Genomic DNA, 57,671 nt, shown 5'->3' with positions numbered 1-57,671 from the left:
GTATGCAATTTAGGTCTAAATATTTATAATGAAAATGTGCAAGTACTTAACCCTCAAGTTCAGTACTAAATTTTTGATACTGGCTTTTTAAAGATTTGGTTTTAGTTTTTAAATCATCATATTTTTTAGTTAAATCCTCAATACAGTTAAATAAATTTTGCATTGAATTATCATAATTATCAATAAATCTTAATACTTTTGCTAATGCTTCAGCATTTTTGTCAAAAGAATTGATGTTGTCAAACAATTTCATATAATTGTCAATGCTACTAATGATTGCCATTAAAGTACTTGGTCCAGCAACTATCACTTTTTTACTAAAACCATAATCTATAATATCAGTGTGGCTTGCTAAAAATGAGAAAACACCTTCACTTGGAATGAACATAATAACATAAACTGTTTTATCAGCATCACTAATGTATTTTGTACACTCCTCAATTCTTTTTTTAACATCTGCTTTAAAATTGGTTTCAGCTGCCTTGTAATTTTGACTACCCTCAGTTAAATTAACTAATTCTGTGTATGCATTAAAAGGGAATTTGGCGTCAACTGGGATATTAACATATTTGCTACCATCACCCTTAATAAACATATCAACAGTTAAGCCTTTGCCCCCATCAGTCACTTTCTTCATTGTGTACTGTCTTTCAAAAATAATTTTATCATTTCCTTTGGTATTGATGATATTGTCAAAGATTCTTTCTAATAAGTATTCTCCAGCTTTTCCTGTCTTATTATTTTGACTTAAAAGTACATCAAGCTTATTTACTTTTTCTTTAACTTCAGCAATTGGTTGAGCTTTAGTTGCTAGATCTGCAAATTGTTTTGTAATTTCATGACTAGCATTTGACAGCTTTTCATGGAGTTCACGTTCACGTTCTCTTTGTTTTTCTAACTGTTCTTTTGATAAAAGATTGATTGCCTCTTTAATTTCACCTTTAACTTTTTCATTATCATTGTTTAACTTTAATTCTAATAGCTCTAAGTCTACTTTTTCAACTCCTTGAATTGCCACATTATTTTTCTTAACAAAAAACAATATTAATAAAACTGAAGTTAAAACTATCAAAATAATTAATAATACCATTAATACAATTAACATCTAAATTCTTCTCCCTAAATCTTTTTTTATTGTAATCTAAAAAATGCTTTTAGACAAGCATTTTTTAATGGATATTATTTATTTTGTCCCAAAGATTCTGTCCCCGGCATCTCCTAAACCTGGAACAATGTAACCTTTTTCATTTAATTTTGGATCCAAACTTGCAGTGTAAATCTCAACATCTGGGTGTTCTTTTTGTAATTTATCAACACCTTCTTGAACTGCTACTAAACATACAAATTTTATGTTTTTTGCACCTCATCCTTTTGCAATTTCAATTGCTTTTGCACCACTTCCACCAGTTGCCAACATGGGGTCAACTACTAAAACATAGCTTTTATCCATTTCTTCTGTTGGTTTTGCATAATACTGAACTGGTTGTAATGTTTCTTCATTTCTGTACAAACCAACATGGGCAATTCTTGAAGTTGGAACCAATTTTTGAATTCCTTCAGTCATACCTAGACCTGCACGAATAATCGGGATTAACACAACTGGAATTCCAACTGTCTGTCCTTTAGCTTTTGCAACTGGGGTTGTGATTTCAACCTCAGTTAAAGGGATATCTCTAAAAACTTCATAAGCCATTAATTGACCAATTTCATTAAGGTTTTCACGAAAATCTTTTGATGATGTTTCTTGTCTTCTCATTCTTGTTAATTTATCAAGAATTAAGGGGTGGTTAATTATTGTTAATGCCATATTTTTTTACCTATCTTTCTAAAGTTCATTTAATTTGTCAACACGACATTGATGTCTTTCCCCATCAAAATCGGTTTTTAAAAATACATCAACCAAACTTATTGCTTTTTCAACAGCAATAAAGCGGGCACCAAGTGCGATGATGTTTGCGTCATTATGTAATCTAGCAAGTTCTGCTGCTTTTTCTTCATAGCAAAGCGCAGCTCGTGCAGCTTTAATTTTGTTCGCAGCAATTGAAATGCCAATTCCACTACCACAAATAATAATTCCTATTGACCCTTGATCTGCCACAGTTTTTTGTGCTACTTCACGGCCAAAGTCAGGATAATCTACAGCTTCCGCTGTATTTGTTCCGATGTTTATAACTTCATGACCTTGTTCAACTAGGTATTTAGAAATAGCGTTTTTCATTTCAATACCAGTGTGGTCATTACCAATGTATATCTTCACTTTTTTATTCTCCTTCCATAAAACTATACACCATTTTTGGCCAAAAATTCATTTAAATTAAAAAAAATTGCTTACGCAATTTTTAGTATTCAGATTCAAATGTTTCTTTTCCTCTAATAATAATGTCTTCTGAACCAGTTTTACCTGTTCCAGCAGGAATTAAGTTTCCTAACATAATGTTTTCTTTTAATCCTTCAAGTTTGTCAATTTTTCCTTTAATAACAGCTTTTACTAAAACTCTGGCTGTATCTTGGAATGATGCACTTGACAATCATGAATCAGATTCAAGTGGTGCTTTTTTAATACCAAAAATAACATGTTTGGCGAGAGGGGGTTTCTTAGTCTCATTAATAGCAGCAAGTACTTCATTTTTGTACTTTCTGGCTGAAATGATTTCACCGGGAAGTAAATTTGTATCTCCTGAATCAACAATTTTAACTTTATTTAACATTTGTTTTACAATAATTTCAATGTATTTATCTGAAATTTCAATCCCTTGTAAACGATAAACTTTTTGAACTTCTTTAAGAATGTAGTTTTGAACATCTTCAAGCTTAGCAACTTCTAATAATTCCTTAATATTAATTGCTCCTTCAGTCAGTTTTTTACCACGTCTAACCGAATCTCCTTCTTTAACCCTTGAAATGGCTCCATATTGAGATTTGTATTTTCTCTCTTCTTGATTTGAAGAAACTACAAAGGAGATGATTCCATCTTCTTCTTCAAGTTTGGTCACTTCACCATCAATTTGTGAAATAATCGCAATTGATCCTTTTGGTGTAGTTACGTCTAAAAGTTCTTTAATACGAGGAAGACCCTGAGTAATGTCAGCTCCCCCGGCAACCCCACCAGTATGGAAGGTACGCATTGTAAGTTGAGTTCCTGGTTCCCCAATTGATTGAGCAGCCACAACCCCAACGGGTTCTCACATTCCTACTTCTTGTCCTGTTGCTAAGTTAATTCCATAACAACGACGACAAACTCCTCTTTCAGTATCACAAGTTAAGACTGTTCTAATTAGAACATCTTCAACTCCAGCTTCAATAATTGCATCAGCAATTTCAGGAGTAATTAATGTGTTTGCTGGTGCAATCACATTGTTGTTTTTATCAACAACTTCTTCTCATGAATATCTTCCTAATAAACGGTCTTTTAAAGGAACAATAATGTTATTGTGTTTTGTTTCAATAATTGAGTAAACATTAAACCCTTTTGAAGCATTACAGTCTTCTTCAGTTACAATAATTTCTTGAGAAATATCTACTAAACGACGAGTCAAGTAACCTGAGTCAGCAGTTTTCAAGGCAACGTCAGCCATCCCTTTTCTGGCACCATGTGTTGAAATAAAGTATTCTGACACTGTTAACCCTTCTCTAAATGATGACTTAATTGGAATTTCTTTAATGTCCCCTTTAGGGTCATTCATTAATCCCCTCATCCCTACAAGCTGAGTAAAGTTAGAAACATTACCCCTTGCTCCAGAATCTGCCATCACAAAGATAGGGTTTTTTAGATCTTGTTTTAAAACTGTTTCTAATTCAGTTTGAATTTTATCTTTTACTTTTGATCAAATTGAAATAATTCTTCTTTTCTTTTCACTTTGAGTTAACATACCAATGTTGAAGAACTCATTGATTTGTGCTACTCTTTCATCTGCTTCGGCAAATTCTTTGAATTTCTCTTTGTAAGCGACAACGTCTGCAGCACTAATTGTGGTTCCAGATTTTGAAGAGAATTTAAATCCTAAGTCTTTCATGTTGTCCAACATTTGTGCGGTTTTTTGAGCACCATAAGTTTTAAAGTATCTTTCAATAATTAAAGATAACTCTTTTTTCTTAATTGGTTGTTGAATTTCATATTCATTTGCTATGTAATCATGAATGTTTGTATTTTGGTCAACCAAGAATTTTTTAACTTCATCTTCAGCAGTTAAAATATTACTGTTTGAAATTCAAGGGAATCTTTCAGTAAACATTTGGTTGAAGAAGATTTTACCAACAGTGGTAATTAAATATTTGTTTTTATCAACTTGATCAAAACATTTGTTTTTTAGTTCATTAACTGGAACTGCCACAATGGCATTCAATGAAACACTATTTGTTTCATAAGCTATTTTTACTTCATTAACTGATGTAAAGACTGTTCCTTGTCCTAAAATTTCATTTTTTTCAGTTGATTTTTCTTCTGTAGTAATATAATAGTTACCTAAAATCATATCTTGAGTTGGGGTAACAATTGGTTTACCATCTTTTGGTCCTAAAATTGCTTTACTTCCCAACATTAAAGCACGTGCTTCAGCAACAGCTTCATCACTAATTGGTAAGTGGATTGCCATTTGGTCTCCATCAAAGTCAGCATTAAAGGCTGTAGTAACTAGAGGGTGAAGACGAATTGCTTTACCCTTAACAAGTTTTGGTTCAAAAGCTTGAATACCCAAACGGTGTAAAGTTGGGGCACGGTTTAGTAAGACTGGGCGATCATGAATTACTTCTTCTAAAATATCTCAAACTTTTGGATCATTTGAAATAATCATTTTTTCAGCAACTTTGACATTTTCTGCAAAATCTTTTTCTTGTAGTCTTTTGATTACAAATGGTTTAAATAAAGTAATTGCCATATCACGAGGAATTCCAGCTTGATACATTTTTAAGTCTGGTCCAATTGCAATAACTGAACGACCTGAATAGTCAACACGTTTTCCCAATAGGTTTTGACGGAAACGCCCTTGTTTACCTTTTAAAATTGAAGTTAATGATTTTAATGGACGTTTATCTTTTCCAGTAACTGGTCTTGGTTTACGTTCATTATCTAATAAAGCATCAACTGCTTCTTGTAACATTCTTTTTTCATTGTTAACAATGATGCTTGGAGCACCCATGTCTTTAACTTTTTTCAAACGTTCATTTCTAATAATAATTCTTCGATAAAGATCATTAATTTCAGAAGTTGTAAATCTTCCTCCATCTAATTGAATAATTGGTCTAATATCTGGAGGAATAACTGGAATTACATGTAAAATCATTCATTCTGGTTTTGCTCCTGAATTATAAAGTGAGTCTAGGTTTTCTAAACGTTTCATTAATTTATTTTGTTCAGTGTTACCACGACGTTCTTTTAAACCTTCTTTAATTGAAGTAATTTCTTTTTCTAAATCAATTTGTTTTAATAACTCTTCAATTGCTCTTGCACCAATTCCAAATTTTGCCCCAGTGTATTTTGAAATAAAGCCCCCAGCATCATCCATTGAGAAAGTGTTTCCCGAAGATTTTAATTGTTCAATTAATTTATTTGCACATTTATATGCAAAGCTATCAGGTTCTAAATCAACACGAATGTCATCAAGAGTTTTAATCAGTTTTTCACGAGTTTTCATACTTCCTGAAGTAATTCCCAAGTCTAATACTTGAGCTTTTTTCAAGTGTTTTGATTCACCAGCATCCAAAACAATGTAACTTACAAAATAAACCACTTCTTCAACTTCTTTAGTTTTTAAGTCTAAAATTGAAGCAATTCTTGAGGGGTTTACTTTTAACATTCAAATGTGAGTTACTGGTTCAGCTAATTCAATGTGACCCATTCTTTCACGTCTCACAATTGCTTCAGTAATCTCAACCCCACAACGTTCACAAATTTTTCCTTTGTTTTTAACTTTTTTGTATTTCCCGCAACTACATTCATAGTTTTTGGTAGGTCCAAAAATTCTTTCATCAAACAAACCTTCTTTTTCAGTTTTTAAGGTTTTGTAATTTATGGTTTCAGGTTTTGTAACTTGACCTTTTGATCAACTTCTAATTACATCAGGAGAAGCAAGTTCAATTTTTATTTGTCTGTTATTTGCCATTTTTTAACTGTCCTCCATTTTCTAATCATCAAGGCTATCATCGTCATCGGCGAATTCAAGCTCAGAGTCATCATCTTCTAAATCAATTTCTAGATCTTCACCATCATTTTCAGTGTAGCCATCAAGTTCAACTGGATCTACAACTTTGCCAAATCCTGGGATTTCTACATCATCAAATTCTGTGGTGATGTCCTCTTCTTCATAAGCATTAATTTGTACTTTGTTTCCATGTTCATCAATCATGTGCATATCAAATCCTAATCCTTGGATTTCTTTTGTTAGCACATTAAATGATTCTGGAATTCCTGGTTTTGGAATTGGTTTTGAACGAACAATTGATTCATAAGTTTTAATACGACCTTTAATATCATCTGATTTAATTGTCAAGATTTCACGAAGAGTATATGCAGCACCATAAGCTTCCAGTGCTCATACTTCCATTTCTCCAAATCTTTGTCCCCCATTTTGAGCTTTACCTCCAAGTGGTTGTTGAGTAATCAGTGAGTAAGGTCCAATGTTACGAGCATGTAGTTTGTCATCAACCATGTGTGATAGTTTTAACATGTACATTACTCCAACAGAAATTGGTTTGTCAAAGGCTTCACCAGTTTGACCATCAATTAAAGTTACTTTACCATAGTTTTCCATACCAGCTTCATCCATGATATCTAGTAAATCTTGGTCTTTAACTCCTTCAAAAACAGGAGTTGAAACTTTAATTCCAAGTTTTTGAGCTGCCATTCCCAAGTGAATTTCAAGCACTTGACCAATGTTCATACGTGAAGGCACCCCTTGTGGGTTTAACATAATATCAACTGGAGTTCCATCTTCCATATGTGGCATATCTTCAATTGGTAAGATTTTTGAGATAACCCCTTTGTTACCATGTCGTCCAGCCATTTTATCTCCTTCTTGGATTTTACGTTTTTGAACAACATAAATTTTAATAATTTCTAAAATATCTGCAGGTAAATCATGTCCTTCTGCTTTACTAAATCTTTTAATTGATTTAATAATTCCTTCTCCACCATTTGGTACTCTTAATGAATTATCTTTTACGTTTCTTGATTTTTCACCAAAAATTGCATGTAATAATTTATCTTCTGGAGAAAGTTGAGTTTGAGATTTTGGTGTTACTTTTCCAACCAAAATATCTCCCACTTTAACTTCAGTTCCAATAGCAATAATTCCTTCTTCATCAAGGTGTTTTTTTGATACCTCAGAGATATTAGGAATATCTCTGGTGATTTCTTCAGGACCTTGTTTTGTTTGTCTTCTTTCAATTGTGTACTCATCAATGTGAATTGATGTAAAACGGTCTTCAACTACAATTCTTTCAGAAACAATTACAGCATCCTCAAAGTTGTACCCATTTCAAGTTGTAAAAGCGACCACAACATTTTGTCCTAAAGCAAGTTCACCTTTATCCATTGAAGGTCCATCAGCTAATATGTCACGGGTTTTAACTTTATCGCCAACCTTAACAATTGGAACATGTGTTAAAGCAGTTCCATTGTTTGAACGATTAAAATTATTTAAATCATAAGTTTTAGTTCCATTTGAGTTTTCTACATAGATTTTTTTAGAATCAACATAGGTTACAACTCCATCTTCTTTTGCAAGCACTGCATCTCCTGAGTCACGAGCTGATTCATACTCAACTCCAGTTCCAACAACTGGTGATTGAGGGTCAATTAAAGGTACTGCTTGACGTTGCATGTTAGCTCCCATCAAAGCACGGTTAGCATCATCATTTTCCAAGAAAGGAATACATGATGTGGCAATTGACACAATTTGTTTTGGAGAAACGTCAACATAGTCAATATCTTTTGGTGCTACCATAATGTCATCACCTCGATAACGAGCAACAACAGATTCATCTAAAATTCTACCGTCTTCAGCAATTTTAATGTTAGCTTGAGCTACAATGTAGTCTCTTTCTTTATCAGCAGTTAAGTATTCATATTTTTCTGAAATAACTTTACCATTTTCAACTTTACGGTATGGAGTTTCAATAAATCCATATTCATTGATTTTTGCATAGGTTGACAAGTTATTGATCAATCCAATATTTGGCCCCTCTGGAGTTTCAATTGGACAGATTCTTCCATAATGAGAAGGGTGAACGTCACGAACTTCAAGTGCAGCACGATCACGACTTAACCCGCCAGGTCCCAAAGCAGTTAAACGACGTTTGTTAGTTAATTCTGCCAATGGATTTGTTTGGTCCATAAATTGTGATAATTGAGAAAGGTTAAAAAATTCCCCAATAATTGCAGTTAACGGTTTATTGTTAATAATGCTTGAAGGTTTCATTTTAAATGGGTTTGAAGTTGAAAGTTTTTCTTTAACATTCTTTTCAATACGCATCATCCCAATTCTAAATTGGTTTTGCAATAATTCCCCCACTGTACGCACCCTTCTGTTTCCAAGGTGGTCAATGTCATCGATTTCACCAATGTCATCAACTAAATTAATTGCATAAGAAATGGTTGCTAAAATATCAGGAACACTTAATCATTCCTTGCTTAATTTTGGAGTAATTCCAATAATTGCTGTAACTTCATCTCTTAATTCATTGTTTCGATAAACAATGATTTTTTGTACTTCATCATCTGAAGTAATGTTTTCACTAAAACTAATTTTTTGTACCATAGCCCCAGCATCAAGAGTTTTTTCAATAAGGCCTTGTAAGTCTTTTGTGATTTCAGTATCTTTTGGGATAATTACTTTATTATTAACATCAACTAGATCTTCTGCTAGAACTCTACCCAATAGTCGGTTTTTAACTGCTAATTTTTGTTGTAATTTAAATCTTCCAGCTCTTGTTAAGTCATATTTACGTTTATCAAATAACAATCCATATAGGTATTTACTTGCCCCATCAGCAGTGGCGGTTTCACCTTGACGGATTTTTTTGTAAATTTCTTGAACTTGGGTCTCAAAATCAATTTGTAAATCTCCAGATAATGAGTCTTGTTCATAACTTGCAGTAATTAAATCACTTTCATGAAATAAAGCAATTACTTCTTCTTGTTTCATTTTAAAAGCAGTTAATAAACTTGTGGCTGTGGTTTTTCTAGATTTATCAATCTTGACATTGAAAATCTTTGATTTTTTATTTTCAGTATTTTTCTTATCATCTAATTCAAACTCTAATCAAGTCCCTCTTGAAGGAATAATATCTGCAAAGTAAATCATCTCACCATTTTTACGGTTGATTTCATTTTTAAAGTAACTTCCTGGTGATCTAACAAGTTGTGAAACAACAACTTTTTCACTACCATTAATTACAAAAGTACCTCTATCGGTCATTAATGGGAATTCCCCAAAAAATACTTCTCCTGTTTTATAGATATCCACATTGGCAATGTAAGTTTCGTCGGTTTCCTCAACTATTTCAATTTGGATTGAATCTTTTTCACCTGATTTTGACTTGAATTCAAAAAAGTATAGCTTGTCTTGGCTATTTTTAAATTCCACCCCTGTTGATTCAACCTTTTCTTGTAATCATCCTTTTAAGAAAGTTTCCATATTTCCTGAAATTTCTTCTTTAAAAATTTCTACATCTTCTTGGTGAATTGTCAGTGATAAGTTAGCATAAATTGGTGCGTCATATATCTTTGATTCTTCTTTTGCTTTTGGAATTGACATACGAGGTTCTCTAAATGCTCAGTCACTCATTGTTAAAACAATGTCCCCATCTGCTGAGACAACCGGAAAGACCTCCTCGAAAACTTCATTGATTCCTTTTTTTACAAATCAGTCAAAAGTATCTGTTTGCAATTCAATTAAATTTGGTAGTTCTAAATCCCCTGAGACCTTTGTGTAGTCCCTTCTTTGCACTAATGCGTTTACATTTTTGATTTTATAGCTCATAGTATCCTCCACTTTAATAAAACATATGCATACAAATTTTATATGAAATGCAATTGAAATTCAATACTTTTATTTATTTTTTATTATTATATGATATTATTATGCTTTGCTTTTGATGCAAAAAAGTGCGCATCACCGCACTTTCTACTTTTCTTTCTTAATGTGTCTTATTCTTATTTTTTAATTGTTTCTGCCTCTTGCATGTGAGGTTTTATCATTTTGTCAAAATTTAAGAATTTTAACTTACCAATTCCATTAATCATAATGTTAATAATGGGTCCTGCTACAAACACAAATGCAATTGTTGCAATTGAGAAGTTTGTGAAGAAACTATTTGCCGGTGTAATTCCATCAGTGGTAGGTACAAATCACACTGCCACTACTGCTGGTGCTACAATAATTAAATCACAAATTATTCTTGAAATTGAGTAGTTAAGTTTAGTTAAAGCCATAAATTGTGTACAAATACTGTTGTATGATCCTGGTGCTCAAGTTGATTTAACTCATAAAGCAATCCCAAAACAAAATACAATAAATGCTAATACAAACATTCAGCTTCTAACTCCCTGAGAACTTGCTCCAAGTGAATCTAGTCAGACAGCCATTTTTGGAACTAAACCAACCACACCCAGACCTTTGGTCCCTAATGGGTTAGCGAAAAAGTTAACAAAATATGGAAACACAAATGTAATAATTAGGTCAGTTACAACAATTGTTGCAAATGGTATTCAAATTGCTTTCAATTTATTTTTTTTGTATTCACGAATAGTGGCAATTAAACCAAAAATTGCTGAAACTATCATTGCTGTTACATAAAACAACATCAAAGTTGTAGAATAGATGGTTGCCACAGCATCTCCGTCACTCATGAATTTACCCTTAGCAACATAAACAAATGTAAATACTGCGAAGTCAACCTGACTTTTTCCTAATCCCGTAGGAATATACAATGCAATCCCAAGTGCCATGATTGTCATTCCTAAAAATAATAAAACTCCTTTAATAATTAAGACTTCGTAATTTACCTTAGCATACCTAAGGCGCTCATTAATTCAATCTTTCATTTTTCTCTCCTATAGTTTTTTTTATTGAAAACCACATTACCCCCCGTAACTGCTATTTTCAATGTATCTTTAGGCAGGGACCCACTATTTTGTAAAAAAAAATAGTAGGTTTACGAGTTCAATTGGATCCATGTTATATGTATTGAATGTGATTAAATTATTTTCATACAAATTCATATAAAAATAAATTTTACTGTCTTTGAAGCTTTAACATGTACTATCCGCAACTACCTTTCCCTACTTAATTTTATTATACAAAATAATTAGACAAATATTTAAATATTTACAAAAAAAAATAGATAAGAATTTATCTATTTTGGAATATATTATTTTAAGTCTACTGATGCTCCAGCGTCCATTAATTGTTTTTTCATTTCTTCTGCATCTTCAACTTTAACATTTTCTTTAATTGCTACTGGTAGAGTTCCATCAACTAATTTTTTAGCTTCCATTAATCCTAATCCAGTTAATTCTTTAACAATTTTAATAACTGAAACTTTGTTTCCACCAGCATTTGTTAACATAACGCTAACTTCACTTGGTGCAGCTGCTGCTCCAGCTGCTGCTGGTGCTGCAACTGCAGCTGCTGCAACAACTCCAAAGTGGTCTTCGATTGCTTTAACTAAGTCATTTAATTCTGTAAGCTTCATTTCTTCTAAAGCTTTAATAATATCATCTTTTGTAATTGCCATGATTTTTTTCTCCTTTAATAATTTTATTGGTGCTATTAGTACACTTAAATTTTAATTATTCTGATTTTGTTTTTGCTAATTCTTTTACAGTTAACATAAATTGACGTAATGGGCAAATCAATGAAGATGCGAACATTGAGTAAAGTTCATCTTTTGATGGCATAGAAGCAATTTCATTAATTGCTGCTGTATCCATAACATTACCTTCATAGATCCCGGCTTTCAATTTTAAGTTTTCATTGATTTTTGCAAAATCTGCAACCAATTTTGGTGGTAATAGAGCTTCATCTTCTGAAAAAATGTAAACATTTTGTTCAATTAAATATGCATCTAAACCTTGAATTTTTAATTCACTAACTGCTCTTCTTACCAATGAATCTTTGTAAACTTTTACAATAATTCCTTGTTCACGAGCTTTGTTTCTTAAGTCTGACATTTGAGCCACTGTTAATTTTTTGTATTCAGCAACAACCATACCTTTACTTGCTTGGATTTTTGCTTTAATTTCATTAACAATTTTCTCTTTTTGTTCATGAGCTGGTCTTGTGTATGACACTTATATTGACCTCCTTTTTAAAATAATACTAATCAAAATAAAACCTCAGAAATATAATTTTTCCGAGGTAAATTAAAATACACTAATTCAAATTAAAAAATTTGATAATTTAGAGATTTCATTCCTCGGCAACAAATTAAGGGTTTTTCCCCAGTTGCTTTCTTCGGTACGAATAGCACTTATATTTTAGCATAGTTTGAACTTTATTTATTAAATTAATAATATTTTTTGAGAATGGTTTCAATTTGGTGAACTTGATCAATTGTGTGATCTGCATATGTGCAAACTTTGGGCTGGTGATTGGTCATAGCAAAAGAATATTTGGCCTTAGTTAACATCTCAATATCATTTTCACCATCTCCACAAGCCACAATATCATCATTACTAAAATTATGAATTTTTTGAATAATTCCAATTCCAGCAGCTTTTGAAACATCATTATCCATAACTTCTAAAACATTTGTGTGGGTTCTAACAGCTTTACATCCCTCAATTTTGTCAAGGATAGCCCTTGCTTATTCAACTTGGTTTTCAGCAACAAAAGCATAAAGAAGGTTTAAATTTGGATTATTTAAAATATCTTGTTCAGGTGTTATGCTTGTAATTATATCAAGTGGCATTCTAGCTAAAAACTCATCAACAGTTACATCTCCAGATTTTACCTTTGTATAATTGTATCTTTTGTCTTCAATTGTATAACCTAGTGAATAAGTATTTTTAATCTTTTCAAAAATCTCTCAAATTTTTGGTCGACAAGCCAGATTAATGCTTTGACAATGAATCATTTGCTTATTGCTATCATAAACTGTAGCACCATTGTTGCAAATTAAATAGTCATAATCAATTTGATAACCTTCTAAGATGGTGCTGATTTCTTGCACCATTCTACCAGTTGCTACCACAAATTTGTTCCCTTGTTTTTTTCAATTCCTGATAAATTCTAAATCTTTGTCCTTTATTTTGTTGCTATGATCTAAGTTCAAAGTTCCGTCATAGTCTGAAAATCATCATTTCATGTCTTTCTCCTCTTATTCTAAAAATTTTTGAATTTCACAAACATTGTCAATTACTTCATTAGCATATTTATCAACATTTTTTTGGTGATTGGTCATTGTAAAGGCTTTGGCAGTAATTTGAAGCATTTCAATATCATTTTTACCATCACCGCTAGCGATGACATCATCAATTTTAAATTTATGAATTTTTTGAATTTCTTTAATTCCATGTGCTTTTGAAACACTAGCATCCATGACTTCTAAAACATTTTTATGGGTTCTAACTACTTTGCAACCTGGAATATCTTGTAAAAAATCTTTCACCTTTTCAACATCTTTTAAACTCAAATAAACATAAATTAAGTTTAAGTCTGGGTTATTTAAAATGTCTTTGGCACCCTCATCTAAATTGTTGCATTTTGGAGCATTAGCAAAAAAGGGGTCATCATCAATTTCTGGTGTTGGCACATATGAATAATCTTTACGTGCATCCAAAGTACAGTACCCTAAAATATATTTGGTTTGCAGCACTTTTAATTTATCCATAATAGCAGCTCTTGAACTCATTAAAATTGGAGTGTGATATAAAATCCCTTGATCTTTTCCATAAGCAATTGCCCCGTTATTGCAAATCATGTAATCATATGGGATTTTATTCATTGCTAAAACTGGTGCTATTTCATGGTGCATCTTTCCTGTGGCAATAGCAAACTTGTTCCCCGTTTCAATTCATTTCTTAATGAATCTTAAATCCTTTGTTTCAATTTCATCGTTGTGATGGATGTTAATGGTTCCATCATAGTCTGAAAATCATCATTTCATTGGTTATTTCCCGTCTATAAAATCTTTCTTTAACTAGAAATTATTATAGTTTACCCAATTTGTGGGTAAACTATCTTTATTATTATACGATAATGTTATGTAATATTTTCTAATAAAAAAATAACCCCCTGGGGTTATTTCTAGTGTTTTAGCCTTCAATTAGAACTTTAATTCCAGGACCCATTGTGGTGGTTACTGAAATATTTTTAATATAAGTTCCTTTAACGGCTGCTGGTTTTGCTTTTTTAATTACATCAAAAATAGCTGCATAGTTTTTCATTAAGTTGTCCTCTGAGAATGAAACTTTTCCTAAAATTGAGTGGATGTTTCCTTCTTTATCGGTTCTGTATTCAACTTTACCTGATTTAATTTCTTCAACAGCTTTTTTAACATTAACTGTCACAGTTCCAGTTTTTGGGTTAGGCATTAAACCTTTTGGTCCAAGCACTTTACCAATTTTCCCTAGTTCTGCCATCATTTCTGGAGTAGCTACAATTACATCATATTCAAATCAATTTTCTTTTGAAATTTTTTGAATTAATTCTTCTCCCCCAACAAAGTCAGCACCAGCTTCTTCAGCTTCTTTAACTTTAGTTTTTGTTAAAACTAAAACTTTTTGAGTTTTTCCTGTTCCTCCAGGTAATACAAGTGCTCCTCTGATTTGTTGATCTGCATGTCTTGGGTCAACATTTAGATTGAATGCAACTTCAACTGTTGCATCAAATTTTGTGATTGAAGTTTCTTTTGCTAATTTAATAGCTTCAGCAATTGGGTATAATTTTGTTTTATCTACTTTAGCATTAACTGCTTTTAATTTTTTACCAATTTTTGCCATAACTAGTTATCCCCTTTTTCAGGCATTCCTGTTACTTTAATACCCATATTTCTTGCTGTACCTTCAATAATTCTCATTGCAGCTTCAATTGTATGTGCATTCAAGTCTGCCATTTTGTATTCTGCAATTTTCTTTACATCTTCTGCTGTAATAGTTGCAATAGTTTCTCCTTTTGGAGTTTTTGATCCTTTTTGGATTCCTGCTGCTTTTTTTAGCATAAATGCTGCAGGTGTGGTTTTAAGTACAAAATCAAATGACTTATCATCATATGCAGTAATAACTACTGGTACTATTTCTCCTGCTCTGTCTTTGGTGGCATCATTAAATTGTTGTGTGAATTGAGGCATGTTAATCCCTAATGATGCTAGTTCAGCACCTGGTTTAGCTTGCATTGCCATAAATTCTAATTTTGCTATACGTGTGATTTTCTTTGCCACGAACAACACCTCCTGTTTTCGCTGTGGTCCAATCGTTTGAATAGATTCCTATTCTTACTTCCACAATTAAAATCTGCCATAAATAATCATATCACATAAACCAGTTAGATTTTATTAAATTATTAAATAATTACTCTAATTGCTTTAGCAAAAGAAAAAATTGAGAAAGTCCACAAACTAAAAATTAAATATGACAAAATTAACTATTCAAAAAAATCAATGACTTGGTGGTAAAGAGAGAATCTAATAGTAATAAGAAAGAAGAATTATTAATAAAGTTAGATTTAATTCAAGAAGCATTGTTATCAAAAACAGAAAGCTTATTGAATACTGTCTCAGAAGAAATTAATTATAACAAATTACATACTCTACAAAGTTACTATTTCAATGCCATCCATTCTGTAGATATTGCTTATGGAATAAGTGAGAAACAAGAAAACACTTTAACCAACTCTGACATCAAAAAAATCAAAAAATTTGAAAGAATTAGTGCAATTTAGAGTTTAAAAAACTAATCTAGATAGATTAGTTTTTTTATACTAATTCTATTGACCATCTAAAAACTTAGCATCTCCTGTGACAATAAAAAATTGACTTGTGGCACTATTCATGACATTTGTTCGTGCCATTGAGAGAGTTCCCAAAATATGGGGTAACCCTGTGGCATTTTTGTTTCGCCCATTAATTGCAAATTCGCCAACAATTGGGTTTAAATCATTTTTTTCAATTAAATCAGGGGTCATTCCTCCACCTTGAATCATAAATCCAGGAATGACTCTGTGGAAAATTAAGCCTGAAAAATAATCTTTTTTGATTAAGTTGACAAAGTTCTTAACACTAATTGGTGCTAATTTTGGGTATAATTCAGCATTTAAAGTTCTGCCATCAGTTAAACAAATTCTAATTTTAATAATTTCACTCATTTGTGCTTCTCCTTACATAACAAATGGATCTGTGATAGACCCATTTAATCGATTAATCTTTGTATGCCAACTCTAGGTTGTCAAACTCAAATTCTGTAGTTGTAATTCTACCAAAGTATTCTAGGTTAACCCTAGCAATTCCTTTTTCATAATCCATTTGGATAACTTGACCTTCCACTCCAGCAAAAGGCCCATCTTTAACCACTATTACATCATTAATTTTAAATGATGCTTCATAAAGAATCTTTTCTTTTCTTTCAGTGCTGCCACCTTTGCAATCATTATCACCACTAACTTCAGTTGTATCGGTTAACATTTTGGCAACCTCTTCAATTGAAAGTGGGAAGGGTTTAGCACCTTTCCCAGATGACCCAATAAATCCAGTAACACCAGGGGTGTTCCGCACAATAAATCATGTCTCATCAGTCATTAACATATTAATGAAGATATAACCGGGGAATTTATTCTTTTCAACAGTTTTACCACCCTTACCCAAAAAAGGCATTTTTGAAATTCTAATATCAAAAATACGGTCTTCTAATCCAGAAGTTTCAATTTTTTGAAGTAAGTCGCTTTTAACTCTTTCTTCATGACCACTATTACAGTTGATGACAAATCACTGTCCTTGGTACGAATCAAGTTCTTCTTCTAATTCTAATAATTTGTTGTCCATTATTAAATCCTCACTAAACTATTTTCAATAAGACAAATAAATATTTTAAACCTGTGTCAATTGCATAAAAGAAGGCTCCAAAAATAATTAAGAAAGTGATAACTCAAGTAAACTTTTGACCTAAGTTTTTACGATTACTTCAACGAATTTTATTAACCTCTTTTAACATTTTTACAGGGGCCTCTTTTAGAGAAAGTCTAATGTTAATTTTCTCTTTGGTTTTTTTAATTTTTATTTCCTTAGTTTTTTTAATTTTTTGTTCTTTAGTTAACCCACGGTATGGATCAAGTTGACTGTAAAGCTCTTCCATTTCCTCTTTACGTTTAGATTTTTCTGCTTTTTTAGCTTCTTTTTTTTGGATTTTATCCAATTTAGCCTTGGCATTTTCTTCAGCAGTTGGCTTTTTTTTGTCTTTGTTTTTATCGCTCATAGCTATCTGGTCTCCTTATGGGTAGTTCTTCCATTACAGGTACTACAAAATTTTTTCACAATAACCCTTTCTTTTTGTGCTATTGTGCTTTTTTTTATTGAATAATTTCTTCCCAAGCAGTCTTCACATACAAGAATAGTCTTTTTTTTACTACCAATTGCCACATGAATCAACTCTTTCTAGTTCTAATATATATTATCATAATTTCAATATTTTCTTACAAAATCAAAGAAATCATCGCGAAGTAGTTCATATTCTCTTCTTTTAATAAAGAGTTTTCTTCTAATATATGAGGCTGAGTAATTTTCACAAATTAACTCAATGCAGCGGGTTCTTACTCAAGAATTTGTTTTCTCATTATATTGTACCATTAAATTGCTAATTTCTTCACGTGTTCGATTTTGTTGGTATTTCAAACATGAGAAAATATCAATTGATTGTTCATAAAGACTTGCCCCATCACTGTTGGGGTTGTTATATTCATGAACAAAATGGTCTACTTCATTTTTTCGGTATCAACTCCGAATAACATCTTTAACACGTTGTTTTGTGATATATTTAATGAAATTTGTGATTGGTATATTACGAGTTTCATCATATTTTTCAAGTGCTTCCACTGTTGAAAAAAAGGCAACATTAAGTAATTCATCTGGGGTAATTTTAATTTTAGTATAGGTATGACATGCCTTTCTCATAATGTTGAATTCATCATGAGCAAGTTGAATGAGTTCTTGTTCAACTAGCTTTGGTAACATTTTTGCAAAAAGTTCATATAAAGCGTTTTTGACAAGGATGTTGTTCACTATTGATTAATAACATAATACAGCAATATTCCTGTTGCTACAGAGACATTTAGTGAGTCAATTGCATTGGTTGTAGAAATTTTAATTTTCACATCTGAATTGTTTTGAATTTTTTTCATAACACCATCTCCTTCATTACCTACAACAAGAACTGTTTTTTTGGCAAATTCAAGTGTTTGAATGTCAACGGCATCTTCATCTAAAGTTGTGGCATAAATTCAATAGCCATTATCTTTTAACTCTCGAATTGCATTTGAAAGGTTCGCTACTTTTACAATTGGTGTATCATAAACTGTTCCAGCAGATACTTTGTAAACTGCTGGGGTCACCCCTACTTGATCATGCTCTTGAATAACAATGCCATCAATTCCCAATAGTGATGCAGTTCGAATAATTGAACCAAAATTATGAGGGTCTTGAAGCCGATCTAGCATTAAAATGATATGCTTTTGATTGTCATTTGCTATAATATCTTTAATGTGAGAGAATTTAAATTCATTAATTTCTGCAGCGTAACCTTGATGGGCAACTTTTTCCTTAAACAAGGTGCTCAGCACATGTTTGTCAACACTTTCTCAAACTAAGTTTTGTGACTTAATTTGTTTGTAAACATCTGGCGCAAAGCTGGTTCCTTTTAAAATATAAATTTTTTTAATTTGCTGTGAATACTTTAAAATAATGTTTTCAACAGCATTTTTACCATAAACATAATTCATTATAACACCCCCTTATCTATAAGTGCTTGTCTCAATTGATCAGCTTTGTTGTAATCTTTTTTTTCTAAACTTTCTTTTCAAGCAATAATAATCTCTTTGAGATTATTATCAATTGGTGTGATTTTAAAGTTAAATCCTAAAACGTCTAGCATTTTTAAGAGTAACTCATATTTACCTCGATTAAGATTATTTGCTCTAATTTCGGTATTAATTTCTTTGATTATTTTATCGATTGTACTAATTGCCATTGCAGTATTTAAGTTGTCTTTCATATAATTTACAAATTCAATTTCAAGTACGTTGGTTTGATCATTTTCAAAAATGTTGTACTTATTAAGTGCTGTGTTTAAGTTTACATTTTTAATTAGGTTCAGCACTTTATTAATTCAATCATGAGCTTGTTTTAATATGGTTGTTCCAATGTTTATTGGTTGAGAGTAGTTAGTTGCTAAATAAATATAGCGTAACTGGTTTGGGTCATTAGTTTTTAAATAATCTGTTACAGTTATTGTGTTTCCCAATGACTTGGACATTTTTTCACCCTCTAAAGCAAGGTGTCCATTGTAGATTCAATTTCGAGCCAACTCCTGATTTTTTAAAGCTAAAAATTGAATTCTCTCATTTTCATGATGGGGAAATTTTAAATCAATTCCACCAACATGCACATCAATTGTCGATTGGAATTCTTCAGCAATTAAGACTGCACACTCTGTATGTCAACCTGGACGACCTGGTCCTCATGGTGAATCTCATTTAATTCCTTTTTTTGTGTTTTTTCATAAAACAAAATCTAAGGGATTAAGTTTATTGGTGTCAACATCTTTTCGCGCCCCCACTTCTAAGGCTTCAAGGTTTTGTTTTGAAAGTCTCCCATATTCTTTACTATAATTCATTATATTAAAGTAAACATTACCATCAACCACATAGGCTACTTGTTTTGCCACTAATTGATCAATGAACTTAATCATTTCATCCATTTTAGTTGAGATTGGGATAATTTTTGTTGGTGACTTAATGTTTAGTGCTTTTAGCACTTCAAAAAAAGCAGTACTATATTTTAAGGCTAATTCACTTTCAGAACAACCTTCATCCATGGCTCTGTTGATAATTTTGTCATCAATATCTGTGATATTTAATAAATATGTATACTTGATATTGAGGTAGTCTAAAAATCTTGTTAATGTGTCAGTCAAAAACAAGGGTCTAGTATTTCCAATATGGATTTCATTATAAACTGTGGGTCCACATGAATAGATTTTTAGATCACTTTCAAGATTGTGTAATTCTTGTGAGAGTGTGTCAAATAATTTCATTTATCTCAAGCCTATCTATCTCGCTTAATCAGTGGTGAAACTGCTTTATATGTATAGTATAAAACTAGGGTATTAAACACAACTTTTAATGGTGCTTGAACCAAGCGAGACATTAACATTACAATATATGCATCATCTGCTGAATTGGACAGTCCTAAAAACTCACTGTCCCCCCAGGCGGAAATGACTGATGTTACTAAATACTCTGTGGCTGTTGCAAATAGTAAAATTGGTAAAGCAACATTTAATGATTTTCTTTTACCTGTTGCCATCATGACTATGAAAATTCCCCAAATTATAAATGTACAAGATAAAACAGAAGATAAAAATACTCATTTAAAGACATTTTTATTCATAGTGACATTTAAAATTAAGAAAGTTTCATGAGATGAATATTCAATGACAAAATAAATAAAGATGGTAAAAGAAATTAAGAAAACATTTATTATTGACATTAAGATTCAGTTGTTACCATGTCCAACCCTTAGAAAACTTGATCCTATTCCAGCAATAAATCCAAAACAAATTACTGAAATTATGAAAGCTGGGTGAATAAATGATGGAACAAAAAGCATTACCAATACTTCAGTAATTAAACCAACAATTACTCCAACAATTGGACCAAAAATAAACCCAGTAATCTTCACCATAACCCCTTCAAAGGCAATCCTAATTGGGGGGAAGACTGTAATTGGTGCTGTTAATGAAATAACTATAGTGACACTAACACTTACAGCAGTAAACATTGTAATATAAGCAATATTTTTTGTGGTAAATCTAATCCCATGATACCTTTCTCTTAGAACAAAATAAGAGACACTATTATATATGATATATGCTAAAACAAAGAATCCAATTAATGCTGACATATAAATTGCCAGATTGTTTCCTTCAAGCAGTTTTACAATTAAATTTTTCATCATTTTCCCCTGTCTAGTTGCTTCATTTTATGACCGACTGATTGTTAGCGAATAATAGTGCATTAATTTTAGAAAATGGCTTTGAGTTTTCAAAACCTCTCTTAAAACTGAATGGAGAGGGATGGGCTGAGGCCAACACTTCTACTCCAATGCATCTTATATTATTATAAATCTTTTTTGCTTGATTTCCCCATAAACAAAAAATTATTTTCGGGTTTATTGTGCATAACTCTTGTAAAATTTTAATTATGATGTTTTCTCAACCTAATTTGGAATGTGATCCGGGTTTATTTTTTTGAACTGTTAAACTTGAATTTAACAAGAAAACTCCTTGTTTTACCCAATCTGAGAGATCAGTTTCAGTCCGATCTATGTTTAAATCTGATTTTAATTCCCTAAAGATATTGCGTAAGCTTGGTGGCATTTTTACCCCAGTTTTAACACTAAAAGCAATCCCATTTGCTTGATTTGGACCATGATATGGGTCTTGACCCAAAATCACAACCTTAATTGCTGAGGGTTTTACAAGTTGAAAAACTCTAAAAATATCTGCTTGATCTGGGTATACTTCTTCAAAATTTGTTATTCTTGACAAAATTGAAGTAATTTCTTCTTTGGCATTAATTCTTTCAAAAAGTTCTAACCACTCAAGATCTAAATTTGCAAATAATTCACCAATCATACTAGAACCCCTTTGCTTTTCTGTTGCGGTTTTTTTCTTGGTCTTTGCGAATTTTTTTCAATGCTTTCATCTCTTCTTTGGTTAATTTATCATCACTTGTTTTATCCAAATCACTTCTTGGAGTTGAAAATATATCATCTTCTTCATCAATGGGTCCTAAGTCCAGCACATTTGGATCTTTACTTGGTTTTACTTCCTGTTGCGGAGCTGGATTTTCAAGTGCTGGTTTTGGTGTTGCTGGTTGAGAAAATGCTGGTGGTTTTGCTTGCATTTGTTCATGTAACTCATCAAGTGAAGGTAAATCACGACTTCAATCATTTACTGGCTTTGGTGTTACTGGTTGTTGAGGGGTGATTTGAGTCCTTACAGCAGGTTTTGGCTGCATAGTTTTAACACTTGAAAAAGCAGCCACTTCACCCAAACTATCATCATCGGCATTATTGTTAAATTTCATAATTCCACCAAATAACATTTGTTCACCGAATAATGTTTCATTGTATTCCCCATTGCTTATATATGGAGATGAAGCAGAGTATTTTAAATAATCATCAACAGTTGCTGATTTTGCAGACTGTTGGTAGTTTTGCTTAAAGTTAATATCACTGCTTTCAGTGTTTTGAAGCAAGTTTTTTGCATGGTTCTGGGCTTGGGGTGGTTGATAGTCTCTATACCCCAATTTTTCATAATCAATTCCATATTTTTGAATTGCTACATTTACTGGATAACCTGTTGGTAACTGCTGATTTAATAGGTGTTCTCTATCCAATCCATCATAACCTTGACCGCCTCTTTGTTTTGCCCTCAATTGATCAATTTCACTTTGATATTGTTTTGAACCTTGATTATAATTTGGTTGGTTGCCAAGATATTGATTTGCAGGTTTGCCTTGTAGGCTTGAAACTCCTGACTGTTGGTTTTGACTTGGATCTAGGGTACCTGGGGGCAATGGCTCTTGGTTTTTGTTTTTTCCATAAGCATTACCAATTCCTCTTGAAACTTTACCATAATTTTGACTTGGTTGAACTGCCTCTTCAAGATTAATTAAATTAGTTTCAAGCCCATTATCATCAAATTCAGTTACATCATCTTCATAAAAGTCATCATCATTTTGCAGATTGTTGGCTATATTTTTCAGTGATTTTGGAGTTGGGTCTGTTTTGTAGTCATCATAGAAATCATCAATATCCTCATCATAGCTTGGATTTACTTGATTTTGGGTTAGAGGGTTTAGTCTTGCACCTTCATTGTTAAACTGACTTGCAAAACCTTTTGGATCTTGACTCATTGGGGCATTGTTATTTTGATTTCTTCTAGCTGATTGATTTTGATCATTTGCTAAATATCTTGGGTCACCTTGAAGACCTTGGGCTCTCATGTCAGAATCTGTTTGTTGGGGATTGTTAACATCACCATAGCCTGAATTTCTAAAGTCATTTGGATGTTGGCCTAATGGTGCTTTGCCATTTTGGTTTTCTTTGTCGAATTGATTTGGGTCATTTGCTAGATATCTTGGGTCGCCTTGTTTTCCCATTGCTCTTTGGTCCAGCAGAGTTTGATTATAGTTTTCAAAATTATTAGCATTGTCTAAGTCATTTGGATTTGTAAAAGTTCTTGAACCTTTATTCCCAAGATTGTTTTTATTTTTTCCAGAAGCATCTTTGTAATTTTCTGCTTGGTTAAAATCATTAAGGTCTTGATTCATTGGGGCGTTGTTATTTTGATTTCTTCTAGCTGATTGATTTTGATCATTTGCTAAATAACTTGGGTCACCTTGAAGACCTTGGGCTCTCATGTCAGAAGCAGTTTGTTGGGGATTGTTAACATCACCATAACCTGAATCAGAATTTCTAAAATCGTTGGGGTATTGACCTAATGGTGTTTTGCTATTTTGTTTCCCCATTGCTCTTTGACTTGATGGAGTTTGATTGTAGTCTTCAAGATTATTAACATAGTCTGAATCATTTGGGCTTGTAAAAGTTCTTGCACCTTTATTTCCGAGATTGGTTTTATTCTTTCCAGAAGTAGCTTTATCATTTTGATTTTGTCTACTTAATTGATTTCTTTCATCATCTAAATTTTTAACTGCATCTTTATTGCTTATTGGTGTAGCATAAAAATCATGGTCATCATAATCTCCATTGTTATTTGCTAAATTTTGGTTTTTATATTCTGCATCTTTATTTTTACCAGTAAATTGTGAAGGTCTAGAATTTGAATCAAGATTTTTAAGTTGTCTATCTCCAAAATATTGTTCAGCAGAATTTTCACTCCCTCTTGCATTTGATAATTTCTCTTTGTTGGTTTCATCAATATAGTCATCATCATAAAAGTCATCAATTGTGTCATTTGCATTGGCACTTTTCTTAGACTTACCTTGGCTTTGTGCAAATGCTTCATTTAGTTTTCTCATTGAGGGTTTATTTTTCAACTCAGCTTCATCATCATTTGAATTAAACTCTTGTTCTGAACTTGTATTTGATTTAACTGGTTTTCTTCAATCTGAACTTCAGTAGTCCTTATTTTTTTGTTGAATTTCAGGATCGCTAATTTGTGCTTCATTTCTAAAATCAATCACTCCATCTCTGTTTCCCAACAATTCCTCTGGTTCATTATAAATTGGCGGTACTGATTTTGATGATGGTGATTTTCTATTTGCTCGAGCAGATTTTGGTGATGTTTGTTGTATTTGGTCATCAAAATCTTCAGTGTTGATTAATGAAGAATAAAGTTCTCTTGGTGAAGAAATATCAATATTATCATCAGTTTTATTTCCTGGAATTGCGTCTTTGCCATCTTGATTGTCTTCAATATTTGCTTTGCTTTTTTTTGCAGAATTTTTATCTTTTGCGTTTCTTTGTGGTTCAGTTTCTGAACTATCTTCAAGTAATTTCATAGCTTCACTAATTTGATCATCGACTTCTGATTTTGCATCAGCATTATCTCTAGTGACATTTTTGGCATTGGTGTCTTTGTCTTTATTTTTTAAAGTTTCTTCAATGCTTTTGTTTTTTAAGTTAGATTCAGCATCTGCTTCATCTGAATCAATTTTTAAAAATGAGGTGTCCTTTTGTTTATCATTCATTTTTGCAATTAAAGCTTCTAGTTTTTGATCATCAACAAAGTATTCTTGATCATTGTTTTCTTGCTCAGTTACAAGTTCATCTTGTTTTTTGGTTTGTCTTCTTTCTTTTTCTAATTTTTTTAATTTTTTTTCTTCAAGTTTTTTTTCTTTACAACTCAATGGCTTAGCTTCTAATTTATCAGTATCTTCTGCTAATTTGACTCCTGATTGGTTTGAATCATTTGCATCAATTTGTTTTTTATTTTGTTTTTTACTTGCAACCTCTTCGAAGTTAGCAACAAACTCTTCAGTATTTGAATCATCAGCATGAAAATCCTCATCACTTATTCTGTTTGTATCTGAATCTACAACTATTTGTTTTTTTTCATTAGCACCTCTTGATTCAACAAGATCTGATTCAGCACTCTTGGCTTTTTTGTTGTTGTTTTCTTTTTCTCTGCTTAATTGAGCATTGACTGCATCTTCAAAAAATTTAGCATCTTCAGTATTTCAATTACTGTTGGCTGCTCTTGCACCTTGTTTACTTAGAGAATCACTAAAATCATTGTTATCAACAATATCACTATTTTCTCTAAAATCTTTTTGTTTGTTTACATCTTTGTTATTAAACTTACTCTCTTGTTGATAATTTTCATTAGAATTTTGATACTCATTACTATCTCTAAGGTTTTTGCTTTCTTTCATTGATTGAAATCTGTTTTGATCTAAATCATTGTCTAAGTAATCATCATGTTCTGAGTCAGATTTGTTTTGATTAGATCTCAAACCGTTTTTTGAATTTTGATAGTTGTTGCTATCTGCAAAATCATTGCCATCCCTTGATGCTTGAGATTTGTTTTGATTTGAATTTTTTTTGTCATATTTAGATTTTGAATCATATTCATTTTTTGAACTATCAAATTCAGAGTTACTTTGATAATCTTTGTCTTCTGAATAGTCATCATTGCTTCTCATTGATTTTGATTTATTTTGATTTGAAACATTATCAAAATCACTATCAGATTTTGATTTTGCAGATCTTGAATTTTTATTGTTGTCTTCTGAATAGTAATCATGTGCTGAGTCAGATTTGTTGGCCAAGTTTCTTTTGTCGAATTCAGATTCTGATGCAGATTTGTTTTGATTAGATCTCAAATTATTTTTTGAATCATTAAATCTAGAATCATTTTTTGAATTTTGATAGTCATTGCTGTCTGAAAAATCATTGTCATCCCTTGATGCTTGAGATTTGTTTTTATTTGAGTTTTCATCAAAACGATTATCATATGATGAATTTCTTTTGTCATATTTAGCTTTTGAATCATATTCATTTTTTGAACTATCAAATTCAGAGTTACTTTGATAATCTCTGTCATCTGAATAATCATCATTGCTTTTCATTGATTTTGATTTATTTTGATTTGAAACATTATCAGAATAATCAAAGTTGCTAGCAGATTTTGAATTTTTATTATTAGCTTCTAAATAATCATCATGTGCTGAGTCAGATTTGTTTGCCAAGTTTCTTTTGTCGAATTCAGATTCTGATGCAGATTTGTTTTGATTAGATCTCAAATTATTTTTTGAATTTTGATAGTTGATGCTGTCTGAAAAATCATTGTCATCCCTTGATGTTTGAGATCTGTTTTTATTTGAATTTTCATTAAAGCGATTGTTATATGATGAATCTTTTTTATCATATTTAGATTTTGAATCATATTCATTTTTTGAGTTGCCAAATTCAGATCCACTTTGATAATCTCTATCTTCTGAAAAATCATCATTGCTTCTCATTGATTTTGATTTTGTAGATCTTGAATTTTTATTATTGTCTTCTGAATAGTCATTATGTGCTGAGTCAGATTTGTTTTGATTAGATCTCAAATTATTTTTTGAATCATTAAATCTAGAATCATTTTTTGAATTTTGATAGTTGCTGCTGTCTGAAAAATCATTGCCATCTCTTGATGCTTGAAATTTATTTTGATTTGATTTTTTTTTGTCATATTTAGAGTTACTGTCTTCTGATTTTGTTGATCTTGAATTTTTATCATTAACTCCTAAATAATCATCATGTGCTGAGTCGTTAAACTTTGAACTGCTTTGAGAATCTCGGTGATCATTATTATTCGAATAGTACTCCTCATCACTAGAATGACTATTGTTGCTTTCGTTTCCACGCTCATCAGAATTGCTTCGACTTCTATTTAATTTTTCATTATTCAAAGTACTTTGATTATTGCTATTTCCATTAGCATAGTTGTCTCTTTTATTTGAATGATTTTGATAATTTCTTGAATTATTATCTAAATAATGGTTTTGATCATTTCATTCTCTGTTTGCTTCATTTTGTCTTTGGTTCTTATATGAACTTTGAGAAGCACTAAAATCATTGTTATCAACAATGTCTTCTTGGTTTTGAAATTTTTGTTTCTCTTTGCGCAATGCTTCTTGATAATTTTCATCCATGGCATTTGTGTTTTTTGATCTAAATCCTCTTTGGTTGCTATATTCCTCATCGAATCTTCTATCATTTAGATTATTAGAATTTCTCTCTTCATTTCACATTCTATTATTAGACTTTGCTTGATTCATTTCATAGCTTTTTTGTTCATCATGATTTGAGGCTGTATTCCCCACTCTTGAATCATGAGCACTTTGGTTTCTAGCATCAAATGAACTTTGTGATTTGTTGGTATCAGCAAAATCTTGTCTTTGATTGTATCTTCTTTTATTTTCAGCAGTTTCATCATAATGGTTGTCAAACTTCGAGTCAAAGCGATTTTGATATTGTTGGCTATCTGCACTTGAATTTGCATATCTTTCAGCCTGGTTTTTATGGCGACTTTGTTGTTGATAGCTTTGGTTAGTAGTGTCTGCTTCATAGTTTCTGGCTTGTTGATAATCATTGTAACGAGCTTGGGATCTAGAATCATTACTAAACTCATCAAAATTATTATTAACTCTGTTGTTGTGCTGGTTAATGTAATTTTCTTCCATATCCTCTATGTTCTCAAAGTAATTTCTTTGTCTTGAACGATTGATCTGTTGGCTTTTTTTATTATCATAGTCATCTTGTCATCGATCACTAAAGTTTTCATTTCTGCTGGCAGATTGCGGATAACCTCCAATGTAAATTGGTTCTTTAACTTGAACAATTTGTTGACCTTGTTTTAATAAAAAATCTAATTGCATTTCAGCAACAATTCGGCGAATGAAGTTTTCATCAATTCTCTCTTGTTCAAAACTTTTCATATAGTTTTTTTGAGAATTGGTTTTATTATTAATATTTCTGATGGTTTCTTGTAAAAACTTTTTATCAGTTAAATCATTTGCATTAAACTTTTGTTTTGACCATTCTTGAGTTTGTCCCTCATCAGTAACCAGATTCATTTTGCCAGGAAAAGTTTTGTTAATAAATTCAAAGGGAGCTTTTTTGGTAGGCAATTTTATTAAAGACTGGATAAATTTGTGAGCATCTTGCTCATCAATAAAAGAGGCAACTGGTTGATTTATCAATGCATCAACTACAACATACATCTCTTTATCTCTTTTTATGTAGAATTTCATAGTTTACCTCCAAGTTCAATCTTAAATTATTATCTCATAAATTATATTTGATTTAAACAATAAAGGAATGCAAAAAATACCTTTATTAAGGTATTTTAGCTAGCTTCTTTTTATTGTAACATTAATTTCTTCTGGGTTTGAGTCAATTCCCCTAAACATGTCTTCGGTACCTTGATCTGAGACTTCTTGAACACTAAATTGGTATTTTGTTGGTTCAAATCAGTAAGCATATTTGCTTGTGGTTACCTTGTTCTCTGTATCTGCTGACAAGGTCACTCTTCCAATATTTCATCTAATAATCATTCCGGCTGAAATTGAGTAGTTAATATTAAAGTTTTTCTCATCATTTTTTTCACCTGGGTCATTAAAAGTTAAGTCAAAACTATTGGTTGAGGTTTTTGAATAATACAAAGTTTTTAGATTAAGTTCATTATTCTCTTTGTGATTAATTGCAAGCTCATCTGTAAACTCTTTAATTGCCAAAGCATCATCTGATTCAGGTTCTTCAGGTTCTGGCACTACATTAGTCAGGGTTTCAGGCTTAAAACCCAACATTTTAATGTCATCAAATTTAAAACCATCAAAAAGGGATTTGGTTTCATCATCACTTGTATAGTCTCCAATGGTTTTATCTGAAACTGTAATTTCTTCATATGTTGTTTTAGTTTCATCACCACTTGCATCAACTACTATAGTTTGTAAAAAGGGTTTGACATCTTTTAACTTGTAGGTTCCAATGTTACTATCTGCAAATGAAAAGGTTCTAAAATTAGTGTTTCGAGCAGCTCAATATGAAGCTCAAAATTCTTTTTCATCATCAGTTTTATCTGGCTTGTTATCAAAAACTTTACTTATTGATAAGGCTTGACCACTTTCACCAAGAACTTTTTCAAATGCTGCTCTTTTTTCAGCATTTTGGTACTTACTTGGAGTGTAGGTAACTGCATTCATAAGCTGATAAACACCGTCAGCTAACATTCCTTTTCTAAAGTTTGTGTCATAATCGGTTGTATTAGTATCTTCATCTCCATTAACAAGTACTGTCATTAGTTCTTTTCTTACACTACATGCCACAACACTAGTAAGTGAAGATGAACATATGGCAACCCCAGCTAAAACAGATAGTAATTTTTTCATAGTTATTTCTCCTTTTTTGTACCTATATATTATATGTTAAAATTTAACAATTTTTAGTTATTTTTTGATTGGTCCATAAATTTACCACAATTTTTTGCAAATTGAACTTTTACTGTTCCAGTTGCACCGTTACGATGTTTTGAAATAATTACATCAGTTGGTTCAACTTGACTGCCGCTTTGCATTGAATATTCTTCTCTTTTTGCATAATAATCTTCACGATACAAGAACATAATAATGTCGGCATCTTGTTCAATGGCTCCTGAATCACGCAAGTCTGACATTAATGGTGTTTTTTCTTCTCTTTTTTCAACACTACGTGAAAGTTGAGATAAACAAATAACTGGGATGTTTAATTCCCTAGCAATTAACTTTAATTGACGAGAAATTGCAGCAACTTCATTTTGACGACTATCAAATCTGTTGTTAACTGATGAAATCAATTGTAAATAATCAATGAAACAAACTTCAATCTCAAAATCTCTTTTGATCTTTCTTAACTTAGACTGAATTTGCATAACATTAAGTCCAGGGGTATCATCAATAACAATATTCATCTTTTGGATTTTATCCCCAGCACTAGTAATAAGTTTTCATTTATCTTGGTTTAAACCTGCAGGGATTCTCAACAAGTTTGAATCCACTGTTGATTCTGAGGCTAAAATTCTTTGTACAAGTTGTTCTTTGGGCATCTCTAGTGAAAAAAAGACAACACCCTTGTTTCTTTTAGCGGCATTTGTTGCTAAGTTTAAAGCAAAGGCAGTTTTACCCATTGATGGACGAGCCGCCAAAATAATAAAGTCTCCTTTTTGTCAGCCATTGGTAATACTGTCAATATCTGTAAATCCTGAAGGTATACCATTTATTAGTGACCCACCACTATTTTGCAAGTTATCAATTTTTTTAATTACTTCAACAACTGTTTCTTTAATTGGAACTGCATCATCCTTTTTAATTTCAGTTCTAATTCCCATAATTTTTTGTTGGGCAGCCATAAAAACATCTAGAACTGGTGATCTACTATCACGAAGTTGCTTGATTTCACCAATTGCTCTGTCTAATTGTCTTCCCATTGAACTTTTAAAAATTACTTCAATGTGGTCTTCAAATCCCTCATCTGTAATATAAAATGAGTTTATATCAGTTATGGCTTCAATTCCCCCAATTTTTGCTAACAACTTGTTTTCTTGTAACTTGTTGATAACAGTTGCACTTGACACCTTGGTTCCTGTTTGAGAAACTTCTTGAATAGTTTCAAAAATTATACTGTGAGCATCAGAAGAAAAGTCTGTTTGCTCAAGTTGGGTAATAATTTCAAAACATGCCTTTGGAGAGTGCATTGCAACTGCCAAAACATATTTTTCAGCATTCAAAAGTATGTTGATGGAATTTACCTCAAATTCATTTGTCATTATTCTTTCCCTTCCACTAGGACTTTTAAAGTTGCTACAACTTTAAAGTCTAATTTAATTTTTAAGTAATGCAAACCTAGCTTATTTAAGTTTTCATGACTTACAAATTTACGCTTATCTATGTTTAAACCAAATTCTTTATTAAGTCTGTCACAAATTTGAGTTAATGAAATAGTTCCGAAAGGTTTTTTATCCATAACCCTTAGATGAAACTTTAATTCAATAGCTTCAATTTCTTTTTTTAACAAATCATTTTTAATTTTCTGTCCTGAAATTTCTTGTTCTTCTTTTTTTAGTCTAACATTCAAATGACTCAAGTCATCTTTGGTTGCTTTTATGGCAAACCCCTTTGGAATTAAGTAATTTGCTGCATAACCATCACTAACCTCAACAATTTGATCTTTTTGTCCATAATTTTTAACATCTTTAATTAATATTACTTTCATATTTATCACCATAATTATTATATCAAAGTATTAAAAAAGCACCCATTTTTTAGGCACTTAAATGTTTATTAATAATTATTGAACAACAAATGGTAGCAATCCAACAACTCTGGCTCTTTTAATTGCAGTTGCCAGCATTCTTTGGTGTTTTGGTGAAGTACCTGTAATTCTTCTTGGTAAAATCTGTCCATTTCCAGAAATGAATTTTTTCAATAATTCAACATCTTTATAGTCAATATAATCTATGTTGTTTTTAGCAAAGAAGTTTACTTTTTTTCTTCTTACAAATTTTTTCATAACCTATTTCTCCTTTTAAATTAATCATCTCATAAGATTGAGTCATCATCTTTTGCTGATTGATTGTCGTCAATCAAGTCAAACTCAATGTTATTTGATGGAATTTGTTGGTTTTGGATTTGAGGTTGAGGAACTGGGTTACCACCCGCCATTGGTTGGGGTGATGTTCCTGCTGCTCCTCCTAAAAAATGAACTCTTGATGCTCTAACATTTACAATTGTGTTGTATTGACCATTGGCATTTTCTTGACGAACACTTAAAGATCCCTCAACAGCAATTTGTGCTCCTTTTTTTAAGAATTTTGCCATGTTTTCAGCAACTTTTTCTCAAGCAATGCATGGAATAAATTGAGTGTACTGGTTTCCCCCACTAAATTCATTCACAGCAACAGTAAAAGCGACAAATGATTTGCCACCACTTGATGTGCGCAATTCAGGGTCTTTTGTAATTCTACCAATTAAACTAATTGAGTTCATAATTTACCTCCTCATTATTCAGCCGAATTTGGTTCGCTGGGTTTTGGTTTTTCAACTTCTGGTGTGTCAGCTGGCTTAGGTGCCTCAGTTGCTGGTCTTCTTTCACCTGGTTTATCCTCAAATTTTCTTGGAGGACGTCTGTCAAAACTACGTGTTGGTTTTTTTTCTTCTTTAAATTTTGACATGTCAGTTTTTGACAATTTTGTTGACTGAATATATTTTTTTTCAGTTTCAGTATTAATTACTAACTCTCTTATGATACTGTTGTCAATACGAACAATACGTTGGAATTCTAATATGTTTGCTGAATCTGTTTCAACAATTAAAACTGTATAGAATCCTTTTTTCTTTTTGTTAATTTCATAAGCAAATTCTTTTAATCCTCATTCATCTGAGGCAAGAATTTTTCCGCCATTAGCGGTTAGTATATCATTTAGTTTTGCTGCAATTGCTTTTTGATCAGCAGCTTCATCAACAATATACATAATCTCATATTTTCTAATCATGTACTAAATACTCTCCTTGTGGTCTTTTGGCCTATACGGCAAGGAGTTAATCTAAAAATTAACTCACCAAGTTATTATACATTATTTACAGTGTTTGCGACAACATTTTAAAGATTTTTTAAATCATCACATTGTTATCAAAACAAAAAAGGACTAAATGTTATCAAAACAAATTTGGACTTGATTATAATAATAAAGGAAATCAGGGAATAAAAATGAAAAGAAATTATAGAGGTAAAAGACAAATGAAAACCAACAAACATATACAAGATATTATTAGGGAGGCTGCTTTATCCAGGGATAAAGCAGCCAAAAGAGAACTTTTGATAAAAAGTGGTGGTAGTAGATCATGGTTTTATGATGCCATTAAAAAATACAAAGAAATTGGTGAGGCCTTCTTTATCCACAAAAATAAAAACAATAAGCATGCTCAAAAGCGAACCCATATGCAAGCACTAGAGATTAGCAGGATTTTTAGGGATGAGTACTTAAACTGTAATTTTAGGGATTTTATGCGCTATTTAAAAGCAGATAAAAGATATGACTATCAGTGGGTGGGTTATTCATATATTTACAATATTTTAAGATCTAAAAATCATTGCTCAAAACTGGCACATAAAAAAACTATCAAATTGTTAGCAAAAGAAGAAGAGTTGAAAAATAGACCTCAAAGTCTACTGGTTCCCTCCTCAGCTACAGAAAGAGCAAAAGAAAATATCCATATTGCAAGGCCAAGAACCCAAAGGCGTGGTCATGTTGTTGAAGCTGATGCTACATTTTGAAGATTCAGTGATGAGGAGATTTGGGCATTGCATGGTTATATTGATGAGGCAAGTGGAGAGGTTTTAGGATTATATTTTGATCATCAAGAAACTACTGAAGGTTATTTCAATGCTTTGAAACCGGTCTTAAAAAATTATGGGACTTTTGAAGTGCTAAGAACTGACAAACGCAGAACTTTTTGGAGTGAAAAAAAAGAATCTTCGCCCGAAGATTCTCGAATTCAGTTTGCATTTGTAGCTAAAAACTTAGGTATTGACATCCAATCATCAATTTCACCACAATTCAAACCAAGGATTGAAAGGCTCTGAAAAACCATTAAAGGTACAATCACTACCTTTATGGAACAAAATAAAGTCACAAATATTAATGAGGCCAATCTAGTCTTACCAAAATTTGTTGAGTATTTAAATAATCATGTTGTAACCCTTCAAAAAGATTTTACTACAAATTCATTCAAAAAATTTGAGGGAGATCTAAATATTATTTTGGGACACAAATCAATTAGAGTGGTTGCAAGAGATCTAACTGTTACCTATGAAAAGAAAAAGTACTTTATATGCAATTTCACAACACCATTAAATATACCTAGACGAGAGATTATGATAATTCAATGTTGTGATGGTAACCTTATCGCATCACTTGGTGATAACTATTATAGTATGATTGAATTTGATAATGAAATGCTCTACAAATCAAAAGTTGTTCTTGAAAATGAAGGAGTGAAACCTGAAGATATGCCACAAAAAATTAAAAACAACTCTGTCTGAGCTCAATCAAACTTTATCTTTTTTAAGAAAAAATACTCAAGTTGATATAAAAAGCACTCCTATTAAACTAGCAATTTATTAAAAGTTGTATTAAAATTACTAAAAGTCCAAATTTGTTTTGATAGCTACACAACATTTTAAAGATTTTTTAAATCATCAGCATAAGTTATTTTAATATTTTCACTTTCTCCACAAACTGTTTTAATTTTATAACCCTTATTTTCAATTGCTTGACAGTCATCATTTCAATTTGCATCAACATTTACAAAGGCTTCTTTGATAATTTTGGTTCTAAACCCCTGAGGTGTTTGGGTTGTTAGGTATTCATCTCTGTTTACTGTTGAAATTTCCACATTAACTATTTTTTTTAAGCAATTAACTACTTTTTGAATTGGAACTACCACATCAAATGCTTTTAGATTTTTATAAACATCTGTAATTAGTTTTTTAGAAGCAAATGGGCGGGCCCCATCATGAATCAAAACATTTGGTGCTGTTACCATTTCTAATCCTCTAGCAACCGACAAACTTCGAGTCGGACCCCCAACTGTGAAAACCAAGTTTGGTAGTTCAAATTTTTGTAATTGTTTGTTAATTTGTTCATTGCCAACAACTATAATTTGTTGTAAACCTTCAAGATCAAAAAAACATTTAATTGTTTTTAAGATTAATAATTCTTCATTAATTTTGGCTAATAATTTATTTTCACCAAAACGAATACTTTGACCATTTGCTAAAATTACTACATCAAACATTTTTCCTACTCCTTAATCTAATTATAAAAGAAAACCTTTTTGTTTAGCAAAAAGGTTACAAAATATTAATGTTATTTGTATTACAATAGTCTACAAATTCCTGACTTCAAATTGAGGGATACACTTCAGCAATGTGTTGTTTTTCCAAAAAACCCATCATGATTCTATTTACATAAATTCCACATGTTAAAGTTAGTGGCAATTGGTCAGACTTAATCAGGTGATTGTAAATTGTTTCAGATTTTTGAGATTCTTTTAAAATTGTGTTTTGATTTTTATAAGTATCACGATCCACTTGGTAGGCAACATACCCAGCACTAATAACTTTCTCGCAACTTTTATTATAATAATAAATCTTGGCATAAGATTTAAAATCAAAAACATCACTTGAAAACTGTTGGGTACTGTTTTGGCTATTTGTTTTCTCAATGTAATCTTGAATTACAAATGAACCATTATCTTTTGCAAAACGGTTTAATCTATCTTTAAAAGAAATCAGTGGGTACAGCTCTTTTAGTTTCTTGTAAGTCACAAAAGTTAGAGTGCTACCAAAGTGATTTTTTTCTAATGTTGGGAACATTTTGCTACATTCATTATCAATTTCAAAAATAGTTGAAAAGATTTTTGAAGCAACTTCAACAATTTCTTTATCATCTTTTTTGTCCTTAACAATTTCAATTCCCATTTCTTCATATGAAATTGATGAACTGTTATCAACCTTAACATCTCTTTCGATAACTGTCATATTTGTTAGAATACCACTACCATCTTCAGTGAAATCATTTTTATAAAGAAAGTAACGTCTTCATTTGTTGTTTGACTGGATGACCTCACCATATCCATCAATAGATTTGTTATCAAAGTCAATAACCCTTTTAGTTCCTTGGGCATCATCATTCAATCACAGTTGGCGATCAGTTATGGCTGCACTTGGAATTTCTAAAAGATTAAAAGTGCTTTTGATTTTTCCTCGCAAATTACTCACCACAAAATCTATCCCCATGATTGTTTCTTTTGGTGTTAACTTTGAAATGTAACCAAGTGTTATCCCGTGTTTCATAATTTATCCTCTTGGCTTCATTTGAGGGAATAAAATTACATCTTTAATAGATTCAGCACCAGTTAATAACATTACAAGTCTATCAATTCCAATACCAATTCCAGCAGTTGGGGGCATTCCATATTCAAGTGCTTCAACAAAATCAATATCCATATCTGAAGCTTCGTCATTTCCGGCCTCTGCTTCTTTGATTTGGTCTAAAAATCTTTCATATTGATCTATTGGGTTGTTCAACTCAGAAAAGGCATTAGCATATTCTCTATTAATAATAAATAGTTCAAATCTATCTGTGAATCTTGAATCTTGCTCATTTAATTTTGCAAGGGGTGAGATTTCTCTTGGGTGTCCATAAATAAATGTTGGGTCAATGATTGTGCTTTCAACAAATTCTTCAAAAAACAAGTTAATAATATGACCAACTGAGAATTGGTGTTTTTCAACTTCAACTCCTTTTTCTTTGGCAATTTTTTTAGCTTCTTCATAACTCATTGGTTTTCAAAAATCAACCCCAGTTATTTCTTTAATAGCATCAACCATATGTCATTTTTTAAATGGTTTTCCTAAATCAAGTTTGTGACCACCATAAGTCAGGGTGGTTTTCCCATTAACAGCTTTTGCACTTTCTCTAATTAACTCTTCACATAAGTTCATAACAAAGTCCATATTTTTGTAAGCTACATAGATTTCAATTGTTGTAAATTCTGGATTATGTCTGGTGCTCATTCCCTCATTTCGAAAGAGTCTTCCAATTTCATAAACACCCTCAAAGCCTCCAACAATACATCTTTTTAAGTGAAGTTCGGGTGCAATACGTAAGTAAAATTCTGAATCCAAAGCATTGTAGTGTGTTGCAAATGGTTTAGCAGCAGCCCCACCACGAAGTTGGTGTAAAATTGGGGTTTCAACTTCCATATAACCTTTGCTATCTAAAGTTGATTGAATTGTTCTAATAACTTTATTACGATCAATGAATGTTTGGCGTGTTTCTGGATTAACAATTAGGTCAACATAACGACGACGATATCTTTCTTCAATATCTGCAATTCCTGAATGTTTATCGGGAAGAGGCTTTAAAGCCTTACTTAGTAATTTAAAACTTTCAACTCTAATTGTTAATTCACCATGATCGGTTTTCATCATAGATCCTGTAACTCCAATAATGTCTCCTAAATCTAGGTCTTTAAAAAATTCAAATTCTGCGTCTCCAAGTTCGTCTTGGCGGGTGTAAATTTGGATCATTCCATATTGGTCTTGGATATTTGCAAAGATTGCTTTTTTTCCTGCTTCTCTAAATAACCTTATTCTTCCTGCAGTACTAATTTTTGTTGTTTGTTTTGTTTGTAACTCTTCTTTTGAAAATTTATTAAATTGTTCATTAAGTTGTGTGGTTGTGTGAGTTCTATCAAAAACAGTATTTATAAATGGGTCTCGTCCTTTGCTAACTAAGTCATTGTATTTCTCACGGCGAACTCTTTCTTGTTCACTAAAATTTCTTTCCATATTATCTTTCATTTGTTTTCTCCTTTATATTGAATTTATTTCATAATAATTAAAAATGTCAATTAAATCATTATATGATTGTATTTCCACTGCTAGTTTTTTCATGTGCAGTGTTATAGGGTTCTTCCCTAAAACTGCAATATATCATAATAGTTGCTTGCGCATTTCTCTAATAGCAAATTCCTCAGTTTTTGCTTCCATTAATAATTTGGTGTGCCTGGCAACCGTTTCTTTTCATTCGGTAAAAGTTGGTTTTGGTAATGTTTCACCAGTTTCTAAAAAGTGATTGATTTCTCTAAAAACTCATGGGTTTCCTTGTGCTGCCCGGGCAATCATTATTGCATCACAACCCGTTTCTTCAAACATTTGCTTGGCTGTTGGCCCATCCACAACATCGCCATTCCCAATAACAGGGATCTTGATAGCATCTTTCACTTTTTTAATTCATGACCAATCAGCCTTACCTGTATAAAATTGATTTCTTGTTCTCCCATGAATTGCAATTGCTGCAGCTCCATTTGCTTCGGCGATTTTTGCAAGTTCAACAACATTTTTATTGTTTTCATCTCAACCAATTCTCATTTTTACAGTTACAGGTTTGCTAGTGCTTTTAACCACTGCAGCAATTACCTCTCCAACTCTTTCGGGATACTTTAATAAATTTGATCCAGCTTGACTTCTAACAGCAACTTTTGGTGCTGGACAACCCATGTTGATATCAATAATATCACATTCAGAAAGTTCATCAACAATTTTTGCGGCTGTTACAAATGAGTTAACATCAAATCCAAATATCTGTAAAGAAATTGGATGCTCAAACTTCGAGACCTCAATCATAGTTTTAGTTTTTTGATTATTGTGGACTAAACCCTCAGTGCTCACCATTTCTGCATAAACCAACGCTGCTCCATATTCTTTACAAATAATTCGAAAAGCTTCATTTGTGGTTCCGGCCATTGGTCCTAAAATTAACTTACCATTAATTTCAATATTTTTAATTTTCATAAGCACTAACCCACAAGTTCGGTGTTCAAATATAACAAGTGGTTTATTTCTGTGAACTTAATGTAAATGTGTTTTGAATCATTTGCAAAGAAATCACAGATGTGCTTGGCTACTGCCTCCTGCTTTAATGGTCTTCCAATTCAATCAATTGTGACTAAGATAGCATCCTTGTCATAACCATTTCCTATTAACTTACTTGGTTCATGTCAAAAAACCACATTTTTAACATCTGAATTGATCATTTGTGCTAACTCGCCTGCTTTTTTAAAATATTCTTGGACCCTATCTTCAGGTACTCCCCTAAAACTTAAAATTGGCATATATTTCCCACCTTTTCTATTTGATTATATATTTTTTTCATATTTTTTTGTACATAAAATTAAAAAACACATAATGTTTTATGTGTTTTTTAGCAACTATGATCAATCAATTTCTGATGGTTTTTTTGGGTTTGAGTTTATTTTAATTTCATCAATTAATCCATTTCTGACATGGATAACCTTGTCCCCAATTTCAGCAATGTTCGGGTTATGAGTAACCACAATCATTGTTGTTCTATACTTATCTTTAATTTCTACTAGAGTTTCTAGAACTTTTCTACCCATCTCTTCATCTAAAGCTCCTGTTGGTTCATCACCAAAAAGAATTTCAGGATTTTTTGCCAAGGCTCTTGCAATAGAAACCCTTTGTTGCTGTCCACCTGACATTTGGTGTGGATATTTATTCATTTGTTCTTCCATACCAATTGTTTTAAAAATATCTTCAATTGACATTGATTTTTCTTTTGAACTATTTAAATTTTCACCAACTTCTGCATTTTCTTTTGCAGTTAAATTTGACAATAAATTATATTGTTGAAAAATAAATCCAACATTATCACGTCTAAATTTTGTAAGGTGTGAATCTTTTAATAGTGAAAGATTATTACCAATTACAAAAACATCACCTTGGTTAGCTTTATCTAGACCAGAAATAATGTTTAGCAAGGTGGTTTTTCCAGAACCTGATGGTCCTAAAATAACAATAAATTTACCTTTTTCAATTTTTAAGTCAATTCCTTTTAAAATTTCAGTGACACTCTCTCCACCTGGATATCATTTTTTTACATTGCTTAATTCAATAACATATTCTTGAATATTTGGCTTACTGTTTGTTGTTGAAATAATGGCTCCGTTCAAAATTTCTTTAGAATATTTTGAAGTTGCTTGTCTTTGAACTTTAAGTTTTTGTCTAAAACCTTTGATTCCTTCCTCGGTTACTGCGGGAAGTTCAATATTTTTATACTCTCTAACCTTGATTACATTTGCTTCAGGTTTTTTTGAAACTTTTGGTGCTTTGGGCTCTTTGGGAGCCTTAGGTGCTTTTGCGGCTTTTGGTTGCTTAGCTTGAACACTTTTATCAAGATCTAATTCTTTGTTTGGTTCACCCATGTTTTCATCCTTTCAGAAAACTAAATAACGTCTCTATGATTATAGCATCTTTAATTAATTAATGTTTTTAATTTTTCAGGATTGATTATGTATTTTTTCTTGCAAAAATCACAAACCACTTCAACTTCTTCGCCATGTTCATAGGCTTTTGTGATTTCCTCAACACCCAGCATTTTTACTGAATCCATAACTTTGTTTTCATTGCAAGTACATTCAAATTTTAATTCAGCCACACCCAAAACCTTGGCATCTTGAGCAATATCTTTTAATAGTGCTTCATAATTTGTGGTTTCAATCAAAATCTTTTTAAGGTAGTCAATTGACCCTACCTTTTCTTCGATAAAGCTAATGTTTTCTTCGGTGTATCCTGGTAATAATTGAATAATAATTCCAACAGCTTTTTCGATGCCGCCCTTATCATCAATTTCAACTGTAGAAGTGATTAATGAGTGGATTTGGTCTGATTTTTGGAGATAATACATATAATCTAAATTAATTTCTCCTGAAATTAATTCAACTCTTGAAGTATAGGGCTCTTTTTTATCTTGATCATAACGTGAAACTTGTAAAAAACCGTTTGTTCCCACTGTCTGTGACAAGGGGCTGCCATCTCCTTTTTCTTCTGAAATTTGTGTTGCATCAAAATCAGGATTTTCAACATAACCTCTTATTGTGTTGTTTTGGAATTCTGTAATAATTGTTCCTGCAAAACCCATTCCATTTAGGTTTGTGGTCATTTTGTTACCATCTTTCAAACTCAAACTAATTAAAGCATTATTAATTAAAGCCCTTCCTAGTGCCACACTTGTTAATGGATTGGTTCCTTGTAATTTCACTATTTCTGCTAGTGATTCAGTGATATCAACAACTGCCATCTTAATATTATTCTTTTCGCTGATTGCTCTAATTTGCATGTCCATTGTTTTTCCCCCTCAAATTTACTTATTTATTATACTTTTTTTAATCTAAAAGTGCACACTTTAATAAGAAAAAAGCATTTTTGGTTGGTTTAAATAAACTCAACTAAAATGCTTTGAACTATTTATCATCGTCATCATCAGGTTCAATTTCAAGAATTTCTCCTGATTCTCTTTTTTTAATTTCTGCATCACGGCGTTTTTTCTCTTTAACCACAATGTCAGGAAGTTTCATATTTTTATTGATGTAGTCAATTTGCTCTGCAGTAATTGTTTCTAAAATTCTTAGAGACTCTGCAATTAGTTCAAGCAGACTCAAGTTATCTTTAATTGTTTGAACAGCAATTTTGTAACTATCATCAAGAATTGTTGCAATTTCTTGATCAATTTTTGCAGCTACTTCATCTGAATAAACACCCTTGGTTTGTCCATAAGCTTCTTCTTGCATTGTTACAAACTTTGTTAAACCAAGTTTTGACATCCCAAATTGTGTAACCATTCGGCGAGCAATGTTTGTAGCTTTATCTAAATCATCATGTGCTCCAGTGGTTACTTTTTGTTTACCAAATTTAATTTCTTCTGCAGCACGACCTCCAAGGTATCCCGCAATTGAAGCTCTTAGATCATCAATTGAAGAAAAGTTTGATTCATCTTTTGGAGTCATAATTGTGTATCCCCCAGCATTACCACGAGGAATAATTGTAACTTTTTGAACTTTTGAAGCTGAGTCTAATTTTAACCCAATCAAGGCATGACCAGCTTCATGGTATGAAACAATTTGTTTGTCTTGAACTGTCATAGCTCTTGATTTTTTAGCTGGTCCACCAACAACTCTGTCGATTGCTTCATCAATGTCATGAATTGTTATCATTTTTCTTTTATCTCTAACCACTAAAATTGCAGCTTCATTTAAAACGTTTTCGAGTTGAGCACCAGAAAACCCTGGTGTTCTTTCTGCAATTCTAGTTCACTCAATTTCAGGTGAAACAGTTTTGTTGCGAGCATGTAGTTTTAAAATATCTTCTCTTTCACGAATATCGGGTAGAGAGATTTGAATAGTTCTATCAAAACGCCCAGGTCTTAATAAAGCAGGGTCAAGAACATCAACCCTATTGGTTGCTGCCATAACAATAACCCCTGAGTTGGTTCCGAAACCATCCATTTCAACTAATAGTTGGTTTAAGGTTTGTTCAGTTGTTCCTGTACCCATTGAGGCATTACGTTTTCTACCAACTGCATCAATTTCATCAATAAAGATAATACATGGTGCAGCTTTTTTAGCATCTGCAAATAGATCTCTAACTCTACTTGCACCTAATCCCACAAACATTTCTTCAAATTCTGAACCAGCCATTGTAAAGAATGCCACTCCAGCTTCTCCAGCAACAGCTTTTGCTAGTAAAGTTTTCCCTGTTCCTGGGGGCCCTTCCATTAGCACTCCCTTGGGAACTCTAGCTCCCATTTGAGCATATTTATTTGGGTTTTTTAAATAGTCAACAACTTCAACAAGTTCTTGTTTTTCTTCATTGATTCCAGCAACATCAATAAACTTAACATCTGACTTGGTTTCACGAGGTCTTTGTTTGTTTTGTCCAAACATTCCGCCACCCATTCCGCCACCTTTTGTCATTGCTGAAATTGCTCAAAAGTAGACTGCAATAAGTAAAACCATTGGTAACAAACTAGTTGCTAATGACAATCAAATTGATGTAGTTTGGTATGTTATGTAAACAGTTGCCCCTACTGTTTTTTGGAATTCCGCAAATTGTTCAAAGGTTAAGACTTGCTTAAAGTTAAGTAGTCTATCACCTTGTAGGAAAACTCCTGTTACTAAATAGGCATTATTGGTTACTTGATTTGCGGTGATGCTACCTTGTATACTTGACCAGTTGCTATCATAGTCAATTCCTCCGCTTGGTCAAGTGACAATTGAACCACTTCTAAACTGGAATATTGCATAGACCAAAATAATTAGGGCCACAAATAGGATTAAAATGATCCAGAATTTCTTTTTGTTTTTCATTGTTTCACCTTTTCTAAGACAATAGTTTAATTTTATCATTTTAAAATAAATTATTTAAGATTATTTTATTTGTTTTGTCAAAAACAATAGGTTTAAAAAACCTTTCAAAATAGCTTGTTTTTGCCTTTTTATAAAGTTTGCTCAGCTTTTTGTTTTCATATGTAAGAGAATTTTTTAGATGTTCTCAATCATTTGAAACATAAAGATTGCTGTTATAACTTGTTAAATCTATATGATTAAAAAAATCCTTTTCTTGTTTGGTTAGTTCACATATTTTTTTATTGATAACTAAAACCATGTTCTTATTTAGAAAATGAACGTTTTGGCGATCTTTAATAATTAACAACTCTCCAATTAAAATTTTAATATAACTCTTGTCAGAATTCAATTGATTTATAATTTCTTTTAGAGTTTGTTTTTTTCTTGAATAGAAATTTGTTTCAAGATTCAAATTTTGAATAATCTTAAATAAAAATCTTTGAGCTTGTTCTTTATCTCCACTAAAATTATCAATTGAGTAAAAATTTTGAGGTTCTAAATTGTTGGTCTTTTTAACAAGATTTTTAATTCTTTTATTATCTATGGCCTTTTTTACAAGTAATTCATCAAAATCTGCTTCTTTAAGGTTTTTTCTGATGGCATTTCTTTTAAATTTTATGTCTGTGTTTGTTGAATCTACTGCATATACCAGATTATTTTGCTGCAAATAGTCCAGAATTTCACTTTTTTTGAATCCAATAATTGGTCTGTATATTTGCATTTCATTAACTAGACTTTGTTTTTTTATTCCAAAATAATCCACTAAACTATTTTTGTTTTTTTGCATTAAGTAGGTTTCAATGTCATCATTCAAATTGTGAGCAATAAGAACTTTATCAAAACCGGTCTCTGCTAGTATTTCTTTAAAAAAATTATACCTGACTTGGCGAGCCCAACTTTCAAAATTACTTTTAAGTTTTGAATAATCTTGCTCAATAACTTTGATATAAAGTTTTATCTTTTTTTCTTGACAATAGTTCTCACAAATTTGTTGATCATTTTTAGCATCAACTCGGTAGTTATAATTGACATGACAAGCCACAATGTTTTTGGCATTAACTTTTCTAACAAGATTGTCTAGCAAAAACAAACTATCAGGTCCACCAGAAAAACCAACAACATATTTCTTTTTATTACAAATACTAAATTTAGTCATGAAAAAGTTCCTCTGCTTCTGGAGTGTAAGTACCATCTGGGTTGTGAATGATTAGTGGTTTTAAAAATTTCAAACCTTGATTGCCATCATTAATTGCTTCAATTAAAACTTTTTTTGCATCTTGATCTGCTTTTGAATAAATCACTTCGATCCTTTTCACAGCAAAATTATGTTTCTTTAGTACGAAAATTATCTCATCCAATCTTTCAGCTAAGTGGATTAATAGAAACCTTCCACCATTTTTAAGTCCAACCTTTGCAGCATAAACCAGTTGATCTAATGTGATTGTTAGTTCATGTCTGGCAGTTGATAACTTAGGATTTGAATTTAGGTTCGGCTCTTCATTCACTTTAAAAAATGGAGGGTTAGAATAAACTACATCAAAAAAATTATTTTTGTTTTTAATAAATTCTTTAATGTCTTCATTTACAATTTCAACTTTATTAGTTAATTTATTAAGTTCTAAATTTTCTTTAGCTAGTGCTGCAGCTTCTGTATTTATTTCCACACCAATAATTTTTGAATCATCATTTGTGTAACAAGAAAGAATTAAAGGGATGATGCCATTGTTGGTTCCAAAATCACAAATCAATTTATCACTTTTTTTTGGTGTATAAAATCTAGCTAGCAAAATTGAATCAAGGGAAAAAGAAAACATTTCTGTTTCCTGTAAAATCTTGAGATTTTTGTAATTTAATACATTGTTGACTACTTTCATATTGGGGCCTCAAAAATTTTAATGAAAAAATTCTCAATAATTAAATTTGTATAACTGGATCTTTTAATTTCTAAAATTGTGTCTAAGAAAAATTCGGCTACCTCTTGGCGGTTTGTTAAGATTTCTTTTTTATAAATTTGATTTAAAATTTCAATTTGTTCTTTCTTGTCTTTTCTTTTAAAATTTTCTGAATACAATAGGGCTTCATTTTTTTTATTATTTTGAATTAAGTCTAGTAACTCTAGGTCAATATCTAAATCTACAACGCGCTCTTCAACCATGATTGTTTTGCATCTTGACTTAATGGTTGAAATAATTTGGTTTCTGTCATTAGTTAATAAAAATGCAAATACGCCTGTTGGTGGTTCTTCAAGAAGCTTCAAGATTGCATTGGCTGCCGTTTCTGTTAGATTCTCAACGTTTTTAATCAAGTATACTTTTAATGAAGATTGTTCAAATGTTGATGAAGAAAAACTTGTAATCAATTCATTGACACTTTCTTTTTTAATTAAATTAACTCCGTCACCAATTCTGATTAAATTTAGTAGGTTGTTTTTTTCAAATTTGCAACACAAAGCACAGCCATCGTTTTTTATGGCGTGGTTTTCACAAATTGTCATTCTGATAATTTCCTCAACAATGTTTTCTAACTGTGTTTGATTATTACAAGAAAAGATTGTTGAGTGAAACATCTGCCCATTAGTTAACAACTCATTAAAGTAAGTGATAATTTTGCTATCTTGCATTTTTTCTATTAATTCTTTCATTAATTGTGTTTTCAACTAGAAACTCAACTTGAGTTAATACTTCTTGAATTGTCTTGCGAGCATCAACAACTTTAATGCGGTCTGAATGTTCAGAAATTAAAATTTGATAACCTTCATAAACTGCATTGTGGAAATTACTTTTTTCTTTTTCAATACGGTCGACAGCTCTTTTTCTATTAATTAATCGGGCTTGTGCCTCATTTGGTGTGATATCAAAAAATATTGTTAAGTCAGGTTTTGTTGATCCAAGAACAATATTTTGAACCTCATCAACATCTGCCATCCCAATATTGCGGGCATGTCCTTGATATGCTGAAGTGGAATCCATAAAGCGGTCACAAATAACTAGGGTTCCGCTTTTTAAAGCAGGAACAATGATTTTATCCAAATGTTGTTTTCTTGCTGCAATGTATAATAATGTTTCAGTTCAGTGGGTTGGTTGACTCTCATGATCTAAAATCATATGACGAATTTTTTCAGCCAGCGGTTCCCCCCCGGGTTCTCTGGTCAATAAAACCTTAAAACCTTTTTGGGTCATGCTGTCTTTTAACATTTTTGCAATTGTTGTTTTTCCTGAGCCGTCAATACCCTCAAGTGTAATGAATATCATAAATCTACTCCTCTTCTTTTATTGATTTTCTGTTCAATATCGCATCATCAATTGTATCGTTATCAATGTAATCCAATACACCTCCAAGAGGAATTCCGCGGGCAATTCTTGTGATGTTTTTGCATTTGCTTTTCAATCTAGCTCCTAAATAATTTGCGGTTACTTCACCTTCAAATGTCAAATTAAGTGCTAGGATGATTTCCATGTCTGTACTTATTCTATCAAACAACTGTGCTATTTTTAAATTTTCAGGTTGAATATTTTTAGGTAAGTTAATTTCACCATTCAAAACATGAATTAGACCATTATAATTGCTTTCCGATATTTTTTGAGCGTCAGTTAAATAAGAGACAACACACATTTGGTTTTGGTTGCGTTTTTTTTGATCACAAAAGTCACAGTAGTTTTCTTTCTTATAATAAAAACATCTTTCACAAAAACTAAATTTCTCGCTGATTTCAGATATGACTTTGATAAGTTTATCTTTTTTGGATTGATTTGTCAGAATTTCAAAAAAGATTTTTTTGGCTGCCTTTGTGCCAATACCCTCAAATTCTTTTAAAATTTCAATAATTTCATTCATCACTAATCCACCACTTTAACGTCTTCCCCAAAAATTGAAACAACTTTTTTTGTAATGTCATCAACATTTTCAGGCACAACTATACTGTGATAATAATTTTCCTCATCGGTAATTGTTGAAGTTGTTGGCAATGTATTTTGAGATTTGCGAAACATAAATTCATTTTTTAACTGTTGTCATTGTTCTTTGGTAATACAGATAATAATTTTTTTAAATCCTAAAAACTCAGAGAGGTTATCACGATAATCCTTATTTTGCATTTTTCAATTTATTCATTTTGAAACCTCGTCAATATCTGGAACAATCACAAAACATTCTTTGTTTGATGCTTTTACTTTAGAATCTATGAATGGTAAAAATAGCTGGTTGTTTTTTAATTGTGGATTTGCATTAACTTCCTTAAATTTGTCCTCAACCATAATGCGGTCTTCTTTTGATGCGGTTGCAATAACTTCAAGAATTTTTTCACTTGAAATTTTAAAATTGAATTTTTGATCTTTCATTTCTTGGTTCATCAAAACCATTTGGCTGACAAATTCAGTCTCTGAATTATTAATTGTTTTGTCTGCAAAGTTGTGAATAATTGGTTCATCACTAATCTCTGGTTCAACTTTATTTTCATAAAAGTTCTTAATCTCTGGTTCGCTATTGTTGATTGGTTGCTCAAGTGTTTGTGTAGTTTCATCATGATGAACATTTGTGCAACTTTGATTAGTTTCAAAAGAATGCTTTGGTTCAACTTCATCTATCTTAAAATTGTTTGTTTCTACAACAACTTCTTGTTTTTCATCAACAAAAGAGTTGTCAATTTTAACAACACTTATAGGTGTTTCAATATCCTTGATTGTTTTTAGCATGTTTATAAGAATGTATTGATAGTTAACATTTGAATTCTTTGATTTTGTATAAGCATCAATTATGTTATCAACAAAATTGAAAACATTTTTTAGTTCAACTTGGTCAAACTGTTTTGCTTCTTCATAAGATAACAACTTTAAAAGCTCTGAATTTTTTGTCATTTTAAAAGTTATGATTTCTTTTAAAATATCAATTATTCCTAAAGTTGTTACTTGGAAATCAATACCTTGGTCATTTGCTGTTTCAAAAAAGTTGATGATTTCTTTTGCGTCTTTTTCAAAAACTTTGTTAACTAAAACTAGTTTGTCTTTCTTGGTTGTTATATAAAAAACTTTTTTTAAATCTTCACTTGTTATCTCTGAATTTGTAATTACCATTGTTTGCTCTAAATAATTAAGGGCATCTCTTAGTGATCCATCTGACATATAAAAAATTTCTTCAAGGGCTTCGTTGTTAATTGACATTCCTTCTTTTTCACAAACTTGGCTAATTCGTTTTTCTAATGCGTTTTTTGTAATACCTTTGAAATTGAATAGCTGACATCTAGAGATGATTGTCTCAGGAATTTTTGAAAATTCTGTTGTTGCCAAAATAAAAACCACATGTGTTGGTGGCTCTTCTAAAGTTTTTAACAATGCATTAAATGCAGAGTTTGTTAACATATGAACCTCATCAATTATATAAACTTTATATTTTGACATTACCGGCATTGTTGAAACATTCATCTTGATATTTCTGATCTCATCAACTCCATTATTTGAAGCAGCATCCATTTCAAAAATGTCGGCGTGGGCATTCTTGTTAAACTCTTTGCAGCTGTTACATTCTTCACAAGGGTTATAACCTTGTAGGTTTTCACAGTTAATTGTTTTTGCCATTATTTTAGCAATTGATGTTTTTCCTGTTCCTCTTTGTCCAGAAAATAGAAGTGCGTGAGGGAAGTTGCTATTTTTGATTTCTGAAATTAAAATCTCTTTAATTCCTTCATGACCAGCAACCTCATCAAGGTTTTTTGGTCGGTACTGTCTATATAATGATTTTTTGTTCTCCATGTTTTTGCACCTCTAATCAAATATATTTTACATTTTATTTCTTAAATTTTTAAAGAAAAGTTTAAGCTCTTTTTCTAAAATTCCTGTCCCATCAGTTTCTTTAAAAAAATTTATCTTTGTTTTGAATCTTCAGTAGTCACATTTTATGTTCTCTAAAAAATAGTGAACTTCAGTAATGTGGCTCTGTTCAATTGCAGCAATACACAAAAGACAGGGTTTCAATGAAACATACATTTTGTACTCTGCAAGATTTTTCGATTTAGTTTTTTTAAATATTTTATTAATTACCTTTATTTCTGCATGGCCTAAAATACATTTTTTTCTTTCTCTGTTGTTTTTGCCAACAGCGACAATCTTGTTATTTTTGTCCACTAGTATTGCTGCAACAGGAACGTCCTTAGACTTATTACATTTTTTAATTTCTAAGATTATTTTTTGTAATATTTCACTGTTCATAAATACCTCTCAAAATAAAAAAGTCATTGTACAAGGCACTGGATTCTTATGGCTGCTACCTTCCGGTCCTGACCAGTTTCGAACGTCACCCTTACAATGACATACTTATAATATCATAAAAACTATATTTTTCTCAGGAAATTAAAATATCATCTTTGTTTCACGTGAAACACGGTTGGGATTTAAAAATACAAATAAAAAACGTTTCACGTGAAACGTTAAATATTATAGATAATCATTATTATCAAAATAAGGTTTTAAAGCTTCGGGGAGATGTAGCTTGGTACCATCAAAATGGTTTTCTAAGATTGCTGCAAACAACCTGTCAATTGCTAACCCAGATCCATTTAGTGTATTTAGGAATTGGGTTTTACCTTCAGTATTTTTAAATCTTGCTCCCATTCTTCTGGCTTGAAAATCTCCACAATTCGAACATGATGAGATTTCTCTAAACTTACTTTGATTTGGGAATCAAACCTCTAGATCATATGTTTTTTGAGATGCAAAGCCAACATCACCACTACATAATTCTACAACTCGATAAGGTAAATTAAATAACTGTAAACAGTCTTCTGCATCTTGAACCATTTTCTCTAGTTCATCATATGAATCTTTTGGTTCACAAATTTTAACCATTTCAACTTTATTAAATTGATGCAGCCTTATCATTCCCTTTGTGTCTCTTCCAGCACTTCCAGCTTCTCTTCGAAAACATTGACTGAATGATGTTAAATACATTGGTAATTTTTTGGTATCTACAATTTCTCCTCGCACAATGTTTGTTAATGAAACTTCTGATGTTGGAATTAAAAATTGATTATCAATTTTATATGCGTCATCTTCAAATTTTGGAAGTTGACCTGTTCCTAGCATGTTTTCTTCATTAACAAGAAGCGGCAACATCATTTCTTTATATCCATGTTTTTTATGGCGTTTTAATAAAATATCTGCAATTGCCCTTACCATAATTGCTCCGTTTTCAGTATAAGCCAAAAACCTTGTTCCTGATATTTTTGCTCCTAATTCGAAGTCAACAAGATTTAATCTGGTTGCAATATCTCAATGGGGGATATTTGTTTTTCTAAAATCTTTTTTAACTCACTTTCTAATTTCTACATTATCATTTTCATCTTTACCAACAGGCATATTATCATTAGGTATGTTTGGTAGTTGTAAGTTCTTTTTATAAATATCTTCATTAATAACTTTTAGTTCTTCATCCAATTTATCAATTTTTCCAGAAATTTCAGATACTTGTTTTTTTGCAATTTCAATTTCTGCTTTTTTGTTTTGACGTGCAAGAGTTCCAATTTCTTTTGAAAATTTATTTTTTTGTGCTTTCATCTCTTCAACAATTTTTGTTAATTCTTTACGTTTACTATTTAATTCTAAAATATCTTTTAGATCTTTGGTGTAATCTTTTTGACGTGTGTTTAATTGACGACACACTTTTTCAAAGTCTGTTTCAATACGGTTAATGTCTAACATGTGTTAGCCTCCTTTGTTATATTCAACTGATGAAGTTGTGATATATTCATTTTCATCTAAATTAAATCCAATAACTCCTGATGAGTTTCTTGATTGTTGTTTTATTTCTGAAGAGTGAATTTTAATAATTTTACCTTGAGATGAAATCATTATAATTTCATCTGTGTCTCTGATTGCATGAATTGCTTTAAACTTACCTGTTTTCTCATTTAGCTTCATTACAGCAATTCCTTTTGAACCTCTCCTAATTGGGTTATATTCACTTATAAGTGTTTTTTTAATAATTCCTAGTTCTGAGATTGTGGCAATGCTGTCGTTGTTATAATCAGAAAGTGCTGACATTACTTTGTCTTCTTTATCTAAAGTTATTCCTTTGACTCCTCTTGAAGAACGAGACATTGGTCTAAATTCATTTTCATTTATTTTGATTATTTTTCCTCTTTTGGATGCAATTAAAATATGATCTTTTCCAGTAGTTGGAATTACTGTTCTTAAGGTATCTTTGTTATCTAGATTGATTGCAATTTTTCCAAAATTATTTATTCTTTCAAATTCATTGATATCAACTTTTTTTACAATTCCATTTGAAGTTACAAAAGCTAAGTACTTAAATTTATTGCCTTTATTTTTCATTGATAAGATTGAAGTAATTTTTTCACTTGAACTTATTCCAATGAAATTGATGATTGGCATCCCTCTCGACGTTCTTGAAAATTGTGTGATTGAATACCCCTTAACTTTATAAACTTTTCCTTGATCTGAGAAAAATAAAACGTCGTCTTTGGTTTTACCAATTCTTGAAATAATAATATTGTCTTCTGGATATGAGTTAATAATAATTCCTTTTCCACCACGTTTTTGAGCTTTAAAGTCTTCATTGTTTAAACGACGCAAGTACCCATCTTCACTTAAAGTTAAAATCATTTTTTGGTTTTGAATTAGTTCTTCATCATCAATTACTGTTTGTTCAACTTGGATTATTTGGGTGCGGCGGTCATCACCATATTTATCTGCAATTTCTTGCAGTTGATTAACTAAAATTATATTTTGTTCTTCTTTAGAATTAATAATTTTAATTAATTCTAAAATTCTAGCTTCAGTGGTTTGAATTTCATTATCAATTTTTTCAATTTCTAAACCAACCAGTCTTTGCAATCTCATGTCTAAAATTGCTTTTGATTGTTTTTCATCAAACCCAAATTTTTTATTTAGGTTTTGGTGGGCAAGTTCAGTTGTTTTTGATTCTTTAATAATTTTTATAACTTCATCAATATTGTCTATGGCAATTCTGATAGCTTTTAGAATATGTAATCTTGCATCCAATTTGTTTTTTTCAAAAATAGATCTTTTTAAAATCATTTCAATTTGGTGTTTTACATACAAGCGAATAATATCTTTAATGTTAAGAACTTGGGGAATACCATTATTTAAAGCTAACATATTAATTGTAAAATTTGTTTGTAGGCTTGTATATTTGTAAAGTCTTTTAATAATTAACTGAGCATTTGCAGCATTTGCTAACTCTAAAACAACTCTGATTCCTTCATAGTTTGATTCATCCCTAATGTCTGAAATTCCCACAATGGTTTTTTCTTTATAAAGTTCAGCAATTTTTTCAACTATTTTTGCTTTGTTGGTTTGGTAGGGAATTTCACTAATGACAATTCTTTGTTTTTTATTATTTTCTTCAATTTCAATCTTAGCTCTTAAAGTTAAATTTCCTCTTCCTGTTTCATAACCATCAACCATGGTTTTACCATTGGTCATTAAAGCACCAGTAGGAAAATCAGGCCCTTTTATGTATGTTAAAATTTCTTTAATTGAAATGTTGGCGTCACTAATGTAAGCTCTAATGGCTGCAATAACTTCACGCAAATTATGTGGTGGAATGTTTGTTGCCATACCAACTGCAATTCCAGTGGCTCCATTTACTAAAAGATTTGGGAAATAGCCTGTTAAATGTTTTGGTTCTCTTTCTGAAGCATCATAATTATCAACAAAAGGGACTGTTTCCATATCAATATCTTTTAACAACATATTTGATATTTTTGCAAGTCTGGCTTCTGTATATCTCATAGCAGCAGCTCCATCTCCATCGATGGATCCAAAGTTTCCATGACCTTCAACTAATGGGTAACGATATGAAAAATCCTGAGACATTCTTACCATAGCTTCATAAACTGAACTATCTCCATGTGGGTGGTATTTACCAATAACTTCCCCAACAATACGAGCAGATTTTTTATGTGGTGTGTCTGCAGTGATTTTTAAATCATTCATTGCATAAATAATTCTTCGGTGAACTGGTTTTAGTCCATCTTTTAAATCTGGTAAAGCACGACTAACAATAACACTCATAGAGTATTCTAAAAAATCTTTTTCAACTTCTGCTTTAAAATCAACTTCTATAATTTTCTCTAATTTATTATTGTCTGCCATTTTTTCTTCCTCCAGTTATACTAAACATCAATACTTTCAACAAATTGTGCATTCTCAGTAATAAAATTTTTCCTCATTTCAGGATTTTCTCCCATTAGACTTGATAAAACTTCATTGGCTAAAAAAGCGTCCTCAACCTTAACTTGTATCATAGTTCTACGCTCTGGATCCATTGTGGTTTCTCACAATTGAATTGGGTCCATTTCACCTAATCCTTTATATCTTTGAATTGTATATTTTATATCCTTATATTTGTTTTGTTTTAATTTTTCTAGTTCTGCATCTGAATATGCATAGTCAGTATTTTTTTTACCATCACTAATTTTATAAAGTGGGGGTTGAGCAATATAGATATTGCCATTATTAATTAATTCTTTCATGTATCTATAAAAAAAAGTTAGCAACAATATTCTAATGTGGGCTCCATCAACATCAGCATCAGTCATAATAATTATTTTATTATATCTAATTTTATTTAGCTCTAGGTTTTTTTTCACACCTGTACCAATTGCAGCAATTATTGATTGAATTTCATTATTTTCAAAAGCTCTTGCTTGTTTAACTTTTTCAACATTAAGGACTTTACCTCTAAGTGATAAAATTGCTTGGTTTTTTCGGTTTCTTCCAGTTTTAGCACTACCTCCAGCTGAATCCCCTTCGACTAAATATAGTTCTGCTTCTGCAGCACTTTTTGATTCACAGTCTGCAAGTTTTCCAGGTAAAGAAAAGTTATCAATTGCTGATTTTCTACGAGTGTCCTCTCTTGCTCTTTGAGCTGCTTTTCGGGCTTTTTGAGAGATCATTATTTTTTCAATTATTTTTTTCCCATCTGTTGGATTTTTTAAAAGGAATTCTTTAAATGATTCAAACACAACATTACTAGTGGCTTCACGAGCATCTGGGTTTGACAATTTTGCTTTGGTTTGTCCTTCATATAATGGGTCTCGGTGCTTAATTGAAACAACTCCACATAAACCTTCTTTGATGTCATCATAAACAAATTTATTACCTTTGAAATTTTTAAGTTCATTTGTATAGTTGTTCAATGCTTTTAGTAAAGCATTTTTAAAACCTTCTTCATGTGATCCACCCTCACTTGTGTAAATATTATTACAAAATGAAAATAGGGTTTCATCATAAGTGTCATTGTATTGAATTGATGCTTCAACTTCAATACCTTCATATTTATCAATTATATAAAAAATTTCATTATTAATTTTTTCTTTCCCACTATTAATTTCTTTAATATAATCTTTGATTCCATCTTCAAAAATATATGTGATTTGTTTATCATTTCTCTCATCATATAAATTAATTTTTAAACCTTTGTTTAAAAATGCTAGCTGCTTAATTTTTGAACGAATAACTCTAAAATCAAATTCTACAGTCTCTTTAAAAATAGTTGGATCAGGTTTGAATTTTATTAGTGTCCCATTAACATCACTTACACCAATTTCTTTGATTGGAGTTGCTTCACTACCACCATTATAAAATTTTTGATAATAGATTTTATTGTCTCGGCAAACCATAGCTTCAACATGCAAAGACAAAGCATTGACAACAGATGCTCCAACCCCATGTAAACCACCTGAAATTTTGTAAGTAGATTCATCAAATTTTCCCCCAGCATGTAGAACAGTAAAAATTGTTTCTAAAGTTGTTTTGTTTGTTTTTGGGTGAATATCAATAGGAATCCCTCTACCGTTATCTTTAACAATTATTTCTTCATTTTGAGTGATGACAATAGTTACTTCATTACAAAAACCTGCTAATGCTTCATCAACAGAGTTGTCCAAAATTTCTCAAACCAAGTGATGTAATCCATTTTTATTTGTATTACCAATATACATCCCCGGTCTTTTTCTAACTGCTTCTAGTCCTTCAAGAACCTGAATCTGATTTGCTCCATATTTATTGTCCATTAGTATAATCCCTGCTTTCCATTTTTAATTTGAAGACATTGGTAAAATAACTTGTTTTAATGTTTTCTCCTCTTCAGAACAAATAACAATTGGTTTTTTTTCATCAAGAAGCTGAATCTCAATTGTTTTTGCTTCAAAGGTTCTTAATGCATCTAATAAAAACCTGGGATTTAAATAAATGTTTTGCTCTTCAATTCCTTCTAATGAATATTCTTTAAATTCTTCTTCGAAACTTGCAATTTGTTGAATGTTTGATTTGATGATCATTTTGTCTCCCTCAATCATCATGTTAACAACAGTGGCGCTGGCTTCATCACTTGGAATGTCAGCTCTTGAAATTAGTTTACTAATTTTTTTATTTTCCACAATTATTTTGGTAGCAAAGTCATCGGGGAAAACTACTTCCACATTTGGGTATTGACCTTCTAAAACACTTGTTTGAATTAAAGTATTTCCTATTGTAAAACAACAAGTGTTGTCCATTAAACTAATTTTGCAAACACCTTTATCCATTAATAATTTTTGGATCTCTAAAATAGTTTTGTAAGGAATGTTGGTATTAATATGTTCATTAGTTTTTTCATGTAAATAAATTTCTTTTCTTGAAACTCTAAAACCATCTGTTCCAGTTACAAACAAACTTTCCCCAGCTGCATTTAAATTTATCCCAGTTAAAACTAGTTTTTGGTTTGACTCATTAACAGAAATAATTGTTTGAGCCAAAGCTTTTTTGAACTCTTCAGTTTCAACACTAGCAATTTGTCCTCTTTCTTTAAAAGCAACAGTTGGAAAACCACTATCATCTAAAATGTTTAAAGAAAATTCAGACCTATCCCCATATAAAGAAATTAAATTATCATCAATTTTTGAAATTGAAACATAAGCATCATCCATTCTTTTTAAGATCTCTAAAATATATTTACCTCTAATTAAAAAATTACCAGTATCTTTAAACTCTAAACCACCTTGCCCAGAAAAAACTTTACTTTTAATATTCATGATACTATTCATTGAAGAAAAAGAAACACAATCACCATCACATTCAACGAAAATACCCATTGAATAAGACAACACTGATTTATTATCAATAATACGATTACATTTTGTTAATTCTTCAATTAAAAAATTTCGTTCAATTTTAAAAAACATATATTCACCCCAATTATATTAAAATTATTTTTTATTATTATGGTGTGGAAAAGTGGAAAACAACCACAAACACCATAAATAATAGACTAACCTAGAATTATAATAACATTTTATTAGTAAGAATAATACGCCTAAGAAGTAATTTCCTTTTTCAATTTTGTTACTAAATCTTTAAATTTTTTATCAGCCTTAATGTTTGTTTCAATTTTATTGATGGCATGAGTCACAGTTGAATGATCTCTTGAACCAAAAATACTCCCAATTTCTGATTGATTCATTTTTAATAAATCACTTATTAAATACATAGCTAGATGTCTTGGATTTGCAACAGTTTGAATTCGAGATTTTCCTTCAAGTTGAGTTGAAGTAACCCCATATTTATCTGCAACAACGTCTTTAATTTTTTGAGCAGTTAATTCACTTCCGGGTGCATAAACGCTGTCTTTTAATATTTCAAAAATATCATCATAATCTAAAACTTTATCCCCTTGTTCTAAAAAAACAAAGGAAATCATGTTAATTGATCCTTCAATTCTACGAACGTCATTTGCATGACAACTTGCAATATAAGAAACTGCCGAGTCAGAAAGTTTGATTTTAGCAACACTTGCTTTAAATTTGATAATTTCATGTTTTATTTGAGTATCTAAAGATTCTAATTTTACTTTTAAACCCTGTGAGAATCGCGAAACTAAACGCACATCAAAACCATTAAGTTTTTCAGGTGCTTTATCAGAAGTTAAAACAATTTGGGCATTTTTTTCAATTAGTTGATTAAATACATTAAAAAAGATTTCATTTGTTTTTGAACTATTTGCTAAAAACTGAATATCATCAAGTAATAAAACTTGTAGATCAGCTAAATTATGTTTCACTTCTTCAATTTTTTCATAACCTGCATTTAGTGAACCCACAACCTCTTTTCTAAAATCAACAGAAGTCATATAACGCACCGAAATTCCTGGATATTTTGCTATTAAACTATTATAAATAGCTCCAAGCAAGTGGGTTTTACCTAAACCAGATTCACCATGAATAAATAATGGGTTTCAAACTGTTCCTGGTTTTTCAACAATATCATGTGCTGCTTTAATAGCATTTTTATTACTTGCTCCAGAAACATAGTTATCAAAGGTAAATTTTGAAAAACTATTTATTTTGTTATTATCTTTTATTGAATCAAAAGCTACTTTGTTTTTGTGCTCATCAGTGTGCATCAAAACAACTTTTACAGAATGTCCAACAATTTTTGAAAATCCATTTTCAATTTCTTTTTTGATATTTAATAAGAGTGATTTTGCTAAGTTTGAATTTACTATCATTTCAAAATCACTATCATTAACAGTTTCAATTTTTGCATCCTTAATATAATCATTATATTCTTCAGGAGTAATTAAATCTGATGAAATGAATCACTGTTTTAATTCTTTTATTAAGTTTGTTTCTTTCAT

51 protein-coding genes, 1 other RNA gene and 1 other annotated feature are annotated in these 57,671 nt (G+C 31.2%); of the genes, 2 read left to right on the top strand and 50 right to left on the bottom strand.

Annotated elements, in window-relative coordinates; all coding sequences use genetic code 4:
• Positions 1-46 precede the first annotated feature (46 nt).
• The 13 genes from SCLAR_RS00260 to rplK form a co-directional block, all read right to left on the bottom strand.
• On the bottom strand, positions 47-1,105 hold the full coding sequence (locus tag SCLAR_RS00260) for a DNA recombination protein RmuC (protein ID WP_100253951.1): 1,059 nt from the start codon (positions 1,103-1,105) through the stop codon (positions 47-49).
• Positions 1,106-1,183: 78 nt separating this feature from the next.
• Positions 1,184-1,807, bottom strand: coding sequence for a uracil phosphoribosyltransferase (gene upp / locus SCLAR_RS00255; protein ID WP_100253950.1), 624 nt, complete (start codon positions 1,805-1,807; stop codon positions 1,184-1,186).
• Between the two features lie 18 nt (positions 1,808-1,825).
• Positions 1,826-2,257, bottom strand: a complete 432-nt coding sequence (gene rpiB / locus SCLAR_RS00250) for a ribose 5-phosphate isomerase B (protein WP_100253949.1) — start codon at positions 2,255-2,257, stop codon at positions 1,826-1,828.
• Positions 2,258-2,339: 82 nt separating this feature from the next.
• Positions 2,340-6,098: a DNA-directed RNA polymerase subunit beta' gene (rpoC, locus tag SCLAR_RS00245; RefSeq protein ID WP_100253948.1), complete on the bottom strand. Its 3,759-nt coding sequence runs from the start codon at positions 6,096-6,098 to the stop codon at positions 2,340-2,342.
• A gap of 21 nt (positions 6,099-6,119) precedes the next feature.
• Positions 6,120-9,977 carry a DNA-directed RNA polymerase subunit beta gene (rpoB, locus tag SCLAR_RS00240; RefSeq protein ID WP_100253947.1) on the bottom strand — a complete coding sequence of 1,286 codons (3,858 nt, stop codon included), beginning with the start codon at positions 9,975-9,977 and terminating at the stop codon, positions 6,120-6,122.
• Between the two features lie 173 nt (positions 9,978-10,150).
• On the bottom strand, positions 10,151-11,041 hold the full coding sequence (locus SCLAR_RS00235; protein ID WP_100253946.1) for an SPE_1075/MLC_0560 family membrane protein: 891 nt from the start codon (positions 11,039-11,041) through the stop codon (positions 10,151-10,153).
• 326 nt (positions 11,042-11,367) lie between these two features.
• Complete coding sequence (rplL, locus tag SCLAR_RS00230; RefSeq protein ID WP_100253945.1) at positions 11,368-11,733, bottom strand: 50S ribosomal protein L7/L12; 366 nt, start codon at positions 11,731-11,733, stop codon at positions 11,368-11,370.
• Between the two features lie 55 nt (positions 11,734-11,788).
• Positions 11,789-12,289, bottom strand: coding sequence for a 50S ribosomal protein L10 (rplJ, locus tag SCLAR_RS00225; RefSeq protein WP_100253944.1), 501 nt, complete (start codon positions 12,287-12,289; stop codon positions 11,789-11,791).
• A gap of 28 nt (positions 12,290-12,317) precedes the next feature.
• Positions 12,318-12,474: a sequence feature (ribosomal protein L10 leader region), on the bottom strand.
• 30 nt (positions 12,475-12,504) lie between these two features.
• A complete protein-coding gene (locus SCLAR_RS00220) occupies positions 12,505-12,783 on the bottom strand; it encodes an HAD family hydrolase (RefSeq protein WP_257789172.1) in 279 nt (92 codons plus the stop codon).
• 21 nt (positions 12,784-12,804) lie between these two features.
• On the bottom strand, positions 12,805-13,305 hold the full coding sequence (locus SCLAR_RS00215) for an HAD family hydrolase (RefSeq protein WP_100253942.1): 501 nt from the start codon (positions 13,303-13,305) through the stop codon (positions 12,805-12,807).
• A gap of 12 nt (positions 13,306-13,317) precedes the next feature.
• Positions 13,318-14,106, bottom strand: coding sequence for an HAD-IIB family hydrolase (locus SCLAR_RS00210; protein ID WP_100253941.1), 789 nt, complete (start codon positions 14,104-14,106; stop codon positions 13,318-13,320).
• 148 nt (positions 14,107-14,254) lie between these two features.
• The gene (gene rplA / locus SCLAR_RS00205) at positions 14,255-14,941 is read right to left on the bottom strand and encodes a 50S ribosomal protein L1 (RefSeq protein WP_100253940.1); all 687 of its coding nucleotides are present in this window, start codon (positions 14,939-14,941) and stop codon (positions 14,255-14,257) included.
• 2 nt (positions 14,942-14,943) lie between these two features.
• Positions 14,944-15,378, bottom strand: coding sequence for a 50S ribosomal protein L11 (gene rplK, locus SCLAR_RS00200; RefSeq protein ID WP_100253939.1), 435 nt, complete (start codon positions 15,376-15,378; stop codon positions 14,944-14,946).
• A 227-nt stretch (positions 15,379-15,605) separates the two neighbouring features.
• Here rplK and SCLAR_RS00195 point away from each other — a divergent pair, with 227 nt between their 5' ends.
• The gene (locus SCLAR_RS00195) at positions 15,606-15,878 is read left to right on the top strand and encodes a hypothetical protein (protein WP_100253938.1); all 273 of its coding nucleotides are present in this window, start codon (positions 15,606-15,608) and stop codon (positions 15,876-15,878) included.
• 45 nt (positions 15,879-15,923) lie between these two features.
• Here SCLAR_RS00195 and SCLAR_RS00190 read toward each other — a convergent pair whose 3' ends face one another.
• From SCLAR_RS00190 to rpsF, 16 genes are all read right to left on the bottom strand, one after another.
• On the bottom strand, positions 15,924-16,301 hold the full coding sequence (locus SCLAR_RS00190; protein ID WP_100253937.1) for a peptidylprolyl isomerase: 378 nt from the start codon (positions 16,299-16,301) through the stop codon (positions 15,924-15,926).
• A 52-nt stretch (positions 16,302-16,353) separates the two neighbouring features.
• Positions 16,354-16,977: a transcription termination/antitermination protein NusG gene (gene nusG / locus SCLAR_RS00185; RefSeq protein WP_100253936.1), complete on the bottom strand. Its 624-nt coding sequence runs from the start codon at positions 16,975-16,977 to the stop codon at positions 16,354-16,356.
• A 10-nt stretch (positions 16,978-16,987) separates the two neighbouring features.
• On the bottom strand, positions 16,988-17,404 hold the full coding sequence (gene secE, locus SCLAR_RS00180) for a preprotein translocase subunit SecE (RefSeq protein ID WP_100253935.1): 417 nt from the start codon (positions 17,402-17,404) through the stop codon (positions 16,988-16,990).
• Between the two features lie 2 nt (positions 17,405-17,406).
• Positions 17,407-17,568 (bottom strand): 50S ribosomal protein L33, encoded by a 162-nt coding sequence (gene rpmG, locus SCLAR_RS00175; protein ID WP_100253934.1) that lies wholly within the window; start codon positions 17,566-17,568, stop codon positions 17,407-17,409.
• A 21-nt stretch (positions 17,569-17,589) separates the two neighbouring features.
• Positions 17,590-18,207, bottom strand: coding sequence for a sigma factor (locus SCLAR_RS00170; protein WP_100253933.1), 618 nt, complete (start codon positions 18,205-18,207; stop codon positions 17,590-17,592).
• Positions 18,207-18,923: a 23S rRNA (guanosine(2251)-2'-O)-methyltransferase RlmB gene (gene rlmB, locus SCLAR_RS00165; RefSeq protein WP_100253932.1), complete on the bottom strand. Its 717-nt coding sequence runs from the start codon at positions 18,921-18,923 to the stop codon at positions 18,207-18,209. The genes SCLAR_RS00170 and rlmB overlap by 1 nt, the downstream gene beginning before the upstream one ends.
• Positions 18,923-20,236 (bottom strand): cysteine--tRNA ligase, encoded by a 1,314-nt coding sequence (gene cysS, locus SCLAR_RS00160; RefSeq protein WP_100253931.1) that lies wholly within the window; start codon positions 20,234-20,236, stop codon positions 18,923-18,925. The genes rlmB and cysS overlap by 1 nt, the downstream gene beginning before the upstream one ends.
• An 11-nt stretch (positions 20,237-20,247) precedes the next feature.
• On the bottom strand, positions 20,248-21,156 hold the full coding sequence (locus tag SCLAR_RS00155) for a hypothetical protein (RefSeq protein WP_100253930.1): 909 nt from the start codon (positions 21,154-21,156) through the stop codon (positions 20,248-20,250).
• A gap of 13 nt (positions 21,157-21,169) precedes the next feature.
• Positions 21,170-21,838 carry a uracil-DNA glycosylase gene (locus tag SCLAR_RS00150; protein ID WP_100253929.1) on the bottom strand — a complete coding sequence of 223 codons (669 nt, stop codon included), beginning with the start codon at positions 21,836-21,838 and terminating at the stop codon, positions 21,170-21,172.
• A 1-nt stretch (position 21,839) separates the two neighbouring features.
• Positions 21,840-28,469 (bottom strand): hypothetical protein, encoded by a 6,630-nt coding sequence (locus SCLAR_RS00145; RefSeq protein WP_100253928.1) that lies wholly within the window; start codon positions 28,467-28,469, stop codon positions 21,840-21,842.
• Between the two features lie 99 nt (positions 28,470-28,568).
• Positions 28,569-29,606, bottom strand: a complete 1,038-nt coding sequence (locus SCLAR_RS00140; RefSeq protein ID WP_100253927.1) for a hypothetical protein — start codon at positions 29,604-29,606, stop codon at positions 28,569-28,571.
• Positions 29,607-29,659: 53 nt separating this feature from the next.
• Complete coding sequence (gene dnaB, locus SCLAR_RS00135; protein WP_100253926.1) at positions 29,660-31,018, bottom strand: replicative DNA helicase; 1,359 nt, start codon at positions 31,016-31,018, stop codon at positions 29,660-29,662.
• Positions 31,018-31,464 carry a 50S ribosomal protein L9 gene (rplI, locus tag SCLAR_RS00130; protein WP_100253925.1) on the bottom strand — a complete coding sequence of 149 codons (447 nt, stop codon included), beginning with the start codon at positions 31,462-31,464 and terminating at the stop codon, positions 31,018-31,020. The genes dnaB and rplI overlap by 1 nt, the downstream gene beginning before the upstream one ends.
• A 75-nt stretch (positions 31,465-31,539) precedes the next feature.
• A complete protein-coding gene (gene rpsR / locus SCLAR_RS00125; RefSeq protein ID WP_100253924.1) occupies positions 31,540-31,761 on the bottom strand; it encodes a 30S ribosomal protein S18 in 222 nt (73 codons plus the stop codon).
• 20 nt (positions 31,762-31,781) lie between these two features.
• Positions 31,782-32,237 carry a single-stranded DNA-binding protein gene (locus SCLAR_RS00120; protein ID WP_100253923.1) on the bottom strand — a complete coding sequence of 152 codons (456 nt, stop codon included), beginning with the start codon at positions 32,235-32,237 and terminating at the stop codon, positions 31,782-31,784.
• Between the two features lie 14 nt (positions 32,238-32,251).
• Positions 32,252-32,743 (bottom strand): 30S ribosomal protein S6, encoded by a 492-nt coding sequence (rpsF, locus tag SCLAR_RS00115; RefSeq protein ID WP_100253922.1) that lies wholly within the window; start codon positions 32,741-32,743, stop codon positions 32,252-32,254.
• A 215-nt stretch (positions 32,744-32,958) separates the two neighbouring features.
• Here rpsF and SCLAR_RS00110 point away from each other — a divergent pair, with 215 nt between their 5' ends.
• Positions 32,959-34,359, top strand: coding sequence for a DDE-type integrase/transposase/recombinase (locus tag SCLAR_RS00110; RefSeq protein ID WP_100253921.1), 1,401 nt, complete (start codon positions 32,959-32,961; stop codon positions 34,357-34,359).
• 71 nt (positions 34,360-34,430) lie between these two features.
• Here the strand turns inward: SCLAR_RS00110 and SCLAR_RS00105 are convergent, their stop codons facing one another.
• The 21 genes from SCLAR_RS00105 to dnaA form a co-directional block, all read right to left on the bottom strand.
• Positions 34,431-35,048 (bottom strand): IspD/TarI family cytidylyltransferase, encoded by a 618-nt coding sequence (locus SCLAR_RS00105; RefSeq protein WP_100253920.1) that lies wholly within the window; start codon positions 35,046-35,048, stop codon positions 34,431-34,433.
• A 55-nt stretch (positions 35,049-35,103) separates the two neighbouring features.
• Positions 35,104-36,108, bottom strand: coding sequence for a class-II aminoacyl-tRNA synthetase family protein (locus tag SCLAR_RS00100; protein WP_100253919.1), 1,005 nt, complete (start codon positions 36,106-36,108; stop codon positions 35,104-35,106).
• A gap of 3 nt (positions 36,109-36,111) precedes the next feature.
• On the bottom strand, positions 36,112-37,620 hold the full coding sequence (gene lysS, locus SCLAR_RS00095) for a lysine--tRNA ligase (protein WP_100253918.1): 1,509 nt from the start codon (positions 37,618-37,620) through the stop codon (positions 36,112-36,114).
• Between the two features lie 12 nt (positions 37,621-37,632).
• Positions 37,633-38,613, bottom strand: coding sequence for a tRNA dihydrouridine synthase DusB (gene dusB / locus SCLAR_RS00090; RefSeq protein WP_100253917.1), 981 nt, complete (start codon positions 38,611-38,613; stop codon positions 37,633-37,635).
• A 5-nt stretch (positions 38,614-38,618) separates the two neighbouring features.
• Positions 38,619-38,933, bottom strand: coding sequence for a DUF1904 family protein (locus SCLAR_RS00085; protein ID WP_100253916.1), 315 nt, complete (start codon positions 38,931-38,933; stop codon positions 38,619-38,621).
• 96 nt (positions 38,934-39,029) lie between these two features.
• A complete protein-coding gene (locus tag SCLAR_RS00080; protein WP_100253915.1) occupies positions 39,030-40,043 on the bottom strand; it encodes an ABC transporter ATP-binding protein in 1,014 nt (337 codons plus the stop codon).
• A 50-nt stretch (positions 40,044-40,093) separates the two neighbouring features.
• Positions 40,094-40,963, bottom strand: coding sequence for an Hsp33 family molecular chaperone HslO (locus SCLAR_RS00075; protein WP_100253914.1), 870 nt, complete (start codon positions 40,961-40,963; stop codon positions 40,094-40,096).
• Between the two features lie 118 nt (positions 40,964-41,081).
• Positions 41,082-42,983, bottom strand: a complete 1,902-nt coding sequence (gene ftsH, locus SCLAR_RS00070; RefSeq protein ID WP_100253913.1) for an ATP-dependent zinc metalloprotease FtsH — start codon at positions 42,981-42,983, stop codon at positions 41,082-41,084.
• 40 nt (positions 42,984-43,023) lie between these two features.
• The gene (tilS, locus tag SCLAR_RS00065) at positions 43,024-44,178 is read right to left on the bottom strand and encodes a tRNA lysidine(34) synthetase TilS (RefSeq protein WP_157795109.1); all 1,155 of its coding nucleotides are present in this window, start codon (positions 44,176-44,178) and stop codon (positions 43,024-43,026) included.
• Positions 44,171-44,896 carry a tRNA1(Val) (adenine(37)-N6)-methyltransferase gene (locus tag SCLAR_RS00060; RefSeq protein ID WP_100253911.1) on the bottom strand — a complete coding sequence of 242 codons (726 nt, stop codon included), beginning with the start codon at positions 44,894-44,896 and terminating at the stop codon, positions 44,171-44,173. Before SCLAR_RS00060 ends, tilS begins: the two co-directional genes overlap by 8 nt.
• Positions 44,887-45,663 (bottom strand): hypothetical protein, encoded by a 777-nt coding sequence (locus tag SCLAR_RS00055; protein WP_100253910.1) that lies wholly within the window; start codon positions 45,661-45,663, stop codon positions 44,887-44,889. The genes SCLAR_RS00060 and SCLAR_RS00055 overlap by 10 nt, the downstream gene beginning before the upstream one ends.
• Positions 45,632-46,273 carry a dTMP kinase gene (tmk, locus tag SCLAR_RS00050; protein ID WP_100253909.1) on the bottom strand — a complete coding sequence of 214 codons (642 nt, stop codon included), beginning with the start codon at positions 46,271-46,273 and terminating at the stop codon, positions 45,632-45,634. The genes SCLAR_RS00055 and tmk overlap by 32 nt, the downstream gene beginning before the upstream one ends.
• Positions 46,274-46,277: 4 nt before the next feature.
• A complete protein-coding gene (locus SCLAR_RS00045) occupies positions 46,278-46,856 on the bottom strand; it encodes a toprim domain-containing protein (protein ID WP_100253908.1) in 579 nt (192 codons plus the stop codon).
• A gap of 2 nt (positions 46,857-46,858) precedes the next feature.
• On the bottom strand, positions 46,859-48,766 hold the full coding sequence (dnaX, locus tag SCLAR_RS00040; RefSeq protein WP_100253907.1) for a DNA polymerase III subunit gamma/tau: 1,908 nt from the start codon (positions 48,764-48,766) through the stop codon (positions 46,859-46,861).
• A gap of 27 nt (positions 48,767-48,793) precedes the next feature.
• Complete coding sequence (locus tag SCLAR_RS00035; protein WP_100253906.1) at positions 48,794-49,222, bottom strand: deaminase; 429 nt, start codon at positions 49,220-49,222, stop codon at positions 48,794-48,796.
• Positions 49,223-49,232: 10 nt separating this feature from the next.
• Positions 49,233-49,330, bottom strand: an RNA gene (ffs, locus tag SCLAR_RS00030) — signal recognition particle sRNA small type.
• Between the two features lie 117 nt (positions 49,331-49,447).
• Entirely contained in the window at positions 49,448-50,710 is a 1,263-nt protein-coding gene (serS, locus tag SCLAR_RS00025) for a serine--tRNA ligase (protein ID WP_100253905.1), read from the bottom strand.
• 3 nt (positions 50,711-50,713) lie between these two features.
• Positions 50,714-53,149, bottom strand: a complete 2,436-nt coding sequence (gene gyrA / locus SCLAR_RS00020) for a DNA topoisomerase (ATP-hydrolyzing) subunit A (protein WP_100253904.1) — start codon at positions 53,147-53,149, stop codon at positions 50,714-50,716.
• 20 nt (positions 53,150-53,169) lie between these two features.
• Positions 53,170-55,071, bottom strand: coding sequence for a DNA topoisomerase (ATP-hydrolyzing) subunit B (gyrB, locus tag SCLAR_RS00015; RefSeq protein WP_100253903.1), 1,902 nt, complete (start codon positions 55,069-55,071; stop codon positions 53,170-53,172).
• 24 nt (positions 55,072-55,095) lie between these two features.
• Positions 55,096-56,220, bottom strand: a complete 1,125-nt coding sequence (gene dnaN / locus SCLAR_RS00010; RefSeq protein ID WP_100253902.1) for a DNA polymerase III subunit beta — start codon at positions 56,218-56,220, stop codon at positions 55,096-55,098.
• A 131-nt stretch (positions 56,221-56,351) separates the two neighbouring features.
• Positions 56,352-57,671: a chromosomal replication initiator protein DnaA gene (dnaA, locus tag SCLAR_RS00005; RefSeq protein ID WP_100253901.1), complete on the bottom strand. Its 1,320-nt coding sequence runs from the start codon at positions 57,669-57,671 to the stop codon at positions 56,352-56,354.

It is taken from the genome of Spiroplasma clarkii (assembly GCF_002795265.1).
Taxonomy (GTDB): domain Bacteria; phylum Bacillota_I; class Bacilli_A; order Mycoplasmatales; family Mycoplasmataceae; genus Spiroplasma_A; species Spiroplasma_A clarkii.
Note: the sequence above shows the minus strand (reverse complement) of the source record. Positions and strands in the feature narration are given on the sequence as shown.